The 56,171-nt window shown below is 68.8% G+C and carries 54 protein-coding genes, 2 tRNA genes and 1 pseudogene (1 of these 57 running past the window's edge); 38 read left to right on the top strand and 19 right to left on the bottom strand.

Going from position 1 to position 56,171, the window contains the following annotated elements; translation table 11 throughout:
* From uvrA to CQ042_RS15520, 11 genes are all read left to right on the top strand, one after another.
* Positions 1-168, top strand: the final stretch of a protein-coding gene (uvrA, locus tag CQ042_RS15570) for an excinuclease ABC subunit UvrA (protein ID WP_105671365.1). 2,721 nt of this gene lie to the left of the window's left edge; 168 of the gene's 2,889 nt are visible here — the last part of the coding sequence; its start codon lies off the left edge, out of view; the stop codon is at positions 166-168.
* The gene (uvrC, locus tag CQ042_RS15565; RefSeq protein ID WP_105671364.1) at positions 168-2,072 is read left to right on the top strand and encodes an excinuclease ABC subunit UvrC; all 1,905 of its coding nucleotides are present in this window, start codon (positions 168-170) and stop codon (positions 2,070-2,072) included. Before uvrA ends, uvrC begins: the two co-directional genes overlap by 1 nt.
* A gap of 34 nt (positions 2,073-2,106) precedes the next feature.
* Positions 2,107-2,979, top strand: coding sequence for an RNase adapter RapZ (gene rapZ / locus CQ042_RS15560; protein WP_105671363.1), 873 nt, complete (start codon positions 2,107-2,109; stop codon positions 2,977-2,979).
* A gap of 67 nt (positions 2,980-3,046) precedes the next feature.
* Entirely contained in the window at positions 3,047-4,024 is a 978-nt protein-coding gene (gene whiA, locus CQ042_RS15555) for a DNA-binding protein WhiA (RefSeq protein WP_105671362.1), read from the top strand.
* 12 nt (positions 4,025-4,036) lie between these two features.
* Positions 4,037-4,807 carry a hypothetical protein gene (locus tag CQ042_RS15550; protein ID WP_105671361.1) on the top strand — a complete coding sequence of 257 codons (771 nt, stop codon included), beginning with the start codon at positions 4,037-4,039 and terminating at the stop codon, positions 4,805-4,807.
* A gap of 157 nt (positions 4,808-4,964) precedes the next feature.
* Positions 4,965-5,591 carry a superoxide dismutase gene (locus tag CQ042_RS15545; protein ID WP_105671360.1) on the top strand — a complete coding sequence of 209 codons (627 nt, stop codon included), beginning with the start codon at positions 4,965-4,967 and terminating at the stop codon, positions 5,589-5,591.
* 115 nt (positions 5,592-5,706) lie between these two features.
* Entirely contained in the window at positions 5,707-6,717 is a 1,011-nt protein-coding gene (gene gap, locus CQ042_RS15540) for a type I glyceraldehyde-3-phosphate dehydrogenase (RefSeq protein WP_105671359.1), read from the top strand.
* A gap of 10 nt (positions 6,718-6,727) precedes the next feature.
* Positions 6,728-7,942, top strand: coding sequence for a phosphoglycerate kinase (locus CQ042_RS15535; protein WP_105671358.1), 1,215 nt, complete (start codon positions 6,728-6,730; stop codon positions 7,940-7,942).
* Complete coding sequence (gene tpiA, locus CQ042_RS15530; protein WP_105671357.1) at positions 7,933-8,724, top strand: triose-phosphate isomerase; 792 nt, start codon at positions 7,933-7,935, stop codon at positions 8,722-8,724. Before CQ042_RS15535 ends, tpiA begins: the two co-directional genes overlap by 10 nt.
* Positions 8,725-8,805: 81 nt before the next feature.
* Complete coding sequence (gene secG / locus CQ042_RS15525) at positions 8,806-9,054, top strand: preprotein translocase subunit SecG (RefSeq protein ID WP_029261623.1); 249 nt, start codon at positions 8,806-8,808, stop codon at positions 9,052-9,054.
* Positions 9,054-9,407: an RNA polymerase-binding protein RbpA gene (locus tag CQ042_RS15520; protein WP_017830291.1), complete on the top strand. Its 354-nt coding sequence runs from the start codon at positions 9,054-9,056 to the stop codon at positions 9,405-9,407. Before secG ends, CQ042_RS15520 begins: the two co-directional genes overlap by 1 nt.
* Positions 9,408-9,479: 72 nt before the next feature.
* Here CQ042_RS15520 and CQ042_RS15515 read toward each other — a convergent pair whose 3' ends face one another.
* Together CQ042_RS15515 and CQ042_RS15510 are read right to left on the bottom strand one after the other, a co-directional pair.
* Positions 9,480-10,715 (bottom strand): hypothetical protein, encoded by a 1,236-nt coding sequence (locus tag CQ042_RS15515; protein ID WP_105671356.1) that lies wholly within the window; start codon positions 10,713-10,715, stop codon positions 9,480-9,482.
* Between the two features lie 136 nt (positions 10,716-10,851).
* Positions 10,852-10,922 (bottom strand) — tRNA-Gly (locus tag CQ042_RS15510).
* A 108-nt stretch (positions 10,923-11,030) separates the two neighbouring features.
* Between CQ042_RS15510 and CQ042_RS15505 the strand changes: the two genes are divergently transcribed.
* From CQ042_RS15505 to CQ042_RS15465, 9 genes are all read left to right on the top strand, one after another.
* Positions 11,031-11,104: transfer RNA gene (locus tag CQ042_RS15505), tRNA-Pro, on the top strand.
* A gap of 63 nt (positions 11,105-11,167) precedes the next feature.
* Positions 11,168-12,658, top strand: a complete 1,491-nt coding sequence (gene tig, locus CQ042_RS15500) for a trigger factor (protein WP_105671355.1) — start codon at positions 11,168-11,170, stop codon at positions 12,656-12,658.
* Between the two features lie 71 nt (positions 12,659-12,729).
* Positions 12,730-13,224, top strand: a complete 495-nt coding sequence (locus CQ042_RS15495; protein ID WP_105671354.1) for a tetratricopeptide repeat protein — start codon at positions 12,730-12,732, stop codon at positions 13,222-13,224.
* An 81-nt stretch (positions 13,225-13,305) separates the two neighbouring features.
* Positions 13,306-13,902, top strand: coding sequence for an ATP-dependent Clp protease proteolytic subunit (locus CQ042_RS15490; protein ID WP_017830295.1), 597 nt, complete (start codon positions 13,306-13,308; stop codon positions 13,900-13,902).
* Positions 13,903-13,922: 20 nt separating this feature from the next.
* Positions 13,923-14,564 (top strand): ATP-dependent Clp protease proteolytic subunit, encoded by a 642-nt coding sequence (locus tag CQ042_RS15485; RefSeq protein ID WP_105671353.1) that lies wholly within the window; start codon positions 13,923-13,925, stop codon positions 14,562-14,564.
* 152 nt (positions 14,565-14,716) lie between these two features.
* Complete coding sequence (locus CQ042_RS15480) at positions 14,717-15,652, top strand: sugar-binding transcriptional regulator (RefSeq protein ID WP_105671352.1); 936 nt, start codon at positions 14,717-14,719, stop codon at positions 15,650-15,652.
* Positions 15,649-16,650, top strand: coding sequence for a deoxyribose-phosphate aldolase (gene deoC, locus CQ042_RS15475; RefSeq protein ID WP_105671351.1), 1,002 nt, complete (start codon positions 15,649-15,651; stop codon positions 16,648-16,650). The genes CQ042_RS15480 and deoC overlap by 4 nt, the downstream gene beginning before the upstream one ends.
* A 13-nt stretch (positions 16,651-16,663) precedes the next feature.
* Positions 16,664-18,106, top strand: a complete 1,443-nt coding sequence (locus tag CQ042_RS15470) for an aldehyde dehydrogenase family protein (RefSeq protein ID WP_105671350.1) — start codon at positions 16,664-16,666, stop codon at positions 18,104-18,106.
* Entirely contained in the window at positions 18,103-18,954 is an 852-nt protein-coding gene (locus tag CQ042_RS15465; protein ID WP_105671349.1) for an aldehyde dehydrogenase family protein, read from the top strand. The genes CQ042_RS15470 and CQ042_RS15465 overlap by 4 nt, the downstream gene beginning before the upstream one ends.
* A gap of 104 nt (positions 18,955-19,058) precedes the next feature.
* On the opposite strand, the gene CQ042_RS15460 is transcribed toward CQ042_RS15465, so the two are convergent.
* Positions 19,059-20,135, bottom strand: a complete 1,077-nt coding sequence (locus tag CQ042_RS15460; protein ID WP_105671348.1) for a hypothetical protein — start codon at positions 20,133-20,135, stop codon at positions 19,059-19,061.
* Positions 20,136-20,307: 172 nt separating this feature from the next.
* Here CQ042_RS15460 and clpX point away from each other — a divergent pair, with 172 nt between their 5' ends.
* Positions 20,308-21,576, top strand: a complete 1,269-nt coding sequence (clpX, locus tag CQ042_RS15455) for an ATP-dependent Clp protease ATP-binding subunit ClpX (protein WP_105671347.1) — start codon at positions 20,308-20,310, stop codon at positions 21,574-21,576.
* A gap of 97 nt (positions 21,577-21,673) precedes the next feature.
* Positions 21,674-22,456: a hypothetical protein gene (locus CQ042_RS15450; RefSeq protein ID WP_105671346.1), complete on the top strand. Its 783-nt coding sequence runs from the start codon at positions 21,674-21,676 to the stop codon at positions 22,454-22,456.
* 21 nt (positions 22,457-22,477) lie between these two features.
* Here CQ042_RS15450 and CQ042_RS15445 read toward each other — a convergent pair whose 3' ends face one another.
* The 4 genes from CQ042_RS15445 to CQ042_RS15430 are packed head-to-tail and all read right to left on the bottom strand — an operon-like array spanning position 22,478 to position 26,653.
* Positions 22,478-22,975 carry a GyrI-like domain-containing protein gene (locus CQ042_RS15445; RefSeq protein ID WP_105671345.1) on the bottom strand — a complete coding sequence of 166 codons (498 nt, stop codon included), beginning with the start codon at positions 22,973-22,975 and terminating at the stop codon, positions 22,478-22,480.
* Positions 22,976-23,016: 41 nt separating this feature from the next.
* A complete protein-coding gene (locus tag CQ042_RS15440) occupies positions 23,017-23,643 on the bottom strand; it encodes a class I SAM-dependent methyltransferase (RefSeq protein ID WP_105671344.1) in 627 nt (208 codons plus the stop codon).
* Positions 23,644-23,651: 8 nt separating this feature from the next.
* Positions 23,652-25,703 (bottom strand): M3 family metallopeptidase, encoded by a 2,052-nt coding sequence (locus CQ042_RS15435; RefSeq protein ID WP_105671343.1) that lies wholly within the window; start codon positions 25,701-25,703, stop codon positions 23,652-23,654.
* Between the two features lie 32 nt (positions 25,704-25,735).
* Positions 25,736-26,653 carry a LysR family transcriptional regulator gene (locus CQ042_RS15430; RefSeq protein WP_105671342.1) on the bottom strand — a complete coding sequence of 306 codons (918 nt, stop codon included), beginning with the start codon at positions 26,651-26,653 and terminating at the stop codon, positions 25,736-25,738.
* A gap of 82 nt (positions 26,654-26,735) precedes the next feature.
* Between CQ042_RS15430 and tdh the strand changes: the two genes are divergently transcribed.
* The 4 genes from tdh to CQ042_RS15410 are packed head-to-tail and all read left to right on the top strand — an operon-like array spanning position 26,736 to position 29,853.
* Complete coding sequence (gene tdh / locus CQ042_RS15425; RefSeq protein ID WP_105671382.1) at positions 26,736-27,779, top strand: L-threonine 3-dehydrogenase; 1,044 nt, start codon at positions 26,736-26,738, stop codon at positions 27,777-27,779.
* Complete coding sequence (locus CQ042_RS15420) at positions 27,779-28,957, top strand: glycine C-acetyltransferase (protein WP_105671341.1); 1,179 nt, start codon at positions 27,779-27,781, stop codon at positions 28,955-28,957. The genes tdh and CQ042_RS15420 overlap by 1 nt, the downstream gene beginning before the upstream one ends.
* A 57-nt stretch (positions 28,958-29,014) precedes the next feature.
* The gene (locus CQ042_RS15415; RefSeq protein ID WP_105671340.1) at positions 29,015-29,638 is read left to right on the top strand and encodes a transcriptional regulator; all 624 of its coding nucleotides are present in this window, start codon (positions 29,015-29,017) and stop codon (positions 29,636-29,638) included.
* On the top strand, positions 29,635-29,853 hold the full coding sequence (locus CQ042_RS15410) for a hypothetical protein (RefSeq protein WP_105671339.1): 219 nt from the start codon (positions 29,635-29,637) through the stop codon (positions 29,851-29,853). Before CQ042_RS15415 ends, CQ042_RS15410 begins: the two co-directional genes overlap by 4 nt.
* A gap of 95 nt (positions 29,854-29,948) precedes the next feature.
* On the opposite strand, the gene CQ042_RS15405 is transcribed toward CQ042_RS15410, so the two are convergent.
* Positions 29,949-30,182, bottom strand: coding sequence for a hypothetical protein (locus CQ042_RS15405; RefSeq protein WP_105671338.1), 234 nt, complete (start codon positions 30,180-30,182; stop codon positions 29,949-29,951).
* Positions 30,182-32,797, bottom strand: coding sequence for a valine--tRNA ligase (gene valS, locus CQ042_RS15400; RefSeq protein WP_105671337.1), 2,616 nt, complete (start codon positions 32,795-32,797; stop codon positions 30,182-30,184). Before valS ends, CQ042_RS15405 begins: the two co-directional genes overlap by 1 nt.
* A 157-nt stretch (positions 32,798-32,954) precedes the next feature.
* Between valS and CQ042_RS15395 the strand changes: the two genes are divergently transcribed.
* On the top strand, positions 32,955-34,004 hold the full coding sequence (locus CQ042_RS15395) for a P1 family peptidase (RefSeq protein ID WP_105671336.1): 1,050 nt from the start codon (positions 32,955-32,957) through the stop codon (positions 34,002-34,004).
* Between the two features lie 18 nt (positions 34,005-34,022).
* On the opposite strand, the gene CQ042_RS15390 is transcribed toward CQ042_RS15395, so the two are convergent.
* From CQ042_RS15390 to CQ042_RS15355, 9 genes and pseudogenes are all read right to left on the bottom strand, one after another.
* Entirely contained in the window at positions 34,023-34,835 is an 813-nt protein-coding gene (locus CQ042_RS15390) for a serine hydrolase (protein WP_105671335.1), read from the bottom strand.
* Positions 34,832-35,158 (bottom strand): hypothetical protein, encoded by a 327-nt coding sequence (locus tag CQ042_RS20735; protein WP_258132275.1) that lies wholly within the window; start codon positions 35,156-35,158, stop codon positions 34,832-34,834. Before CQ042_RS20735 ends, CQ042_RS15390 begins: the two co-directional genes overlap by 4 nt.
* A gap of 52 nt (positions 35,159-35,210) precedes the next feature.
* Positions 35,211-35,669: pseudogene (locus CQ042_RS20730) on the bottom strand (serine hydrolase); the annotation flags it as partial.
* Positions 35,666-36,619 (bottom strand): LD-carboxypeptidase, encoded by a 954-nt coding sequence (locus CQ042_RS15380; RefSeq protein WP_105671334.1) that lies wholly within the window; start codon positions 36,617-36,619, stop codon positions 35,666-35,668. The gene CQ042_RS15380 and the pseudogene CQ042_RS20730, both read right to left, overlap by 4 nt.
* Positions 36,616-38,265, bottom strand: a complete 1,650-nt coding sequence (locus CQ042_RS15375) for an ABC transporter ATP-binding protein (RefSeq protein WP_105671333.1) — start codon at positions 38,263-38,265, stop codon at positions 36,616-36,618. Before CQ042_RS15375 ends, CQ042_RS15380 begins: the two co-directional genes overlap by 4 nt.
* A gap of 1 nt (position 38,266) precedes the next feature.
* On the bottom strand, positions 38,267-39,181 hold the full coding sequence (locus CQ042_RS15370) for an ABC transporter permease (protein ID WP_105671332.1): 915 nt from the start codon (positions 39,179-39,181) through the stop codon (positions 38,267-38,269).
* Complete coding sequence (locus tag CQ042_RS15365; protein ID WP_105671331.1) at positions 39,178-40,221, bottom strand: ABC transporter permease; 1,044 nt, start codon at positions 40,219-40,221, stop codon at positions 39,178-39,180. Before CQ042_RS15365 ends, CQ042_RS15370 begins: the two co-directional genes overlap by 4 nt.
* Positions 40,222-40,292: 71 nt before the next feature.
* Positions 40,293-42,125 carry an ABC transporter substrate-binding protein gene (locus CQ042_RS15360; protein ID WP_105671330.1) on the bottom strand — a complete coding sequence of 611 codons (1,833 nt, stop codon included), beginning with the start codon at positions 42,123-42,125 and terminating at the stop codon, positions 40,293-40,295.
* A gap of 287 nt (positions 42,126-42,412) precedes the next feature.
* Positions 42,413-43,561 carry a M20/M25/M40 family metallo-hydrolase gene (locus CQ042_RS15355; RefSeq protein WP_105671329.1) on the bottom strand — a complete coding sequence of 383 codons (1,149 nt, stop codon included), beginning with the start codon at positions 43,559-43,561 and terminating at the stop codon, positions 42,413-42,415.
* Between the two features lie 93 nt (positions 43,562-43,654).
* Between CQ042_RS15355 and CQ042_RS15350 the strand changes: the two genes are divergently transcribed.
* The 11 genes from CQ042_RS15350 (at position 43,655) to CQ042_RS15300 (ending at position 55,526) form a co-directional block, all read left to right on the top strand.
* On the top strand, positions 43,655-44,440 hold the full coding sequence (locus tag CQ042_RS15350; RefSeq protein WP_146115414.1) for a GNAT family N-acetyltransferase: 786 nt from the start codon (positions 43,655-43,657) through the stop codon (positions 44,438-44,440).
* Complete coding sequence (locus CQ042_RS15345) at positions 44,437-45,126, top strand: MurR/RpiR family transcriptional regulator (protein WP_105671327.1); 690 nt, start codon at positions 44,437-44,439, stop codon at positions 45,124-45,126. Before CQ042_RS15350 ends, CQ042_RS15345 begins: the two co-directional genes overlap by 4 nt.
* Entirely contained in the window at positions 45,123-46,271 is a 1,149-nt protein-coding gene (menC, locus tag CQ042_RS15340) for an o-succinylbenzoate synthase (protein WP_105671326.1), read from the top strand. The genes CQ042_RS15345 and menC overlap by 4 nt, the downstream gene beginning before the upstream one ends.
* Positions 46,264-47,187 (top strand): aminotransferase class IV, encoded by a 924-nt coding sequence (locus CQ042_RS15335; RefSeq protein ID WP_258132271.1) that lies wholly within the window; start codon positions 46,264-46,266, stop codon positions 47,185-47,187. Before menC ends, CQ042_RS15335 begins: the two co-directional genes overlap by 8 nt.
* Before the next feature lie 18 nt (positions 47,188-47,205).
* Positions 47,206-48,300 carry a dipeptidase gene (locus CQ042_RS15330; protein ID WP_105671325.1) on the top strand — a complete coding sequence of 365 codons (1,095 nt, stop codon included), beginning with the start codon at positions 47,206-47,208 and terminating at the stop codon, positions 48,298-48,300.
* Positions 48,297-49,010, top strand: coding sequence for a type 1 glutamine amidotransferase (locus tag CQ042_RS15325; RefSeq protein WP_105671324.1), 714 nt, complete (start codon positions 48,297-48,299; stop codon positions 49,008-49,010). Before CQ042_RS15330 ends, CQ042_RS15325 begins: the two co-directional genes overlap by 4 nt.
* Positions 49,007-50,527, top strand: coding sequence for a serine hydrolase (locus CQ042_RS15320; RefSeq protein WP_105671323.1), 1,521 nt, complete (start codon positions 49,007-49,009; stop codon positions 50,525-50,527). Before CQ042_RS15325 ends, CQ042_RS15320 begins: the two co-directional genes overlap by 4 nt.
* 98 nt (positions 50,528-50,625) lie before the next feature.
* On the top strand, positions 50,626-52,239 hold the full coding sequence (locus tag CQ042_RS15315; protein ID WP_105671322.1) for an ABC transporter substrate-binding protein: 1,614 nt from the start codon (positions 50,626-50,628) through the stop codon (positions 52,237-52,239).
* A 28-nt stretch (positions 52,240-52,267) separates the two neighbouring features.
* Positions 52,268-53,212, top strand: a complete 945-nt coding sequence (locus CQ042_RS15310; RefSeq protein ID WP_258132270.1) for an ABC transporter permease — start codon at positions 52,268-52,270, stop codon at positions 53,210-53,212.
* Positions 53,209-54,021, top strand: a complete 813-nt coding sequence (locus CQ042_RS15305) for an ABC transporter permease (protein WP_105671320.1) — start codon at positions 53,209-53,211, stop codon at positions 54,019-54,021. Before CQ042_RS15310 ends, CQ042_RS15305 begins: the two co-directional genes overlap by 4 nt.
* Positions 54,018-55,526, top strand: coding sequence for an ABC transporter ATP-binding protein (locus CQ042_RS15300; protein WP_105671319.1), 1,509 nt, complete (start codon positions 54,018-54,020; stop codon positions 55,524-55,526). Before CQ042_RS15305 ends, CQ042_RS15300 begins: the two co-directional genes overlap by 4 nt.
* Positions 55,527-55,551: 25 nt before the next feature.
* On the opposite strand, the gene CQ042_RS15295 is transcribed toward CQ042_RS15300, so the two are convergent.
* A partial coding sequence (locus CQ042_RS15295) for a pentapeptide repeat-containing protein (RefSeq protein ID WP_105671318.1) occupies positions 55,552-56,171 on the bottom strand: 620 nt, incomplete at its 5' end.

The following is a 56,171-nucleotide window of genomic DNA, read 5'->3' as shown; positions in this document are numbered from 1 at the left end:
AAGTCGGCAGACTGGGTGATCGATCTCGGACCGGAAGGCGGTTCCGGCGGTGGCCAGATCATCGCCACGGGCACCCCGGAGCAGATCGCGCGTGTCGAGGAGAGCCACACCGGGCTGTTCCTCGGCGAGATCCTGGGTGAGGGGCGCTCCGCGCGGAAGGCCAGCTGATGGCCGACGTGCTGTCGTACAAGCCGCGGCCGGGGGAGATTCCCACCGACCCCGGCGTGTACCGGTTCCGTGACTCCGCCGGCCGGGTGCTCTACGTGGGCAAGGCGAAGAATCTGCGCCAGCGCCTGTCGAACTACTTCGCTCCGCTGCGGACGCTGCACGAGCGCACCCGGCGCATGGTCACCACGGCGTCCTCCGTCGAGTGGACCGTCGTCTCCACCGATGTGGATTCGCTCCAGCTCGAGTACATGTGGATCAAGGAGTTCGATCCGCCCTTCAACGTGCGCTACAAGGACGACAAGTCCTACCCCTTCATGGCGGTGACGCTCGGTGACGAGGCGCCTCGCGTGCTCGTCACCCGGAACCGGAGGATTCCGGGTGCGCGCTACTTCGGTCCCTACCCGAAGGTCTGGGCCGTGCACGAGACGATCGACCTGATGATCAAGGCGTTCCCGATCCGCACCTGCAGCGACGCCAGCTACAAGAGGGCGATGCAGACCGGGCGTCCGTGTTTCCCCGGCCAGATCGGGAAGTGCGGCGGTCCCTGCTCGATGACGGTCTCGATCGAGGAGCACCGCGCCATGGTCGACGATTTCGTCGCTTTCATGGCGGGGGGAGACGAACGGTTCACCCGCGAGCTCACCACCCGCATGCTGGCCGCGTCGGCGGCGATGGATTACGAAGCGGCGGCGAAGTACCGTGACAAGCTCTCCGCGATCGAGGCCGTTCTCGGCAAGAGCGCGCTCGTGCTGCCCGCCGATGAAGACGCCGACCTCTTCGGCATCGCCGAGGACGAGCTCGCGGCAGCGGTGCAGCACTTCGTCATCCGGGGCGGTCGTGTCCGTGGCGTGCGGGCGCTGACGATCGAGAAGGAGATCGACATCACGAGCGCCGAGCTCGTGGATCAGGTGCTGCAGCAGGCCTACGGCGACGCACAAGACGTCCCCCGTCGCATCCTGGTCCCCACGCTCCCGGACGATGCGGCGGAGCTCGAGCTGTGGCTGCGCGAACGTCGGGGCAAGAAGGTCGAGATCGCCGTCGCGCAACGCGGCCAGCGCGCCGATCTGATGCGCACGGCGACACTCAACGCGCAGCAGGCCCTGATCAGGCACAAGACGAGGCGCACCACCGACTACGTCGCACGTACCCAGGCGCTCACCGACCTGCAGGAGGCGCTGGGGATGAATGAGGCGCCGCTGCGCATCGAGTGCTTCGACATCTCGCACCTCGGCGGCACGAACGTCGTCGCGTCGATGGTGGTGTTCGAAGACGGCCTTCCCCGCAAGGACCAGTACCGGTCGTTCAACATCGCCGAGACGACGGACGACACCGACTCGATGTATCAGGTGCTTCGCCGTCGGCTCGCCCACCTCGATCGTCCGGAGGAGGTGGACCTCATCGATCCGACGACCGAGGAGGTCGTCGCGGAAGACGTCGGCGAGGCGACGGTGCGGCGCAAGCCCCGCTTCTCCTACCCGCCGCAGCTCCTCCTCGTCGACGGCGGCAAGCCGCAGGTCGAGGCGGCGGCGCGAGCCCTTCGCGACGCCGGCCACTCCGAGATCGCGGTGTGCGGCATCGCCAAGCGGCTCGAGGAGGTGTGGTTGCCCGGAGATGACTTCCCGGTGATCCTGCCGCGGACCAGCGAGGCGCTCTATCTGCTCCAGCGCCTGCGCGACGAGGCCCATCGATTCGCGATCACGCACCAGCGGAAGAAACGACGCAACGACATCACGTCCGTCCTCGCCGAGGTCCCCGGGCTCGGAGCAGCGCGCATCAAGGTGCTGCTGAAGCACTTCGGCTCGGTGACGGCGCTGCGATCGGCAGAGCCCGGGCAGATCGAAGAAGTCCAGGGAATCGGTCCCGTGCTCGCGCAGAATATCCATACGCACCTATCCACTCGCTAGGCTGGAGACCGCGGGGGAGAGGGAGCACTGAGCAATGGTCGAGGGCGAGAAGGGCGAGTTCCTCATCGTCACGGGAATGTCGGGCGCAGGCCGGACGACGGTGGCGAACGCATTGGAGGATCTCGGCTGGTATGTCGTCGACAACCTGCCTCCGCAGATCCTGCGCCCCCTTCTGGATCTGACCGACATGGGCGGCACCGCGCTGCCCAAGGTCGCCGCCGTCGTGGACGTACGCGGTCGCAACCTCTTCGATGATTTCCCCGGCGTGGCACGTGCCCTGCGCTCGCGGGGCTCTGTCCGGGTGCTGTTCCTCGACGCGTCCGATGACGTCCTGGTGCGTCGGTTCGAGTCCGTGCGGCGCCCCCATCCGCTTCAGGGTGACGGCACGCTGCTCGACGGCATCCGCATCGAGCGCACCAGGCTGGCGCCGATCCGCGAGGCTGCCGACCTCGTGATCGATACCTCGACGCTGAACATCCATCAGCTGGCGACGCAGGTGTCCGACATCTTCTCGGAAGAAGGCGCAGCGCGACACCGCGTGACACTTCTCAGCTTCGGCTTCAAATACGGTCTCCCGACCGACGTCGACATCGTCGCCGACATGCGCTTCCTCCCGAACCCGTTCTGGAACGAGGAGCTGCGGGGGCTGACGGGGCAGGACGAGACGGTGCGGGAGTACGTGCTGTCGCGCGACGGCGCGATGGAGTTCCTGGACGCCTACTCCACGGCGCTGGTGCCGGTCCTGGAGGGCTATCAGCGCGAGAACAAGAGCCACTCCACGATCGCGATCGGCTGCACCGGGGGAAAGCACCGCTCGGTGGCGATGGCCGAAGAGCTGGCTCGCAGGCTCGCCGCTGTCCCCGGAGTCGCCGTGAACGTCCGTCACCGCGACCTCGGCCGCGAGTAGCGAGCCGTCCGGCCGAGTAAGCTGGACGTTTGCGTCGCGATCCGGCGCGTGAACGTGAAGGAGTGTCGTGGCACTAACCACCGACGTCAAGGCCGAGCTGGTCAGCATCCGCAACGCACCCCCGACGGTGCGCGTCGCGGAGGTGACCGCGATCCTCCGGTTCGCCGGCGGACTGCATTCGATCGCCGGTCGCGTGGCCGTAGAGGCCGAGGTGGATGCCGAGACTCTCGCGCGTCGCGTCGCACGGGACCTCGCCGAGATCTACGGGGTGCGTCCCGAGATCGCCCAGGTGCAGTCGAGCACCGCGAACGACGGAGCGCGCTGGGCGGTGCGCGTCATCGCGCAGGGGGAGACCCTCGCCCGTCAGACGGGATTGCTCGACCAGCGGCGGCGGCCCGTGCGCGGACTGCCCAACCGGCTGACCACCGGCTCGCGCGCTGAGGTCGCCGGCCTGTGGCGCGGTGCTTTCCTCGCCGCGGGCACCCTGAGCGAGCCCGGCCGCTCCGCGATGCTCGAAGTCGTCTGCCCCTCCTCGGAAGCCGCGATGGCCCTCGTCGGCGCCGCTCACCGACTCGGTGTCGCCGCCAAAGCTCGCGAGGTCCGCGGAATGCCGCGCGTCGTCGTGCGCGAGGGCGAGGCGATCCGCACGATCCTCAACGAGATCGGCGCGCACAAGACCGCCATCGCCTGGGAGGAGCTCCGTCAGCGCCGCGAGGTGCGCGCCGGTGTGAACCGTCTGGTGAACTTCGACGACGCGAACCTCCGCCGCTCCGCTCAGGCCGCTGTCGCCGCGTGCGCACGTGTCGAGCGTGCTCTCGAGATCCTGGCCGACGAGGTGCCCGATCACCTGAAGGTCGCGGGGGAGCTTCGTCTCGCGCACCGCGATGCCAGCCTCGACGAGCTCGGCCACCACGCCGACCCGCCCCTGACGAAGGATGCTGTCGCCGGTCGCATCCGCCGCCTCCTCGCGATGGCCGACAAGCGCGCCCAGCAGGAGGGCATCCCCGGAACGGAAGCGGCGGTGCCCGTCGGGCTCGACGTTTGAGACAATCCCGGCATGAGTGTCTTCGACTGGCGTGATGCAGGGTTCGGTGCGACGACGGCGGATACGCCGTTCGCCGAGGTGATCGGCGACGCGATCTCGGTTCTCGGCGTCGCCCCCACGATCGCCGAGGGGCCCTTCGTCCGCTGGTACGACGGTGCGCGACAGGTCACCGTGCGTCCTTCGCGCAGCGGCGGCGCCGACATCCTCGTCGAGCCGGCGGGGGCCGCGGCGGACGAGGAGTACCGCGACTTCGAGTCGCTCCCCGACACGGCACTGCCGTACCACTGGCGCGCGGATGACATCGCGCTCCTCCCCAACGGGAGCCATCTCCCGGGGGAGCGGTTCGTCGACGACTTCGCAGCGCTCGCTCCCGCCGTGACGCAGACGCTCGTCACGCTGTGCGAGGCGACGGCCGCGCTGGGGGACGGCAGGTCCGAGGCGCAAGTGCACGTCTGGTACGCCGACCCGGCGCATGACGCCCTCGCCAGGGCCGAACGGTGGTCCGCACGCCGCAAGACCTCCGTGAGCATCGGTTTCAAGGCCGGAACCGGCAGGATCCACGTGCTCCCGATCGGAGCGAAGGCTCACGCGGAGCGGATCTCGTTCCCCGCGACGCCCGAGAACGCCTCCGAAGCGGCGGTCGCCCTCATGGCGCAGATCCTGGCGACGGGGGCTCCGAATCCGGCTGCCCTCCGTCAGGACTCGCTGCTGTTCATCGAGCGCCGGAGGCTCGCACTCAGTCCGTTCGCTCTGGGTATCCCCCGCGCGGACATGAACGCCTGATCGGGCGCGGACGGATCAGAACCGTCATATGGCGGAAGGTTCCGGGGCGCAGTCGCGTTGTCGTCAGTAGGATGAATCACGTCCGCTCTACGCCGCACATCGGTGGCGCGGAGGATCGGCAAGCGCCGCGGCGCGGCGCGGATTGGATGAAAGCGATATGGCGACCTACACGCTCCCCGACCTTCCCTACGACTTCGCAGCTCTCGAGCCGCACATCAGCGGCAAGATCATGGAGCTGCACCATGACAAGCACCACGCGGCCTATGTCGCCGGCGCGAACACCGCTCTCGACCAGCTCGCCGAGGCCCGCGAGAGCGGCAACCTCGCGAACGTCAACAAGCTCGAGAAGGACCTCGCCTTCAACCTCGGCGGTCACGTCAATCACTCGATCTTCTGGACCAACCTGTCGCCGAACGGCGGAGGCCAGCCCGAGGGCGAGCTGAAGGCGGCGATCGACGAGTACTTCGGATCGTTCGAGAAGTTCCAGGCGCACTTCACGGCGGCGGCGACCGGTATCCAGGGCTCCGGCTGGGCCGTCCTCAGCTGGGACTCGATCGGCTCGCGCCTGATCATCCAGCAGCTGTTCGACCAGCAGTCGAACACGGCGCAGGGCACGATCCCGCTCTTCCAGCTCGACATGTGGGAGCACGCCTTCTACCTGGACTACCTCAACGTGAAGGCCGACTACGTCAAGGCCGCGTGGAACATCGCGAACTGGGAGAACGTCGCCCAGCGTCTCGACGTCGCCCGCAAGCAGACGAACGGCCTGCTGGTACTGTCGTAATCGGGTCGCGTCCCGACGGGCCACGGCTCGTCGGGACGCCCTCTCAGCCAAAAAACCCCGCGCTCCACGCATGCTGGAAAGCTGTGTGCAGCGCACGAGAAACAGGGAGACCTGAGTGTCTGTCAAGATCGGTATCAACGGCTTCGGCCGCATCGGACGCAACTACTTCCGCGCGGCTCTCGCGCAGGGAGCGGACCTTGAGATCGTCGCCGTCAACGACCTCACCGACAACAAGACCCTGGCGCACCTGCTGAAGTACGACTCGGTGGGCGGCGTCCTCGACGCCGAGATCAGCTACGACGACGAGAGCATCACCGTCAACGGCAAGGTCATCAAGGCCTTCGCCGAGCGCGACCCCGCCGGTCTCCCGTGGGGTGAGCTGGGCGTCGACATCGTCATCGAGTCCACCGGCTTCTTCACCAAGGCCGAGCTGGCCAAGAAGCACATCGAGGCCGGCGCGAAGAAGGTCCTCATCTCGGCTCCGGGCACCGGTGTCGACGGCACGTTCGTCATGGGCGTGAACGAGGACACGTACAACCCGGAGACGGATCACATCATCTCCAACGCGTCCTGCACCACCAACTGCCTCGCGCCGCTGGCACAGGTCTTCAACGACGCGTTCGGCATCGACCGCGGCTTCATGATGACCGCGCACGCCTACACCGCGGACCAGAACCTGCAGGACGGCCCGCACAGCGACCTCCGTCGTGCGCGCGCCGCCGCGATCAACATCACCCCGGCGTCGACCGGTGCCGCCAAGGCCATCGGCGAGGTGCTCCCCGAACTCCAGGGCAAGCTGAGCGGCTCGTCGTACCGCGTTCCGGTTCCCACCGGCTCGATCGTCGACCTCACCCTCATCACCGACCGCGAGAACCTGACGGTCGACGAGGTCAACGAGGCGTACAAGAAGGCGGCGGCCGACGGCCGTCTCGCGGGCTACCTCCAGTACAACGAGGACCCGATCGTCTCGAGCGACATCGTGCACAACCCGCACTCGTCGATCTTCGACTCGACGCTGACCAACGTCAGCGGCAACCTGATCAAGGTCTCCAGCTGGTACGACAACGAGTGGGGTTACTCCAACCGCCTCGTCGACCTGACCGAGTACGTGGCCGAGCGCCTCTAAGCTCAGAAACATGACTCTGCGCACCCTGGACACTCTGGGGCCGCTCGAGGGCAAGCGCGTCATCGTCCGTTGTGATCTCAATGTCCCCCTCCGGGACGGGATCATCACGGACGATGGCCGTGTCCGCGCCTCGCTGCCGACCCTCAACGCACTCATCAACGCGGGCGCCCGCGTCGTGGTGTGCTCTCACCTCGGACGCCCGGACGGCGCGCCCGACCCGCAGTACAGCCTGGAGCCGGTGGCTCAGCGGCTGTCCGAGCTGCTCGGTGCTCCGGTCGCGTTCGCGCGCGACACGGTCGGCGAGTCGGCGACGGAGGCTGTGGCCTCCCTCGAGGACGGCGGAGTCGTCGTCATCGAGAACCTGCGGTTCAACCCGGGGGAGACCGCGAAGGACGACGCCACCCGTGCCGCCTTCGCGGCGGAGCTCGCAGAACTCGGCGATGTGCTCGTCTCCGACGGATTCGGCGTCGTGCACCGCAAGCAGGCGAGCGTGTACGAGCTCGCGGAGCTGCTCCCGTCCGCAGCCGGTCTGCTTATCGCGGCCGAGCTCGACGTGCTCGACCGCCTGACCGAGAACCCCGAGCGTCCCTACGCGGTCGTGCTCGGCGGCTCGAAGGTCAGCGACAAGCTCGGCGTCATCTCGCACCTGCTTCCGCGGGTGGACAAGATTCTCGTCGGTGGCGGCATGCTGTTCACCTTCCTCAAGGCGCAGGGCCACGCGGTGGCATCGAGCCTGCTGGAAGAAGATCAGTTGGAGACCGTCCGCGGCTACATCGCGGAGGCGGCGGAGCGCGGCGTGGAACTCGTGCTCCCCACCGATGTCGTCGTCGCGGCCTCCTTCGGTGCGGATGCGGCGCATGAGATCGCCGCAGCCGATGCGATCGAGTCCACGCCGTTCGGCGCCTCGGGAATCGGCCTCGACATCGGCCCCGAGACGGCGGCGAACTTCGCCGAGGTCATCCGCGCGTCGAAGACCGTGTTCTGGAACGGCCCGATGGGCGTGTTCGAGTTCCCGGCATTCGCTGCCGGCACCAAGACCGTGGCGCAGGCGCTCACCGAGGTCGAGGGCCTCAGCGTCGTCGGTGGTGGCGATTCCGCTGCGGCCGTGCGGCAGCTGGGCTTCTCCGATGACCAGTTCGGTCACATCTCGACCGGCGGCGGCGCGAGCCTCGAATTCCTCGAGGGCAAGAAACTACCTGGGCTGGAGGTCCTCGGATGGGCGTGAACTCTCGTACCCCGCTGATCGCGGGAAACTGGAAGATGAATCTCGACCACCTTCAGGCGGTCGCGTTCGTGCAGAAGCTGCACTGGACGCTGAAGGACGCGAAGCATGAGGACGGATCCGTCGAGGTCGCGGTCTTCCCGCCGTTCACCGACATCCGCAGCGTGCAGACGCTCATCGACGCGGACAAGATCCCGTTCGCGCTCGGTGCGCAGGACGTGTCGGCGCACGACTCCGGTGCGTTCACCGGCGAGATCTCCGGGGCGTTCCTGGCGAAGCTCGACGCGAAGTACGTCATCATCGGCCACTCGGAGCGTCGTGAGTACCACGCTGAGGGCGACGACGTCGTGGCGGCCAAGGTGAAGGCCTCGCTCAAGCACGGCCTCGTGCCGGTGATCTGCGTCGGCGAGACGGCGGGCGACCTCGAGAAGTTCGGTGCCAGTGCTGTTCCGGTGTCGCAGCTCGAGGCCGCGCTCCAGGGCGTCTCGCCTCAGGCGGACATCGTCGTGGCGTACGAGCCGGTGTGGGCCATCGGCTCGGGTCAGGCGGCGACGCCGCAGCAGGCACAGGACGTCTGCGCGGCTCTGCGCGCGGTCATCGCGAAGGTCCTCGGCGACGAGGCAGCGGCCCGCACGCGCATCCTCTACGGCGGCTCGGTGAAGTCGGCGAACATCGCCAGCTTCATGCGCGAGCCCGATGTGGACGGCGCTCTGGTCGGCGGGGCGAGCCTCGTCGTGGACGAGTTCGCCGCGATCATCCGCTTCGAGAAGCACGTCGGCGTGTGAGTGCAGCGGGGCTGCGGCCCCGCTGCACCGTATACTTGACCGTTACGGGGGCGTTCCGGCCCCAGCGAAAGGCTCTTTCTCGTGGCAATTCTCGAGTTCGTCCTGCAGGTCGTGCTGGGTATCACCAGCGTTCTGCTGACCCTCCTCATCCTCTTGCACAAAGGTCGCGGCGGTGGCCTGTCCGACATGTTCGGTGGCGGCATGACCTCTGCGGTCGGCTCCTCCGGTCTCGCGGAGCGGAACTTGAACCGCTTCACCGTCGTCCTGGCTCTGACCTGGTTCGTCGCCATCGTCGCGCTGGGCCTCATCACGAAATTCGAGGTCATCTGATGGCTACCGGTGGAAACGCGATCCGTGGCACCCGTGTCGGCTCCGGCCCGATGGGGGAGCAGGACCACGGCTATCACGCCGACCGCATCGCGGTCTCGTACTGGGACGGCCTCGGCAACGAGACCGTGAGGTACTTCGCGGCCGGTCTCCCCGAAGAGGAGATCCCGGAGACGATCGATCACCCGCAGTCCGGCCTCCCCGCCGGTCGCGACAAGGAGAACCCGCCTGCGCTCGCGAAGGCGGAACCGTACAAGACGCACCTCGCTTACGTGAAGGAGCGTCGCACCGACGAAGAGGCCGTCCAGCTTCTGGACGACGCGCTCACGCAGCTGCGCGAGCGCCGGGGTCAGTGACCTCGACCTGACATCGAAGAAGCCGCCGCGAGTGATCGCGGCGGCTTCTTCCTTCTCCCGGAGACGGTCCGCTCAGCGGCAGCCTGACGCGGCATCGATGTACTCCTGCGGAGGGTAGCCATAGGCCCAGACGCCGTTGGCGTCGTCCGTGAAGCCCATGCTGATGGCCCACGCGGTCGCCCACTTCTCGATGCTGTCAGGTGTGGACGCGTCGTACATGCCCTGGCACTTGACGCTGATCGCGTGGCCGACCTCATGGGCGATGAGGGCACGGCTCCGTTCGGCGGGCCACTGCTCCGCGACGGAGTTCGAGAGCTCGATGGTCGCGCGGCCAGGGTCGTCCCACCACCACGTCGTGTACCCGCCCATGCTGCCGTTGTAGCCGGCACCGCTGACCACCGGGGCCCAGTCGAAGTCCAGGAGCACCCCGGGTGCGAGCGAGCGGGCGAAGGCCTCGATCTCGAGCCGAGCGCTCATGAGGGGGCCAGACTTCTGCGCCATCTCCTCGCTCTCGGTCGCCACGACCTGCGCCGCGGCATCCTGCAGGGTGAGATACGTCGTCACGGTGGATTCATCCACCGTGGCGGTGGCGGTCGCATCCGCCGCCGCGTCGCGCAGAGCGATCACGGCATCATTGCGCGCGGAGAGGTGCGCGGCCTCGAACGCCGGAGCCGCCGCAGCCGTGGCCGTCATGACGGTCAGACCGCTCTCCGTGAGGGCCTCGAACGCACCGGTGACCTCGGCGGATGCCGCCGTCAGATCGTCGGACAGTCCGCTCACCTCGTCGTGGTGCTGCTCCAGTTCGGCCGTGGCACCGAACAGCTCCCAGAACCAAGTCGGCTTCGTGCCCGTGTCGGGGATGTCGGAGGCGATGACGCCGTCCGCGCCGGTCGCCGCCGCCGCGCCGTCGTCGACGGCCGTGGCGAAAGCGGCCTGCACATCGTCGGCGACGGTGAGCGGCTGGTTTCCGCCGGCGAGGATCAGTTCCCCCGCCTCGGCGGCCGTGCGCAGGCCCGCCGTGTCGGTGCGGACCGCAGCCTGCGCCGCGGACGCGGATCTCGCTGCTTCCTCGTACTGCGTGGCGGCGCTGTCATAGCCGAGGTTCGCCGCCAACTGCGTGAGGGAGAGGGCGGCGACCACGGCCGCACCGCCGAGCAGACCGAAGACGAGGCCCTTGTGCGGCTTCCGGCGCCTCGATGGCGGGGCGGGGGAGGGCTCCGACGCCGAGAACACAGCGGGCAGGTGGTGCCCGCCGCTGTGGAGCGTCGAGGGGTGTGGATCGGCGCCCGGCCGGGGCGGGGCGGTCACGTCGTGCCCATTCGATGTTGCCTTCCGGTCGGACGGGGCGTGCAGCAATGCTGTCAGCGTATTCGACGAGAAGGCGGAGTATGCGGTGGCGGACGAGAGAAGGCCCCCACCGTGAGGTGAGGGCCTTCAGAAGCGGAGGGGCTGACGGGAATCGAACCCGCATCATTAGTTTGGAAGACTAAGGCTTTACCACTAAGCTACAGCCCCGGATCCGAGCCCTGGAAAGGCTCGATGCCGACTCATCGACTATACCGGACTCTGACGCATGCTCCTGTCCGTTAGACTCGGTGGGGCTGAATCTGCGTGCGGATTCCCCGGGGCGTAGCTCAGCTTGGTAGAGCGCCCGCTTTGGGAGCGGGAGGTCGCAGGTTCAACTCCTGTCGCCCCGACACGGCCCCCACGGACCTTACAGCCGCGATTCGAAGCGGAAATCACAAGGAGAACACACCAGCATGGCGAACAGCACCGTCGAGAAGCTGACCCCGACCCGGGTCAAGCTCAGCATCACGGTCACCCCGGACGACCTCAAGCCCAGCATCGCTCACGCGTACGAGCACATCGCTCAGGACGTCCAGATCCCCGGCTTCCGCAAGGGAAAGGTCCCGGCTCCGATCATCGACCAGCGCATCGGTCGCGGCGCGGTCATCGAGCACGCCGTCAACGAGGGCCTCGACAAGTTCTTCCGTGACGCGACCGTCGAGCACAAGCTGCGCGTCGTCGGCCGTCCGGATGCCGACATCACGCAGTGGCCGAACGAGAAGGACTTCTCGGGCGACCTGCTCGTCGACATCGAGGTGGACGTCCGCCCCGACATCGAGCTTCCGTCGTTCGACGGCATCACCGTGACGGTCGACGCTGTCGAGGCCGATGAGGCCGCGCTCGACGCGGAACTCGACAACATGCGCGCGCGCTTCGGCACGCTCGTCCCCGTCGACCGCCCTGCCGCGAAGGGCGACTTCGTCGAGCTCGACCTCGTCGCCACGATCGACGGCGCCGAGATCGACCGTGCCGAAGGCGTCTCCTACGAGATCGGCTCCGGCGAGCTGCTCGAGGGCATCGACGACGCGATCGAGTCGCTCACCGCCGGCGAGGACACCACTTTCCGCTCCGCTCTCGTCGGCGGAGACCACGCCGGCTCCGAGGCCGAGGTCTCCGTCTCGGTCAAGGCCGTCAAGGAGCGCGAGCTCCCCGAGGCCGATGACGACTTCGCGCAGATCGCGAGCGAGTTCGACACGATCGCCGAGCTCCGCGACAGCCTGGCAGAGCGCGTCGCACAGCAGGGTGTCTTCACGCAGGGCTCTGCCGCACGCGACAAGCTCGTCGAGGCGCTGCTCGAGCAGATCGAGATCCCCGTCCCGCCGCAGCTCATCGAGGACGAGGTGCACAACCACCTCGAGGGCGAGAACCGTCTCGAGGACGACGTGCACCGCGCCGAAGTCACCGAGGCGAGCGAGAAGCAGTTCCGCACGCAGGTCCTGCTCGACACGATCGCCGAGCAGGCCGACGTGCAGGTCTCGCAGGAGGAGCTCAGCCAGTACCTCATCCAGTCGGCCGCACAGTACGGCATGGCTCCGCAGGAGTTCGTCGAGGCGCTGCAGTCCTCGAACCAGCTTCCCGCGCTCGTCGGTGAGGTCGCCCGCAACAAGGCCCTCGCGATCGCTCTCGGCAAGGTCAAGGTCGTCGACAGCAACGGCAAGGCCGTCGACCTGTCCGACTTCATCGTGACCGACGACGAGGCTGCGGAGGCAGAGTCCACCGAGGCCGAGGAGAAGCCGGCCAAGAAGGCTCCCGCCAAGAAGCCGGCCGCCAAGAAGGCTCCGGCGAAGAAGGCCGACGGCGCCGCCGACGAGGCCGCCGAGAAGCCGGCCGCCGAGAAGGCTCCGGCCAAGAAGCCGGCCGCCAAGAAGGCTCCGGCCAAGAAGGCGGCCGACAAGGCCGAGTGATCGGACACGATCCAGTGAAGAGGGCGGATGCTGCGGCATCCGCCCTCTTTTCCATCCAGGGAGAGGCAGCGATGAAGACGTGGGATGAGCGCATCGACGAGGTGTGGGATGACGCGACAGGCGAAGAGGTCGGCGACGACACGATCGCCCGCATCGACGTTCTCGCCGCCGAGCGTGGCCCGGACGACGCGCGTGCGGAGTTCGAGCGCGCCGGCGCACGGGATTCCGCCGGAAGGCCGGCGGAGGCCGTGGAGCTGTACCGCCGTGCGCTGGCCCTCGGCCTCGACGAGGAGCACCGACCGCAATGCGTGATCCAGATGGCCAGCTCGCTGCGCAACCTGGGGGAGTACGAGGAAGCACTCGCCGTGATCCGCGCCGAGGAGGAGTTGTCGGCCGACGGTCCGTATCGGGATGCGGTCGCGGCGGTGCACGCGCTGATCCTCGCCAGCGCAGGGCGACCGGCGCAGGGGCTCTCCGTCGCGCTTCTGGCCCTGGTGCCGCACCTCCCGCGCTACCACCGGTCGATGACCGCGTACGCCCGTGAGATCGCGGATGCCGACACCTGATATGCCGACGGCGAACACGGCCTGGGCGCTGCGTTGACGCCGGTAGATTCGAATCACTGAAACACGGAATCAGGAGCTGACATGGCTGCAGAACCCCTCCTCGCAACGAGCGTCTTCGACAGGTTGCTGAAGGACCGCATCATCTGGCTCGGCTCGGAGGTGCGAGACGAGAACGCGAACGAGATCTGCGCGAAGATCCTTCTTCTCGCCGCAGAGGACTCCGAGCGAGACATCTACCTCTACGTGAACTCGCCGGGAGGCTCGATCACCGCGGGCATGGCGATCTACGACACGATGCAGTTCGTGCCGAACGACATCGTCACCGTCGGCATCGGCATGGCGGCGTCGATGGGCCAGCTGCTGCTGACCGCGGGCACGAAGGGTAAGCGGTACATCACGCCCAACGCCCGCGTGCTGCTGCACCAGCCGCACGGTGGATTCGGTGGCACGTCCAGCGACATCCAGACCCAGGCGCAGCTCATCATGTCGATGAAGAACCGCCTCGCCGAGATCACCGCGGCGCAGACCGGCAAGTCGGTCGAGCAGATCAACGCCGACGGTGACCGCGACCGCTGGTTCACCGCCGAAGAGGCGCTCGAGTACGGCTTCGTCGACCACATCCGCGAATCGGCCTCCGACGTCATCGGCGGCGGCGGAACCGACCAGGACACCGAGTAACGGAAAGCGAAAGGACGCTCATGTACACACCCACCTTCCGCTCAGCCGGTGACCTGCCCTCCAGCCGCTACGTGCTCCCGCAGTTCGAGGAGCGCACGGCCTACGGCTTCAAGCGTCAGGACCCGTACAACAAGCTGTTCGAAGACCGCGTGATCTTCCTCGGCGTGCAGGTCGACGACGCCTCGGCCGACGACGTCATGGCCCAGCTCCTCGTCCTGGAGAGTCAGGACTCCGAGCGCGACATCACGATGTACATCAACTCGCCTGGCGGGTCGTTCACCGCGATGACGGCGATCTACGACACGATGCAGTACGTCGCGCCGCAGATCCAGACCGTCGTTCTCGGCCAGGCCGCTTCGGCCGCAGCCGTGCTGCTGGCAGCTGGTGCACCGGGCAAGCGTCTCGCGCTCCCGAACGCCCGGGTGCTCATCCACCAGCCCGCGATGGGGGAGGCCGGCCACGGCCAGGCCTCCGACATCGAGATCCAGGCCGCGGAGATCCTCCGTATGCGGACCTGGCTCGAGGAGACCCTCGCCGGGCACACGAAGCGCACGCCGGAGCAGGTGAACCGCGACATCGATCGCGACAACATCCTCTCCGCCGCGCAGGCTCTGGAGTACGGCATCGTCGATCAGGTGCTCACGACGCGCAAGCGCGTCTGACCCGACCGATCTCGAAAGGCGCTCGTCATCACGACGGGCGCCTTTCGTCGTTCCCGGCGGATGCGCAACGCCTCCGTGACTGTGTGCGCATATGAGCAAGGTGATGCGCGAACGCTGTTCCGGGGCTACTCTGAAGGAGGAAGGAGGATGCCGTGGAAGAAGATCTGCTGATGGTTCGCGTCGCCGAGCTGTACTACGACGAGGACAAGACTCAGGACGAGATCGGCGGACTCCTGAAGATCTCCCGCTGGAAGGTCGGCCGTCTGCTGACCCAGGCGCGGGAACGCGGCATCGTGCGCATCGAGATCGTGCATCCGCGTGCGCGCAGGCTCGGCCTCGAGCGGCTGCTCGTCGAAAGATTCGGGCTGACGGATGCCGTGGTCGTCCCGGCTCCCGACGGCGACGACGGCACCCTCGAACGCGTCGCCCAGGCCGCCGCCGACTTCCTCACGGCACTCCGACCGGTTCCCCGCACGCTCGGCGTGAGCTGGGGGCGCACGTTGCGCGCCGTCGCCGAGGCGTTGCCCGAGGGGTGGGCCCACGGCGTCACCGTCGTGCAGTTGAACGGCGGAGTCAGTCTGAACCGCCGCTCCGGCGGCGCTGCCGGGCTCGCCGTCACGATCGCGCAGCGCGCATCGGGCCAGGTCTCCCTGCTCCCCAGCCCGGCCATCCTCGAACGTGTGGAGACGAAGCAGGCCATCGAGTCCGACCGCACGGTCGCCGCGGTTCTCGAGGAGGCTGCGGAGGCGCAGGCGTTCCTGTTCACCGCCGGGCCCTGCGACGCTTCGTCCGCGCACGTCGAGAACGGTTACCTCAGCGCCGAGGAGGTCGAAGAACTCGCGCGACGTGGCGCGGTCGGAGACGTCCTCGGGCGCTATGTCGACGCGGAAGGCAACATCGTCGACTCGCAGCTCGACGCGCGGACGGTCGGCGTCTCGCTCGATCGTCTGCGCGGCGCCACCCGCGCGATCTTCGTCACGGCGGGACCCGCCAAGCACGACATCGCGCGTACTGTCGTGACCAGCGGCCTGTGCGGCGTTCTGGTGACCGATGAGACCACAGCACGAGCATTGTTGGAGGAACAATGACGACCAAAGAACTCAGCCGCAGGACGGCGGTGGATGTTCTCGGCGGAGAGCCCGACGACGCCACGCTCCGGCGCTTCCTGCACGGACTCCCCGGCGTGGATGCCGTCGGCCTGGAGCAGCGCGCTGCCGGGCTCGGCACCCGCTCCATCAAGACCACCTCGAAGGCATGGGCGCTCGACACGATCATCAAGCTCATCGACCTCACGACCCTCGAGGGGGCGGACACGCCAGGCAAGGTGCGCTCGCTCGTCGCGAAGGCGAAGAACCCGGATGCCGCCGACCCCTCGACCCCTCGGGTCGCGGCGGTCTGCGTGTACGGCGACATGGTCGGCGACGCGGTCACGGCGCTCGGAAGCCTGCACGGCGACCCCGATGACGGGCTGATCTCGGTCGCAGCCGTCGCCACCGCGTTCCCGAGCGGCCGTGCGTCGCTCGCGATCAAGCTCGCCGACACCGCTGAGGCGGTGGCCGCCGGCGCCGACGAGATCGACATGGTGATCGACCGGGGGGCGTTCCTCTCCGGCCGCTACGGTCTCGTGTACGACCAGATCGCCCAGGTGAAGGAAGCCTGCCGTCGCGAAGACGGCTCCTCCGCCTCGCTCAAGGTGATCCTGGAGACGGGTGAGCTGAACACCTACGACAACATCAAGCGCGCCTCGTGGCTCGGCATCCTGGCCGGAGGGGACTTCATCAAGACCTCGACCGGCAAAGTCCAGCCCGCCGCGACGCTTCCGACGACCCTGCTCATGCTGGAGACCGTGCGCGACTGGCACCGCGGCACCGGCGAGAAGATCGGCGTGAAGCCGGCCGGTGGCATCCGTTCGTCGAAGGACGCGGTGAAGTACCTCGTCACCGTGGCCGAGACCGTGGGGGAGGAGTGGCTCCAGCCGCACCTCTTCCGCTTCGGCGCATCCAGCCTCCTCAACGACGTGCTCCTGCAGCGTCAGAAGCTCAGCTCCGGCCACTACTCGGGCCCCGACTACGTCACGATCGACTGACGGGAAGACGAACATGTCATTTCTGGAATACGCTCCCGCACCGGAGTCCACCGCGATCCTGAACCTCAAGGACAGCTACGGCCTGTTCATCGACGGCGAGTTCGTCGACGGTTCCGGCACCCCGTTCCACACCATCTCGCCGGCGACGGAGAAGCACATCGCCGAGATCGCCTCGGCCAGTGATGAGGACGTCGACCGTGCGGTCGCCGCCGCTCGTCGCGCCTACGAGAAGACCTGGTCGAAGATGAGCGGCCGCGACCGCGGGAAGTACCTCTTCCGCATCGCCCGCCTCGTACAGGAGCGCGCTCGCGAACTCGCCGTCGCCGAGAGCCTCGACAACGGCAAGCCGATCAAGGAGAGTCGCGACGTCGACGTGCCGCTCGTCGCCTCGTGGTTCTTCTACTACGCCGGATGGGCGGACAAGCTCGATCACGCCGGCCTCGGTGCGAACCCCCGGGCTCTCGGCGTCGCCGGTCAGATCATCCCCTGGAACTTCCCGCTGCTGATGCTGGCGTGGAAGATCGCGCCCGCCCTCGCCGCCGGCAACACGGTCGTACTCAAGCCCGCCGAGACCACGCCGCTCACGGCGCTGATCTTCGCGGAGATCCTGCAGCAGGCCGATCTTCCCGCCGGTGTCGTCAACATCGTGACGGGCGCCGGCGCGACAGGCTCCACGCTCGTGCGCCACCCCGATGTCGACAAGATCGCCTTCACCGGCTCGACCGGTGTCGGCCGCGACATCGCACGGGCGGTTGCGGGCACGAACAAGAAGCTGACGCTCGAGCTCGGCGGCAAGGCCGCGAACATCGTGTTCGACGACGCCCCCATCGACCAGGCGGTCGAAGGCATCGTGAACGGGATCTTCTTCAACCAGGGTCACGTGTGCTGTGCAGGAAGCCGCCTGCTCGTGCAGGAGTCGATCCACGCCGAGGTCGTCGACCGGCTCAAGACGCGCCTCTCGACACTGCGTCTGGGCGACCCGCTCGACAAGAACACCGACATCGGTGCGATCAACTCCGCAGCACAGCTCGCCCGCATCCGAGAGCTCAGTGACATCGGCGAGGCCGAGGGCGCCGAGCGCTGGACCGCCGACTGTGCGATTCCGGAGCAGGGCTTCTGGTTCGCGCCGACGATCTTCACCGGCGTCGAGGCCTCCCATCGCATCGCCCGTGACGAGGTCTTCGGCCCGGTCCTCTCGGTGCTCACCTTCCGCACGCCCGCAGAGGCGATCGCGAAGGCGAACAACACGCCCTACGGCCTCTCCGCAGGCATCTGGTCCGACAAGGGATCGCGCATCCTCGCGGTGGCCGACCGCCTCCGTGCCGGAGTGATCTGGGCCAACACTTTCAACCGCTTCGACCCGTCGAGCCCGTTCGGCGGCTACAAGGAATCCGGATTCGGTCGCGAGGGCGGCCGCCAGGGTCTCACCGCCTACCTCAAGGGAGCCGCAGCATGAGCAAGCGTCTGACCGTTCCGAAGACGTACAAGCTGGCGATCGGCGGGGCCTTCCCGCGGAGCGAGTCCGGCCGCACGTACGAGGTGCTCACCGCGAAGGGTGCTTTCCTCGCGAACGCCGCGAAGGGCTCCCGCAAGGATGCCCGCGACGCCGTCGTCGCCGCACGCGCGGCGGTCAAGGGCTGGTCCGGCGCGACCGCTTACAACCGTGGGCAGGTCCTGTACCGCGTCGCGGAAGTGCTCGAAGGTCGCCGCACCCAGTTCATCGACGAGATCTCGGCGCAGGAGGGCGTGTCGTCCGCGGCCGCGGCCGCGCAGGTCGACGAGGCCATCGACCTCTGGGTCTGGTACGCCGGCTGGTGCGACAAGTACGCCCAGGTGGCGGGCAACGCGAACCCGGTCTCGGGCCCGTACTTCAACATCTCGGTTCCTGAGCCGACCGGTGTCGTGGCGATCGTCGCCCCGCAGGATTCGGCGCTGCTGGGCCTGGTGTCGGTGGTGGCCCCGGCGCTGGTCGCCGGGAACACGGTCGTGGTCGTGGCGAGCGAGCGGCATCCGCTCTCGGCCATCAGCCTCGCCGAAGTCCTGGCCACGAGTGATGTTCCGGGTGGGGTCGTCAACGTGCTGACGGGATCGCCCGCGGAGATCGCCCCCTGGCTGGCCTCGCACCAGGATGTGAACGCCCTCGATCTCGCCGGCGCGGGGGGCCTCGAATGGGTCGACATGCAGATCGCCGCCGCCGAGACGCTCAAGCGAGTTCTCACTCCCGGTGAGGTCGTCGCCTCGCCGGAGCGGATCGGCGCCTTCACCGAGGTCAAGACCGTCTGGCACACCAAGAGCATGGTGTGATCGACTCTCTGTCGCCCCCGCCGTGAGTTCATGACGAGCACCCTCGCCAGTCGCTGACGCGGGTGCTCGTCATTCGTTCGATCGTCAGGTGAAGGCTTCGATCGTCAGGTGAAGGCGCGGAATGGCAGCGAATCCGCTTCGGGAGCCGGAAGCGTCATCGTCGATCTGATGATCAGATCGTGGTGTTCCGGATCGAACCGGTTGAGGGCCTCTCTCGCCGTCGCCAGGGTTCGTGCCGTGGCCTCTCGATTCGGGGCTGCTCCGCGATGGATGGCCTGGTTGCGCAGGGACAGCAGCTCGTGCACATCGTCGGGTACGTCCAAGCCAAGGGACTTCGCTTGCCCAAGTTTCGGGCCAAGGGTCACCCTGGCTCCCAGGATCAGGGCGGCTACGTCCTCTTCCAGTCCAACAAGACGACGCTCCAACCAGCGTGTGCAGCCGATCTCCACGGCGGAGGCGGCATCGACGACGGCTCGACGATGCTCCCCGTATCCATGCGCATGATGAGCATCTCGAAGCAGCTGCCACGCGAGGTCAGGTGTGGTGTCGTCCGCCGCGAGTCGGAGGACATTCGCCATGCCCTCGGCGGTCATCGCGTCAACCGCGTCGTATCGGAACCACCCGGCACTGCCGATGTCGAGGAGCTGTGAGGAACCCCCGGCTTCGATCCACAGAACTTTGTCGAGTGTCCTCCTCTGTCGCAGCTTCGTGTCGTCACGGCTGCTGACCTGCTGACGTGCGAGGCACTCGATCCAGTTGCTCAGGCGCGACAACCAGGCGTCTTTCGCCTGCATCACCCGGGTGCCGAGCGCGGAGTCTTCGGAGAAGTCGCCCGTTCCGTTGAACCAGAGCCGGACGGTTCGCACACTTGCCGCACCCGTGGGCTGATCATCGCCCGATGTCCAGTGCGTCAACAGCGGGATCGCCCATTCGCGCGAGTCGGCGGGGGCGTTGGTGTGTGGCGACGACCATCCCCAGGGGTCGGTTGCCCACGCTGGTTCGATGAAGAGCAAGTCCCCGGGAGGGCCATCCTCCTCCGGGAGACGGGGAATGACTTCCGCTCGAGGGAAATCGAGATGCACCTCGAGGTCGTCGATCGTCGAGGTGAAAGTCTGCCCGAGACAGTCGAGTGTGACCACAACGCCGTGATCCAGGTGCAGCTTTCCTTCGATGGTCGCCATAGGCGGATGCTCCCTTCGTCTGAGCCGCGATTCGCCAGCCCAGCCCGATCGTATCTAGGACTCGACGGGCGCGTCTGCCCACCAGAAAACGAGTCCGCGCCAATGCGGCCTGGTGTCGTATGCAGCGGTTAGGCTCGAAGGACGATCTCTGATCCCCCATAGGAGGACGCGCATGGCCCGCATCGGTGAAAGCGCTGACCTGTTCAAATGCTCTTTCTGCGGAAAGAGTCAGAAGCAGGTCCAGCAGCTCATCGCGGGACCCGGCGTGTACATCTGCGACGAGTGCGTCGAGCTGTGCAACGAGATCATCGAGGAGCGGATGGCGGAGTCCTCCGCCGACGGGGTCGCCGAGTTCGAGCTCCCCAAGCCGCGGGAGATCTTCGCCTTCCTCGAGGAGTACGTCGTCGGCCAGGAGCCCGCCAAGCGCGCTCTCGCCGTCGCCGTCTACAACCATTACAAGCGCGTGCGCGCACACGGCACACTGCAGACGGCGGAGCAGAAGGCCGAAGAGGTCGAGATCGCCAAGAGCAACATCCTGCTCATCGGCCCGACCGGCTGCGGAAAGACCTATCTCGCGCAGACGCTCGCGAAGCGCCTCAACGTCCCCTTCGCCGTCGCCGATGCCACCGCGCTGACCGAGGCCGGCTACGTCGGCGAAGACGTCGAGAACATCCTCCTCAAGCTCATCCAGGCCGCCGACTACGACGTCAAGCGCGCCGAGCAGGGCATCATCTACATCGACGAGGTCGACAAGATCGCCCGCAAGGCCGAGAACCCGTCGATCACCCGCGACGTCTCGGGTGAGGGTGTGCAGCAGGCTCTCCTCAAGATCATCGAGGGCACGGTCGCCTCGGTTCCCCCGCAGGGCGGTCGCAAGCACCCGCATCAGGAGTTCCTGCAGATCGACACCTCGAACGTGCTGTTCATCGTCGCCGGGGCCTTCGCCGGCCTGGAGGACATCGTGTCGGCGCGCGTCGGCAAGCACGGCATCGGCTTCGGCGCGCCGCTGCACGACAAGGGCAAGGACCTCGATCTGTTCAGCGAGGTGCTCCCGGAGGACCTGCACAAATTCGGTCTGATCCCCGAGTTCATCGGGCGTCTTCCCGTGGTCACCTCGGTCTCGCCGCTCGACCAGTCTGCGCTCATCGACATCCTCACCGGCCCGCGCAATGCGCTGGTGAAGCAGTACCAGCGCATGTTCGAGATCGACGGGGTGCAGCTGGAGTTCGAAGAAGACGCCCTGCGATCCATCGCCGACCTCGCCGTCGAGCGCAAGACCGGTGCCCGCGGGCTCCGCGCGATCCTGGAAGACGTCCTCGGCCCGATCATGTTCGAGATCCCGTCGGCAGAAGACGTCGCCAAGGTGATCGTGACCCGCGCGGCCGTCGACGACGGCGCACCGCCCACGATCGTGATGGAGCGCAAGCGCAAGAGCGCATGAGCGCCCGACCGGCTCCCTGGTCGCCGGTCGTCCGGAGGACGATCGTGGATGACCGCTGGATACGGCTGCGCACCGACGATGGCGAAGACGTGCGGTGATGACGGCTTCGCGGCGCTGGCCGGTGATCGCGACGGTGATAGCGATCCCTGCGGCCGTGATCGTGATCGTGGGAATCGTGTTCGTCGTGATGTTCTTCGTCTCCGTGCAGGACAAAGACGGCGATGACGTCGCATTGAACAGGGTCGAGCACGTCGCCCGTGCCCTGGCCGACGACCTGCGCGGTGCACACGACCTCACGGATGCCGAGACGGTCGCCGCGGAGATGTTCCACTCGCGCAGTGCGATCGTCGAGCCGCTCACATGGACCGGTGCGTTCGGCACGGACGACGGGATCACGATCCAAACTCGCATCAGCGCTTCCGTCGAGGCGAGCAGCAGCGGAGCGATGTTCGCACCGTACACCTCCGCAGGTTCGGCCGAGCGCTGCTACCGGTACACGGTCGTGGTGTTCCGGGAAGCCGCGTACGACGAGATCCCCTGTCAGGGGCTTCCGCAACCCCCCGCGCCGCCGGCATCGACCAGCCCCGCGCTCCCGGGCGACGCGACCGCGCGCATCGACGGCATTCTCATGACCACGGACCCGGCGGATCTCGCGGAGGCACTTCGGCAGGAGTTTCCCGGGGACCGGTTCAGGGTCGAGGCGATCGAGACGCCGGCAGGAGAACAGGTCGTGGCGGTGGGGGTGACTCCGGGAACCGACTGCGTCCTCCGGGTTCGGAGAACCGACGGCGAGGTCGTCTCCCCGCCCTACGACCGGATCTGGCTCGAGCCCGGCGAGCTGGGCTGCTCGACGCGTCTGTACACGGCACCGCCGCAGTAGGTCGCGGAACCTCGCCGCGAGTCAGGCGGTGGGCATGACGAGGTCGGTGCGCAGCTCCGCCGGCGTGGTGCTCGGATCGGAGACGTACACCTCGATCCAGACGCCCCCGGGCCGCAGACCGTCTGCGCCGGCTCTCTCGACGAGACCGGCCCACCCTGCACCGAGCCCGTCGTAGGAGCCGAACACGCTGGTCGCGACGGCAGGCCCTGCGGGCAGGGTCGAGGCGACGATCACGCTCCCGCTCGCTGTGGGGAGGGGGTTCTCGGGCGGTGACTGCACGGGGAAGCCGAGCTCGAGATCGAACACGCCCATCGGATCCCCGTGGTAGATCGCCAGCGCAGGACCGGTCGGGGTCAGCTCGTCGCCTGCGAAGTTCTGCGCGATCGCCTCGTATCCCGCGTCGAATGCCGGCTGCAGATCGGCGATGCGGATGCCGTTGTGGCGGATGACCGCGAGAGGGACGGCGTCGAGGTCGAGGCGGTCGGCGGGGCCGAACGGCGCGTCGGGGAATGCGTTCATGCGCTCAGGCTCTCACGAGTCGCCTGCTGCGTCCACGACGATCATCGGCGAGGAGTGCGCTCCAGCTCCGCGATCAGCACCGTGTCGACGCCATCGCTCCACGACGTGTGTCTGCGCAGCTGGAACCCGGCAGGTTGGAACGAGGTCGCGAGGGCATCCGGATCGGCATAGGGAGTGTGATCGCGGGGATAGGACACGGGGGTGCCGCCCCGCTGGGCAGTGGCGCCACCGGGTACCGCACCGGCGAAAGTCGCGGTCACGAGGCGCCCGCCCGGACGCAGGACGCGGCTCCATTCTCCGGCGGCCCGCGCGACGGAGGGGATGATGTGCAGCGCCGTGACGCACGTCGCCAGATCGATGGTCGCATCGTCGATCGGGATGCTCGCGGCCTCTGCGTCGATCCAGGCGGCGTCGGGGAGCTCGGCCCTGGCGATGTCGAGCATCCCCGGGGAGATGTCGACACCCGTCAGAGTGAGGCCTTTCGTTCGTCGAGCCAATGCGCGCAGGACGAGTCCGGTGCCTGTCGCGATGTCGAGCACGCGGCTCACCCCGTCGAGGTCGACGAATCCGGCCACAGCCGTGGCGACGGAACGATGCATGGCGCTCTCGTCATACTGCGGTGCGCGCGCATCGAAGGCCGCACCGATGTCGCGAAGCGGGTCCGTCATCCGGAGTCTCAGTCGCCCAATCCGCGACGCTTCAACAGAGGGGCGATCTCGGCGTCGCGGCCGCGGAAGTCGCGGTAGGCCGCCAAGGGATCCTTCGAACCGCCGACTCCGAGCAGACGCCGGCGGAACCTGTCGCCGTTCGCCTGCGTCAGGCCGCCGTTCTCCCGGAACCAGTCCACCGTGTCGGCGTCGAGCACCTCGCTCCAGATGTAGGAGTAGTAGCCCGCGCTGTACCCGCCGGAGAAGACGTGAGCGAAGTAGGTCGACGAGTAGCGGGTCGGGACCGCGGGGTCGTCCAGGCCGATGTCCGTGAGCGCTGCGGCCTCGAATGCGGCGACGTCGTCGACGGTCGTCTCCGTGGTCAGCCGGTGCCAGGCCTGGTCGAGCCAGGCGGCAGCCAGGTACTCGCTGGTCGCGTGGCCCTGGTCGAACGTCTCGGTCGCACGCAGGCGCTCGACGATCGCAGCGTCGAGCAGTTCTCCGGTCTCGTGGTGGCGGGCGTAGTTGTCGAGGACCTCCGGCCACAGGATCCACATCTCGTTGACCTGACTCGGGAACTCCACGAAGTCGCGGAACACGTTCGTCCCGGCGAAGTGCGGATAGGTCACCGTCGCGAACAGCCCGTGCAGCGCGTGGCCGAACTCGTGGAACAGCGTGGTGACCTCGTCGAGGGTCAGCAGCGTGGGCTCGCCGTCGCCGGGCAGCGCCACGTTCAGATTGTTGGCGACGACGGGGGCCGTGCCGCGCAGGCGCGACTGGCTCACGATCGGGTTCATCCAGGCCCCGCCGCGCTTCGAATCGCGGGTGTACAGGTCGAGGACGTAGAGGCCGACGGGTGAGCCGTCGGCGTCGCGCACCTCGAAGACCCGGGCGCCGGGGTGGTACGCGACGAGATCCTCTCGTTCGGTGAAGGTGACGCCGTACAGACGCGTCGCCGCGAAGAAGACCCCGTCCTGGAGCACGCGCTCCGCCTCGAACCAGGGACGCAGAGCGCTGGAGTCGATGTCGTACCGGGCGGTGCGGACCCGTTCGGTGTAGTACGCCCAGTCGTGTGCCTCGACAGGGAAGGGAGCCGATTCGGTCTCGTCGACGGTCGTCTGGAGGGATGCGCGTTCGGCGCGGGCGTTGCGCGCCGCGGGTGCGGCGAGACGCCGCAGCATCTGCTCGACGGCTTCGGGGGAGCCGGCGGTCTCGTCGGCGGTGACATACGCGGCGTGCGAGTCGTAGCCGAGCAGCTTCGCCCGTTCGGCCCGCAGCCGCACGATCTCGAGCAGCACCGGCCGGTTGTCGTTCGCGTTGTCCCGCGAGCCGCGCGCGAGCGACGCCGCCATGATGCGCCGTCGCGACTCCCGTTCGCGCAACTGCGCCAATGCGGGGTGTCCGGTGAAGAGCGGGAGGGTGAGGAGGAGCTTGCCGTCGAGGTCACGGTCCGCTGCCGCGCGCGCGGCAGCGGACAGCTCTCCCGCGCTCAGGCCGTCGAGCTCGGCGGCCGCATCGAACACCACGGCGAGGTCGTTCGTGTCGTTCAGCAGGTTGCGCTCGAAGGTGTTGGTCAGTGTCGACAGCTTCTGATTGAGAGCGGTCAGCTGCGCTTTGGCTCCATCGTCGAGCGCGGCACCGGCATGGGTCATCTCCCGGTGGTGGCGTTCCACGAGGTAGTGCTGTTCGGGGTCGAGTCCGAGCGCGTCGCGCTGCTCGTACACGCGCTGCACCCGCCAGTACAGCGGCCCGTCGAGCGTGATCGCGTCGTGGTGGGCTGCCATGAGGGGCGCGAGCTGTTCATCGATCGCCTGGATCTCCGGCGTCGCGTCAGCGGAGCTCACGGTGTAGAAAGCGTGGGCGACGCGGTCGAGCAGCTCGCCGGAGCGCTCCAGGGCCTCGATCGTGTTCTCGAAGGTGGGCATCGATCGCACCATCGTGATCCTGCTGATCTCGCGGAGCTGCTCGTCGAAGCCGGCCTGGAAGGCGGGGAGGTAGTGCTCCGCGCGGATCGCGCGGTAGTCGGGGAGTCCGTACGGGAGCGTCGACGGCTGCAGCAGCGGATTCGTGGCGTCGGTCATCCTCCGAGCCTAGCCATGGACGTGCTCCGGGCTCAGGAACCGTCTTCGCTCAGGCGCGTCATCACCCGCCGCAACGCCTCGACGACGACGCGGACCGATCGGCGACGGAGGTTCTCCGGACGCGCGAGCAGGTCGATCATCCGGTGCGTGCTCACTCCTTCCAGCGGGATGCGGACGATGTCCCGATCGTCGACGCTGCGGGATGTGAACCGCGGGAGCATGCCGAGGACTCCGCCGGCGGCGACGACCGCCGACACCGCACCGTAGTCGTTGATGCGGTGGTGGATCTCGACCGGCCGGTTGGCGACGGCGGACACGGCGCGGAGAACGTCGTCGGGGGAGTAGCCGATACGGCTGGTCACCCACCGTTCGCCGGCGACGTCGGCGGGTGTGAGGCTCGCGCGGGTGGCGAGCGGATGCGACGTCGAGACGGCCACATCGAGAGGCTCCCGGACGAGCGTCAGGCTCCGCACGCCCTGCGTCGGCCAGGGATCCGAGTGCTCCATGCGATGGGCGAGCACGAGGTCGTACCGCGCGGTGAGCGCCGGGAACTCGCTCTGGGCGACGTCCTCGTCGGTGACCTGGACGGCCGGGGCGGTGGCGGCGGAGGCGAACTCTCGCAGCAGCGGTCCGAAGAGCGCCTGGCCGACGCTGTGGAAGCCGCTCACGCTCACCACTCCGGTCGGGGCGTCTTCGAAATCCTCGACCGCATGCCGTGCTGCGGCCATCGCATCGATCGCGTCGGTCGCCGCCGCGGCGAGGACCTCTCCTGCCGGGGTGAGGACGAGTGTCCTCCCGTGCTTCCGCGTGAGCGGCGTCGGAAACCCTCGCTGCAACGCGGTGAGCTGCTGAGACACCGCGGAGGGAGTGACCCGAAGAGCAGCGGCCACCGCGGTGACGCTGCCGAGCGCGCCGAGTTCGCGCAGGATCTGCAGCTGATGGATCTCCATCTGTATACATTAGCAACCGCTACATCGATGGTGCAGACAGTGGCGATTGCTCTACAAGGTGGCGTGCGGTGAGATCGAGAGCATGAAGGCACTGTTCAAGGGCGCACCGGGGTCCGGACTCGAGCTCGTCGACCGTCCCGACCCCACCGCCGGTACCGATGACGTCGTCATCCGGGTCCTGCGCACCGGGATCTGCGGGACGGATCTGCACATCCTCCGTTGGGATGACTGGGCGGCATCGGCGATCGCCGCGCCGCTGATCCCCGGCCACGAGTTCTACGGTGAGGTCGTCGAGGTCGGGCCGGGCGTGCACGACATCGCCGTCGGAGACCGGGTCTCCGGCGAGGGGCACATCGTGTGCGGGACGTGCCGCAACTGCCGTGCCGGTCGCCGCCAGATGTGCATCCGCACCATCGGTCTCGGCCTGCAGCGTGACGGCGCCTTCGCCGAGTACCTCGCTCTTCCCGCGGCGAACGTGTGGGTGCACCATTCCGAGGTGACGCCCGAGCTCGGCGCGATCTTCGATCCGCTCGGCAACGCCGTCCACACCGCGCTGACATACCCGCTCGTCGGGGAGGACGTGCTCGTCACGGGTTGCGGCCCCATCGGACTGATGGCGATCGCCGTCGCACGGCACGCGGGCGCACGATTCATCACGGCGACCGATGTCAGCGCACCGCGTCTGGAGATGGCCCGCCGGATGGGCGCCGACGAGGTCGTAGACGTCTCGGTCCGCGACATCCGCGACGCCCAGCAGGCTCTCGGCATGCGGGAGGGCTTCGACATCGGGTTCGAGATGAGCGGCGCTCCCTCGGCGCTCCCCGCCATGATCGACAACATGAACCATGGCGGCCGCATCGCGATGCTGGGGCTTCCGAGCGCCGGATTCGGCATCGACTGGGGCAAGCTCGTGACCCATATGCTCACGATCAAGGGCATCTACGGGCGCGAGATGTTCGAGACATGGAACGCGATGGGGGCGATGCTGCAGACCAGCGCGACCCTGCGGGACGCCATCGGCCGTGTGATCGCCGAGGTCGTCCCCGCACGCGAGTGGGAGCGGGGTTTCGCTGCCGCGGAATCCGCGGGAACGGGCAAGATCATCCTCGACTGGACGGAGCTGTGATGTACGGGACCTTCGAAGACCATCTGGTCGGCGAGCTGACGGCGATCGAGGAAGCCGGGCTCACCAAGCACGAACGCGGCATCCGCGGACCGCAGAGCGCCGAGATCACCGCGGACGGTGCGGAGGTGCTGAACTTCTGCGCCAACAACTACCTCGGCCTCGCCGATGACCCGCGCATCCTGGACGCGGCGACCACGGCGTTGCAGGAATGGGGTTACGGTCTCGCGAGCGTCCGCTTCATCTGCGGCACGCAGGAGCAGCACCTCGAGCTCGAGCGCCGGCTCGCCGACTTCCTCGGCACGGATGAGGCGATCCTGTACTCCTCGTGCTTCGACGCGAACGGGGGAGTGTTCGAGACGCTCTTCTCCGCGGAGGACGCCATCATCTCGGACGAGTTGAACCACGCGTCGATCATCGACGGCATCCGGCTCTCGAAGGCCCGGAGACTGCGCTACCGCAACCGTGACATGGCCGACCTGGAGGAGCAGCTGCAGGCGGCCTCGGATGCGCGGTTCCGGGTGATCGTCACGGACGGCGTGTTCTCCATGGACGGCTACATCGCGCCGCTCGCCGAGATCTGCGACCTGGCCGAGCGGTACGACGCCCTGGTGTTCGTGGACGACTCCCACGCCGTCGGCTTCGTCGGCGAGAACGGGCGGGGGACGCCGGAGCTCTGCGGTGTCGCCGACCGCGTCGACATCTACACGGGCACCTTCGGCAAGGCTCTGGGCGGAGCATCGGGAGGCTACGTCGCCTCGCATGCGGCGATCGTCGCCCTTCTGCGTCAGCGGTCGCGCCCGTACCTGTTCTCGAACACCCTCGCTCCGGCGATCGTGGCCGGAACCCTGACCGCCCTCGACCTGGTCGAGGGATCGGCGGATCTGCGCGCGCGTCTGCGCGACAACGCCGCCCTGTTCCGCGAGCGCATGACCGCGGAGGGCTTCGACCTCCTTCCCGGCGAACACCCCATCGTTCCGGTGATGTTCGGCGACGCCGCCCAGACGGCGCGGATCGCGCGGGAGATGCAGGAGCGGGGCGTCTACGTGACGGCGTTCAGCTTCCCCGTCGTGCCCCGGGGGCTGGCGCGGATCCGGGTGCAGCTGTCCGCGGCGCATACGCCGGCGCAGGTGGAAGCCTGCGTCGCCGCGTTCGTCGCGGCCCGGGCGGCGGTCGACTGATCCACACTTGCAAAGAAATGCTTGCAAAGAATTCTTTGCAACGGTATCTTTGCATGCATGACGAACGAGACGCAGATCAGGACACTCGACGCCGGCGCGCTGAAGGCTCTCGCGCACCCTCTTCGCGTCAAGATCTTCGACCTGCTGGCGGCGCGCGGGCCGCAGACCGCCAGTTCGCTCGCGGCGCTCGTGGGGGAGACTTCGGGATCGACCAGCTATCACCTCCGCGCACTCGCGGCGCACGACCTCATCCGTGAGGTCGAAGGGCGTGGCACCGCCCGTGAGAGGTGGTGGGAGCGCCCCAAGGGGCGCATCGATATGCCCGGCCCCGATGAGATGACCTCGCCGGCGAACCGCGCCGCCGCCCAGATCGTGACCTCGGAGTTCTTCCGGCTGCGACACGAGACGCTGATGTCGTACCTGAACCGTCCGCAGTCCGATGTTCCGGAGGCCTGGCGCGAACTGGGCATCACCATCACCACACATCTCGACATGACGCCGGAGCAGGCGATGTCCCTGCGCGCGGAACTGGAGGACATCGTCGAGAGCGCCATCGCGCGCTACCGCGGGCAGACAGGTCCCGATGTACGGCGCGTCTCGCTCCGCGCCGAGCTCTTCGATCTTCCGACGCCGCCGACCGCGATGCCGGGTTCGGCCGATGACACCGTGGAGGAATCATGACCAGCGCGACGCTTCACCTGGTGGGCCCGACGCAGACCGAGCGCGGTCTGCTGCACCTGGCCGACCGACTCACCGCCTACGTCGAGCACCGCATCTCGCGGCGCGCGCAGAGGCGCGTCCTCGCACTCGACCTCCTGCGCGAGCAGCAGGCGCGACGACAGGATCCGCGCGCCGTGGATCACCTGCTGGCGCAGCTGGGAGCCCCGCGGCGATGACGGCGCCGGGCTGACGCCGACCCCTGGCCCACGACGAGACCCCCTGCCGTCCACGCGGACAGCAGGGGGTCTCGTCGGTACGTCGGGTCTCGGTGTCAGTCTTCGAACGGGCGGGCGACGACGTCTCCGGAGGCGGTCTGGAAGACCTCCCACCCCGCATCGAGCTCGGCGATCGCACGGCCCTCGAGCCAGGTGAGAGTCCAGTGGCCCTTCGACGCGCCGGGCGTGCCGGGAAGGTTCGCCTCCACCTCGGCGATGGCGGGGCGCAGGGACGCCGGGACCGAGGCCGGAGCCTCGGAACCCGCAGCCCAGCGCGTGCCCAGCTGCATCAGGAGGCCTCGCCCGGGGCGAGCTCGATCGCGGTGACCGCGAACGCCTCCGCCTCGGTGAACTCGAGCTCGGCGATGCGTCCGACGGCCCGGAGATCGTCGGCGGCCGCACGGAGGGCATCGAGCTTCGCGGCGGGGGCGGCGATCACGGCGCGCGAGACCGGGGTCTTCTGCGACGCCTTCGCCTCGGTCTTCGCCCGGCGGATGCCGATGAGCGCTTCACTGGCCGCGGCGAGCACGGCCGGGTCGCCGTCGATGCCGAGCGGCGTCGGCCACGCGGCGGTGTGAACGGAGCCGTCTTCGAACCAGGACCAGGATTCCTCCGTGGCGAACGACAGCACCGGTGCCAGCAGGCGCAGCAACGTCGACAGGGCCAGGCGGAGCGAGAGCGCGGCCGAGGCCTGCCCCACGTCGGTCTGGTCGTAGGCGCGCTCCTTCACGAGCTCGAGGTAGTCGTCGCAGAACGTCCAGAAGAAGGCCTCGGTGATCTCGAGGGCGCGAGCGGCGTCGTACCGTTCGAATGCCTTGGTCGCCTCGACGACCACGCCGTCGAGAGCGGTGAGCATCGAAGCGTCCAGCGCGCGGGTGACCTGCGCGCCCTCGGGCACCGGGAACGACAGCACGAACTTCGCGGCGTTGAGCACCTTGATCGCCAGACGGCGGCCGATCTTCACCTGCGTCGGGTTCTGCGGGTCGAAAGCGGCATCCATGCCGAGGCGGCTGGACGCCGCCCAATAGCGCACCGCGTCCGACCCGTGGGCCTCGAGCACGTCGGCCGGGGTGACCACGTTCCCCTTCGACTTCGACATCTTCTTGCGGTCGGGGTCGACGATGAAGCCGGAGATCGCGGCGTTGCGCCACGGTGTCCGGTCGTCTTCGAGCGTGGAGCGCAGCATGGTCGAGAAGAGCCAGGTGCGGATGATGTCCTGCCCCTGCGGGCGCAGGTCGAACGGTGCGGTGAGCTGCCAGAGCTCCTCGTCGCGCTGCCAGCCACCCGCCAGCTGCGGGGTGAGGGATGAGGTGGCCCAGGTGTCGAGGATGTCGGCCTCGGCGTCGAAGCCGCCCGCCACGCCGCGCTGGTCCGCGGTGTATCCGGCGGGCACGTCGGTGGTCGGATCGATCGGGAGCGTCGCCGCATCCGGGGTGAGCACGCGCTCGTAGTCCCGCTCGCCGTTCTCGTCGAGGCCGTACCAGAGGGGGATCGGCACGCCGAAGAAGCGCTGACGCGACACGAGCCAGTCGCCCGTCAGGCCGCCGACCCAGTTCTCGTAGCGCACGCGCATGAACTCCGGATGCCAGGCGAGCTCCTCGCCATGAGCGACGAGCTTGTCGCGCAGCGCGCCGTCACGCGCGCCGTTGCGGATGTACCACTGACGGGTCGACACGATCTCGAGCGGACGGTCGCCCTTCTCGAAGAACTTCACCGCGTGGTTGAAGGGCTTGCCGACCGCGGTCATGTCGCCCGTCGCCTGCAGCTTCTCGACGATGGCCTTGCGGGCGCTGAAGACGGTCTTGCCCGCGAGCTCCTCGGCATACCAGGTCGCCGCCTCCGGGTTCTCGACGGATGCCGGAGCGTCGGGCAGGAAGCGCCCGTCCAGGCCGATCGTGGTCATGTTCGGCAGCGGCTCGTTCTGCGTGGTGCGAAGTTCGCGCCACCACACGATGTCGGTCACGTCTCCGAAGGTGCAGACCATCGCCGCTCCGGTGCCCTTGTCGGGCTGGGCGAGGTGGTGCCCGTGGATCTCGATCTCGGCGCCGAAGAAGGGCGTCTTCACCTTGGTGCCGATGAGGTGCTTGTGCGGGCCCTCCGGGTGCGTCACGAGCGCGATGCACGCGGGGAGCAGCTCCGGGCGGGTGGTGTCGATCGCGAGAGAGCCGGATCCGTCGGCGAAGGGGAACTCGATCGTGTGATAGATCGCCTGCTGGTCGCGGTCCTCGAGCTCGGCCTGTGCGATGGCGGAGCGGAAGTCGATGTCCCACAGAGTCGGGGCCAGCGCCTGGTAGGCCTCGCCGCGCTCGATGTTGCGCAGGAACGCGAGCTGGCTCTGACGGATGGTGTCGTCCGAGATCGTGCGGTAGGTCTGCGTCCAGTCCACGCTCAGCCCGAGCTGACGGAACAGCGCCTCGAACTGCTTCTCGTCCTCGATCGTGAGGCGCTCGCACAGCTCGATGAAGTTGCGGCGGCTGATCGGCTGCTGGTCCGCCGCGCGGCTCGACTTGTTGTCGCCGCCCTCGAACGGGGGTGTGAAGTCGGCGGCATAGGGGAGAGAGGGGTCGCAGCGCACGCCGTAGTAGTTCTGCACGCGGCGCTCGGTGGGCAGGCCGTTGTCGTCCCAGCCCATCGGGTAGAACACGGTCTTGCCGCGCATGCGCTCGTAACGGGCCTTCACGTCGGTGTGCGTGTACGAGAACACGTGCCCGATGTGCAGGCTGCCCGATGCCGTCGGCGGCGGGGTGTCGATCGAGTACACGCCCTCGCGGCCGGACTGTGCGGCACGCAGGCGGTCGAACAGGTAGGTGCCCTGCTCGGCCCAGGCGGCATCCCACTTCGCTTCGAGGCCTTCGAGTGCGGGCTTGTCGGGAATCTGGTTCTGCGTGGATTCGGAAGCAGGCATGGGCGTCTCCTCGAGCGATGTATGCGGCACTGTGTGAGCGTGCCTGAGTGTGGGTGTGCCGACCAGTCTACCGAGCCGTGAAGCGGAGGCGCGCTGCGCCCCCGGAGGTACGGCGCGGTGTCGCAGGCCGTGGACTCCCTCCTGGGAGGATCGCAGCATGACGCCGTCGCAGCCAGGAAACCCCCGCGTCCGTCTCGGCGATCTCGGCGTCCCCTCGGGGATGTTCGCGCGCGGGACCCTGAACGCGATCACCGACGTGCCGGGGATCAGGATCGGCCACGCCTCGTTGCACGACGACGGGCTGAACACCGGCGTGACGGCCATCGTTCCGGATGCCCTCGACGGCCGGCGTCGGAGCCTGCCTGCCGGGCTCTCCGTCGGCAACGGCTACGGCAAGCTCGTCGGGGCGACACAACTGCAGGAGCTGGGGGCGCTCGAGACTCCCATCCTGCTCACCAGCACGCTGTCGGTGTTCCGTGTGGCCGACGCCTTCCTCGGACACCTGTTGGCGACGCCTGCGCACGCGGAGACGACCACGCTGAACCCGGTCGTCGGCGAGACCAACGACGGCTTCCTGTCCGACATCCGCCGACGCGCCGTGGGGGCCGCGCAGGTCGACCATGCGCTGCGCTCTGCAGCGACCGGGCCCGTCGCCGAAGGCTGCGTCGGCGCCGGTGCCGGCACCGTCGCCCTCGGCTACAAGGGGGGAATCGGCACGGCGTCGCGGGTGCTCCACGTCGGGGGCACGAGACGCACGGTCGGGGCGATCGTGCAGACGAACTTCAGCGGGACACTGCGGATCGCGGGGGTGCCGCTCCCCGCGGAGGAGCTGCTCGCGCAGGACCCGGCCGCTCCGGTCGGCAACTCCTGCATGATCGTGGTCGCGACCGACGCGGCGGTGGACGGTCGTCAGCTCGGCCGCGTCGCCAACCGTGCCGTGTTCGCCATGCGAGGAGTCGGCGCCGACTACGCGCAGGGGAGCGGGGACTACGCGATCGCGTTCTCCGTGCACGATCCGGCCGACGGCGGACCGGTGGCCGAGGAGGCCCTGTCTCCGCTCTTCGCCGCCACGATGGACGCGGTCGAGGAGGCACTCGTGAACTCCGTCCTCACCGCGCAGACCACGGAGGGGCCCGAGGGGCGCATCGCGCACGCGATCCCCATCGATGTCGTCCGGACCCGACTCGCCGCCGCCGGCGTCATCTGAGCGCGGATCGCTCCCGGCTCACCCGGCGAGCGCGTCGCGGATGCCCTCGCCGATCGTGCGCATCGCGGCGAGCACCGGTCCTCGCCCGTCCGCACCGCGGTTCCAGTTGGCCAGCACGGCGTAGGCGATCCGGCGTTCCGGGGACATGACGATGCCCGTGTCGGCACGCACCCGTGAGATGGTGCCGGTCTTGTTGAGGAGCCAGACGCCCCTGTCGAATCCCCAATGCGCGAGGGGGTCGAGATCGAAGGCGGACGCGACCATCGACAGGTCCATCCCGGCTCCGAGCCATCGTCGGAGGGTGTCGGCCGACGCGGGTGTCAGGTCCTTCCCTTCGGCGAGTCGTGTCATGAAGCGCACCAGCTCGGCGGCGCTCGCATGCGAGAGCGTCGTCGGGGCGCCGGGAGGTATCGGCCAACGCACGATGTCGTCGAGGGCGGAGGCCGTGTAGCCGAGCGCGCGCGTGTGCTCCTGGACGACGGGGATCCCGATCACCCGGCCCAGCGTGTTCGTCGCGGCGTTGTCGCTGACCGCGCCGATCAGCGCGGCAACGTCGTACAGGGACAGCTCCGCGGCCTGCAGCAGATACCAGAGCCCGGAGTCGTCGATGGACTCCACGGGGCGACGGGTCACCCGCTCCTCCAGTCTTCTGGTGCCGGCGTCGACCTCGCTGAGCAGCCGATGCAGCAGGAAGATCTTCCCGATGCTCGCGGTGTCGAGTGCGGTCTCGGCGTCATGGTGGAGCAGCACCTCGCCCGAGTCGATGTCCTGCACCAGGACCGACCACACCGCGCCGTGCTCGTGGGGCAGCTCCGCTCCGATGATGCTCATGCGGTCACGGTCTCCTCTCGCGCGAGTCCGGTGGCATGTGCCCGGATCCGTTCTCCGATCTCTCTCATGCCGTCGATCACCGGTGCCCGCAGGTCGGCCGCGCTCTCCTTCCAGTTCGCGGCGACCGCGTACGCGACGCCCGCCACGGGGCCGCGGAGCAGGCCGGTGTCGATGCGGGCGAATCCGACGCTGCCGGTCTTGTGTCGCAGGGTCATGCCCTGGTATTCGGCGTCGACATGGGCGAGCGGATCGAGCAGGAAGGCATCGGCGGTCAGCGAGGTGTCGGTGTCGGCGGCCAGCCAGTCGAGCACGCGTGCGCTCACCGCGGGGGGAGAACGCCTCGCCCGTGCCGAGGCGGCGCAGCAGATCCGCCAGCTCCGCCGCAGTGCCGTAGGACGGGGTCCAGGGAAGATCGGGGGTGCGCTCGTTGCGGATGTAGTCGTGGAGTGAGGTCTGCCGGTATCCGAGTGCCGGTGCGACGGCGCGCACGGACTCCAGCCCGCACAGGTGGATGAGGGCGTTGGTGGCGAGGTTGTCGCTCACCGCGCCGACGAGCAGTGCGGCGTCGTGCACGCCGATGCGCTGGTCTCGCATCCGGTAGAGAAGTCCGGAGTCCTCCACACGGTGCTCGTCCGGGATGGGTACCTGCTGATCCGGCTCGAGGGTGCCGTCTTCGAGGCGGCGGGCGACCTCGAGGAGCAGGAAGAGCTTTCCGATGCTGGCGGTCTCGCACTGCACGTGCGGCTCGTGCTCGGCGATCGTCGTGCCGGTGTCCGCGTCGACGATTCGCACCGACCAGGTGACACGGGGGTCGAGCGGCGGCAAGGCGATCATGCGGGTGCTCCGACCGTGAGCCGCGGCTCGTCGGATGTCGCATCGAGGATGCCGTCGACGCCGAGGGGGATCGTGAGGGCGTGCGGGTCGTGTCCGAAACCCTGTTCCCACAGGACGGGGACCCCGGCGTCCTGGAACTCGTCGCGCATCAGGGCGTGGACGAGCTCGAGGTCGCCGCATTCGTGCCAGGAACCGAGCACGATCCCGCTCGCCTGTGCCAGCCGTCCCGCCCTGCGCAGCTGGGTCACGAAGCCGTCGAGCCGGTAGGGCTCCTCGGTGATGTCCTCGAGGAACAGGATGCCGGGCGCCGGAACCGCGGATTCCGGGGCGCCGAGCCCGGCGGCGAGCAGGCTCAGGTTGCCTCCTGTGAAGCGCCCGACCGCGCGCCCCCTGGCCATCACCTCGGTCTTCGGGCCGATCAGCTCGCGTCCTCGCCAGGGCTCGAAGAGCCACCGCTGCACGTCATCGCGCACCTGCTCGGAGTCGCGGAAGACGTTGTTGCCCGCCATGGGGCAGAACAGCGTGGCCACGCCCAGATGCGCGCGCACCGTCTCGTGCAGCGCGGTGACGTCGGAGGATCCGGTGAGGAGCTTCGGACGTCCGTCGCGTCGCCGCGCTCCGCGGCGCATCTGCGCCCAATCGATGCCGTCGAGCAGGCGCAGCGCCCCGTACCCGCCACGTGCGGCCACGACGGCGTCCACGTCCGGGTCCATCCACGCCTCCACGAAGTCGGAACGGCGCAGATCGTCGGGCCCCGCGAGGTAGGAGGCGCGTGGATGCGGAGTGAGCACGTGCTCGCCCACCCGCACCTGCAGACCCCACGACTCGTAGTAGTCGACCGCCCGCTGCGTATTCTCCTCGTTCCCCGGTCCGGCCGGGGAGACGATCGCGACCGTATCTCCCGGTTGCAGCGGAGGGGAGTCGAGGTAGGGCGAGGACGTGCCGGTCATGCCGTCCGCTCCTCGATGCGCGGAGCGGCCGAGAGCAGATGCTTGGTGTAGTCGTGCTGCGGGTTCAACAGGACCTCCTCGGTGGTTCCGCGTTCGACGATCTCCCCGCGGTACATCACGGCGACGCTGTGGGCGATGTTCCAGGCGAGTCCCAGGTCGTGCGTGATCACGAGTGCGGACAGCCCGAGCCTTCGACGCAGGTCGAGCATCAGACCGAGGATCTCTCCCCGCACCGACGCGTCGAGTGAGGCGACCGGTTCGTCGGCGATGAGCATCTGCGGTTGCACGGCGAGAGCACCGGCGATCACCACGCGCTGCCGCTGGCCTCCGCTGAGCTCCTGCGGGATGGCGCTGAAGAACGTCTCCGGCGGCGTCATCTCCGCGTCGGTGAGGCTCTGGGCGACGCGTGCGCGTTCGTCGCCGGTGTAGCGCTGCACCCGCAGTCCCTCGGCGACCGACTCGTACACGCTGTGCTTCGGGTTGAGCGCTGCCCAGGGGTCCTGGAGCACGAGCTGCACCTGCGAACGGAAGTGGGCGAGGTCGCGGCCCTTGGTGGGCATCGGCGCCCCGTCGAACAGGATCCGGGAGCCGGGGTCGGCGGGCTGCAGGCCCATGAGCGCCCGCGCGAGCGTCGACTTCCCTGACCCGGACTGGCCCACCAGTGCGACGATCTCGCCCCGTCGCACGGTGAGGTCGACATCGCGCACGGCGTGCACGGGACGACTGCCCGAGCGGTAGGTCACGTTGACGCCGCGGGCCTCCAACAGCACCTCGTCCCCGTGGGCGAAGTCGGGCACCTCCTCGGCACCGCGCCCATGGCGGGTGACCGGTGCCAGGCGTGATGCCGGATCGCCGATCGTGGGGAAGGCGTCCGCCAACTGACGGGTGTAGTCCTGCGTCGGGCTGGTGCAGACGGCGTAGCTCTCACCGACCTCGACGAGCTCGCCGTCGCGCATGATGGCGATGCGCCGGCACGCCGTCGCGAGGACCGACAGGTCGTGGCTGATCATCAGCATCGAGATGCCGCGTTCCGAGACGAGACGAGAGATCATGTCGAGGATCTGCTTCTGCACGATGACGTCGAGAGCGGTGGTCGGCTCATCGGCGATGATGACCTCGGGATCGCACGCCAGCGCCATCGCGATCATGACCCGCTGCTTCTGGCCGCCCGAGAGCTCGTGCGGGTACGACTCGGCTTTCTGCTCGGCGAGGTCGACGACCTCCAGCAGCTCCCTCATGCGCTGCGTGCGGGCTTTCTCGGTCTTCCAGCGATCGGTCGCATGCAGTTCCAGTGCCTCGAGCAGCTGCCAGCCCACGGTGCGCACCGGGTTCAGCGAGTGCATCGCCCCCTGGAAGACGATCGAGGTCTGTGCCCAGCGGACCGCGCGGAGCTGGCCGAAGGAGAGCTTCGCGACGTCCTGGTCGCCCAGCAGCACGCGGCCGCTCAGACGGGCGTTGTGCGGCAGCAGTCTCAGCACGCTCATGGCCAGGGTCGACTTGCCGGAACCGGATTCGCCGGCGATGCCGAGCGTCTCGCCGGCGGGCAGTGTCAGCGAGACGTTGCGGACGGCGGCGACCTCGTCTCGGCCGGCGCGCCCGGCGGTGCGGTACGTGATCGAGACGTCGTCGAAGATCAGATCGGGCATGTCACCGGCTCCTCAGCGTCGGGTTGGTGATGTTCTCGACGGCGCGCCCCATCAGGGTGAACGACAGCACGACCAGGACGATCGCGACACCGGGCACGAGGACGTACCACCAGTAGCCGCTGGTCGCCGCGGAGACGTCCATCGCGTTCTTCAGGATCGATCCCCAGGACTGCATCGTGGTGTCGCCGAGTCCGAGGAACGCCAGCGTGGACTCGGAGATGATCGCCGACCCCACGGTGAGGGTCGTGTTGGCGAGTACCAGGGGCAGCACGCCGGGCAGCAGATGCTTGATGATGATGTGCCAATGGCCGGCGCCGAGGGCCCGAGAGCGCTCGATGTAGTCGCGCGACTCGACCGACAGCGTCTGTGCACGGACCACGCGAGCCGTTCCCGCCCACGAGGTGAGACCGATCGCGATGACGATCGTCCAGACACCGCGGCTGAGCACGGAGGAGAGCACGATCGCGAGGATGAGCGAGGGCAGCACCAGGAAGAAGTCGATGATGCGCATCATCAGGCCGCCGAACAAGCCGGTGAAGTGCCCGGCGGAGAGCCCGACCAAGGTGCCGATGATCATCGACATCGCGGTGGCCGCGAGGCCCACGAGGAGGGAGACGCGTGCTCCCCACACCATGCGGACCCAGATCTCGCGACCCTGCTGGTCGGTGCCGAGCGGATGCTGCCACGAGGGTGGGGCGAAGGGCTCCGGATCCACGAGCTTGGTGACGTCGAGCATGCTCGACGGGGCGATCACCGGCGCGAGGATCGCCACCGCCGCCACGATGATCAGGAAGACCAGGCCGACCATGCCCGCGCGGTGATGTGCGAACTGGCGGCAGAAGTCGGCGAAGGCTGCACCACGACGGTGCCAGGCCAGTGCGCGGGGCGATCGGATGGTTGTGGATGCCGTGCTCATGCGCGCCTCACCCTCGGGTCGAGCTGACGGTAGATGAGGTCCGCGATGAGATTCATCACGATGATGATCGTCGAGAACACGACGAAGGTGCCCTGCAGGAGGGGGAGGTCGGGGCCGGAGATGGCCTCGAAGGTGAGCTTGCCCAGCCCGGGCCAGGAGAACACGGTCTCCACGGTCACGGCCCCGGCGATCAGTCCGCCGATGTGCATGAAGACGAGCGTGACGGTCGGGAGCAGCGCGTTGGGGACGGCATGGCGACGGCGCACGAGATCCTCCCGCAGTCCCTTCGCGCGGGCGGTCGTGAGGTAGTCGGCGCCCATCTCCTCGAGGAGGGAGCTGCGCATCACCATCAGGTATTGCGCATAGACGACGGCGACCATCGTGACCACGGGCAGGACCATGTGCGAGATCACGTCGAGAACGGCACCGACGGGGTCGGTGGGCGGGTTGGGGGAGACCATGCCGCCGGTGGGGAACCAGTGCAGCGTGCCGCCGAAGATCATCAGCAGCAGCAGGGCGAGCCAGAACGTCGGCACCGACCAGAACACGAGCGAGGTGCCGGAGACGATGCGGTCGAAGGTGGAGCCGTGCTTCCACGCGGCCTTCTGTCCGAGCCAGAGTCCGAGGGCGATCGCGATGATCGCCGCCGTGCCGGTGAGGAGGATCGTGTTCCAGAAGTACTGGCCGATGAGCTCGGAGACCGACGTGCGGTACACGTAGCTCGTGCCGAAGTTCAAGGTGAAGACGTTGCCGAGGTAGTCGAAGAACTGCTGCCAGAGCGGCTTGTCCAGGCCGAGCTGCTCGCGCAGCTGCGCCACCTGTTCGGCACTCATGCCGCGCTCGCGCGCGATCGATGCGACGGGGTCTCCCGGCAGGATCTTGAAGGCGAAGAATCCCAGGAGGATCACCATCGCCATGCTGATGGCCGCGCCGCCCAGCTTGACCAGGAAGTAGCGGAGGCCGCCGAGGCCCCTCGGCTGCTCCTCGGCTGCGGCGCTGGTGGCGATGGCGGATGTGGACGGGGGAACCGCGTTCGACATGAAGTCTCCTTACAGCGGACCGGGAGACGCCGTGGGGGCGGATGCCCGCCGCCCACGGCGCCTCACTGGACTCATTCGACGTCGGCGATGTTCCGACGACGGATCAGGAAGAAGACCAGTCCTCCGACGAGGACGACTCCCACCACGATGCCTCCGATGATGAGCCCGGTGTTCGTGCCGGTGCCACCGGCGGTCGCACCCTCGACGGGTTCCACCGTGAGGTAGCCCCAGTAGCCGGCCTGGTTCGCGATGATGCCGCCATCCTTGGGCTGCAGGGTGAAACCGGTGAAGCGGTCCGACCGGTAGGCCTCGAGGGAGTTGGCATACCAGGTGGCGACCTGTGCGGTGTCGGTGTAGTTCAGCGCGAGCATGTCGTGGACGATGGCCTGGCGCTTCTCCTCGTCGATCTCCGAGCGCTGCTGCGCGTACATCTCGTCGAACTCGGGGCTGCAGTAGCCGTCCTGCGTGGTGCCGCCGGTGCCGTCGGTCGCCGTCGGCAGGTTCATGCAGGTGTTGATCCCGAGCTGGTAGTCCGGGTCGGGGTTGACCGACCATCCGCTGAAGTACAGGTCGTAGTCGCCGGACGTGGCCTTCGCGCTGATCGTGTCCGAGTCGGTCGACTCGACGGCGATCTCGATCCCGATGTCCTTCATCCACGGAACGAAGAACTCGGCGATGGACTGCTCGTTGGAGTCGTCGGCGTCCGTCAGCAGTCGCAGACTCAGACGCTGTCCGTCCTTCTCTCTGATGCCGTCGGCCGCAGGCACCCATCCGGCGTCGTCGAGCTTCGTCTTCGCGGTCTCGGGGTCGAATCCGACGATCACGTCGTCGTCGTCGGAGAGGTGCCACTTCGGGAAGGAGGCGGGGATGAAGCTCGTGGCCTGCACGCCCTCTCCGGCGAGGACCTTGTCGAGCAGGGTCTTCGTGTCGGTGCCGAGACGGATCGCCTGGCGGACCTCGATGTCCTTCAGCGCCGCGTTGCCGGTGCCGTAGGGCACGTTGTCGCGGGTCTGCTGGCCCAGGTTGATGCTGATGGAGTGGTATCGGCGACCGACACCGGAGTGGGTCGTGATGCCTTCGACGCCGTCGAGCGCATCGAACTGGGTCGGGGTGAGGCCGGAGACCAGGTCGACGTCACCGGCCTTGAGCGCCTGCACCTGCGCGTCCGAGTTCGTGTAGTACACGTACTGGATCGCATCGATCTTCGGAGCTCCGCGCCAGAAGTTCTCGTTCGCCTTGAGCACGATCGACTGGTTGGCCGAGTAGCTGTCGAGGACGAACGGTCCGGAGCCGACGACCTCGGAGTCGTTCGCGAAGGTCGTGGGGTCGTCGACCGCTTCCCAGATGTGCTGGGGGACGATGGGGATCTCGGAGCCGGGGTTGGGCGCCTGCGGGGTCTTGAGCGAGATCACCACGGTCTTGTCGTCGGGGGTCTCCACCGTGTCGAAGTTGGAGACGAGGTTCCCGTTCGCCGTGCCGAGCGCCGGCACCGTCATCATCTGGTCGTAGGTGTACTTCACATCGGCCGAGGTGATCGGCTCGCCGTCCGACCATGTGAGGTCATCCTGCAGGGTGAAGGTCCAGGTCTGGCCGCCGTCGCTGGCTTTCCAGGAGTCGGCGAGGCCCTGGGTGGGGGAGCCGTCCTCGGCGTCGTTCTGGACGAGCGATTCGTAGACGTACCGGATGATGTTCGTCGGCGTCAGATAGATCGAGATGAACGGGTTGAAGGTGTCGACGAAGCCGGAGGTCGCGATGCGCAGCGTGGTGTCGGCGGCCGGCGATTCGGTCGTCGCGCTGACGGTCTGAGCCTGGGCGGCGCCGACCGGAGCGGCGATGAGGAGCGCGGAGGCGATCGCAGCGGCGGTCAGACTTCGTGCTGTTCTGGAGCGGGTGGCAAGACGCATAGAAGAAGTCCCTTCGGGCGCCGCCCGGATCCACGATGAAGCCGGGTCGGTGGAGACCATGCAAGCGGAAGTCTGCCTCGGGGTCAAGGGATTCGTTGCGTATCGTGGAAGAAATTTCGCACGCCGGCGTGTCGACACTCGCTGAGTTCTGGGCGTAACAGTCCGGAAACATGCGGATGAAAGGATGCGCCCGCCGTGTGCGACGAGGGCGGACCGGGATCGTTCGGTCGGAGATCCGGAACGTATCCCTCGCATCGCCCCTCAGTGTGCGAACGGGAATCGTATCCTCACTCCGCGGGGATGGTCAGCACGGCACGCAGGAGCTCGATGCGCTCTGCGAGGGAGGAAAACAGGAAATGCTCGTCCACCGCATGCGCGCCGCCGCCACGGGGTCCGAAGCCGTCGACCGTCGGCAGTCCGAGGGCACCCAGCAGGTTGGTGTCGCCCGCGCCGGCCGCCGGGCGTGCGTCGACATGCTGCCCGATGGCTGCGGCCGTCCGCGCGATGCGCTCGACGAGGGCGGCGTCCTGCGTGGACGCCTCCCAGGCCGGGCGGGCGCTGAGCACTTCCACGGCGATCTCTGCGCCGGGGCGGATCGGCTGCAGCGCGGCGAGCGCGCCCATCACCCGTTCTTCGGTGCCCGCATCCGTGAAGCGGAGGCCGATCTCGGCCCGTGCGTGGGCGGGGATCACGTTCGCGCGCGCTCCGCCCGAGACCGTCCCGACATTGCACAGCACGGGGCCCGGCAGGCCGGGGTCTGCGACGATCTCGCGGACGCGCATCAGCTGATCGACGAGCTCGTCCACAGCGGACACGCCGTGCTCCGGGTCGAGTGCGGCATGGGCCGCGCGACCGGTCGCGGCGATCTCGACCCGCGCGCTGCCACGGCGTCCGACCTTGAGGGCGCCGTCCGGGTGCGGCGACTCGAAACCGATGGCGGCCGCGGCGCCGCGAGCCCGGTCGGCGAGCAGTGGCCCGGATTCGGGCGAGCCGACCTCCTCATCGGCGACCAGGACGACGCGCACCGCCCTGCGGCGTTCGGGAGGAACGGCCTGGAGCCGTCGCAGCGCCTCGAGCATCACCACGATCCCGGCTTTCATGTCGTAGGCGCCGGGTCCGCGCACGACGTCGCCGTGGTGGGACCAGGGCAGGGCGCCTCCGAGGGTTCCCGTCGGCCAGACGGTGTCGGTGTGACCGATGAGGAGGTACGGATCCCCGGAGCCGGCGACGTCGATGACGAGGTCTGTCCCGGCCGCGGTGGGCACCTGTGTCACCGTGCCGCCGACGCCCTCGAACCAGTCGGTGAGGAGAACGGCGATCGCGCGGCTCGCCACGGTGTCGTGGGTCGGTGTCTCCAACGCCACGAGTTCGCGCACGAGTGCGATGATGTCGTCTGAAGAGTGGTCCGCTCCGGGAGCTGCCGCGAAAGTGGTCACAGTTACGAACCGTATCTGCCTCTTGATTGGCGTGCAACCCGCCGATAACATCGCTCCCAGCCGCATATCTCGTTCGATCTTAGGAAACGTATCGTGCCTCATTCTTCGGTGGCCGCCGACGCGGGCGTCGGCTACGACTGCCGCGAACTGACCCAGTACACCGAGTTCCGCGAGGCTGCGGCGCTCTATGCACGGGTCTTCGCGTACACCGAGCAGGAGTATGCCCTCAACGCGAATCTCCTCACAGCCCTCGCGCGGAACGGGGGCTCCGCCATCGGGGCGTTCACGGATGACGGCGGGCTCATCGGCTTCGCATACGGCTTCGCGGGCTGTGATGCGAGCGGAGCCCACTTCCACTATTCGCAGGCGGCCGCGGTGGATGCCGCACAGCAGGGGCGCGGGGTGGGGCAGGCGCTCAAGCTCGCCCAACGCGACGTCGCCCTCCGGTGGGGACAGCAATCCATGCGCTGGACTTTCGATCCGCTGCTGTCACGGAACGCGCACTTCAATCTCAGCTCGCTCGGCGCGGTCGGCATCGCGTACGAACGCGACTACTACGCCCGGCCGGACACCGACCGACTCGTGGTCTCGTGGAATCTGGTCGAGGCCGGATCCGGTGCGCCACGATCGGACCGTCCCTCGCCGCCGCCGCTCGGCAGGGGGGATTGGGGGCGTGTCGTGCGCGCCCACGACGCCGACTGGATCGCGATCCCCGCCCGCCAGGAGGAGCTCGATGCGAGCGAGCGCTCGGCGCTGAGACGCCGGCTGGAAGGCGCCATGACAGACGTCTTCCGAAGGGGCGACGTGCTGGTGGCGGCCTCGCGCATCGACGAGCACACCGCGGTCTACCGCGCGACATCAGGGAAGGTCACCGCATGAGCGACCAGCAGCACGAGGATCGCGAGCTCGTCTCGCCGCGCGACCGCTTCGGCGAGCGCATCCGCACGAATCTCTCGGCGGAGAGCATCCAGGCGCGCATCATCGAGACGGAGCTGCGCACGCTCGCCCTCACCTTCGAGGAACTGAGCGCCTCGGCTCAGGTTCCGCAGGCCGCGGCGCTGCTGCTGGGCGCGCGGCGCCGCTACGTCGCGGGCGAGGGCAAGGCCGCAGCGTATGCGCAGCTGCTGAACGCCGACCTGTCCGCGACGCTGTCCAACGTCTTCCTCGTCGACGGGCACGCGCTGCAGCCGCTGACCGTGCTCACCGATGTCCGGGCCTCGGATGTGCTCATCGCCTTCTCGCTCCGGCGCTATCGGGAGGAGACGGTGCGACTCGGTCGGCTGTTCCGCGAGGCGGGTGGTCAGCTCGTGGTGATCACCGACAGTGAGGATGCTCCGCTCGCACCGCTCGCGACATCCCTGATCCGCGTGCGTACGGGATCGGCGTCCTATGCGGATTCGCCGACGCCGGTCGCCGCCGTCTGCCACCTGCTGAGTGCGCTGACGACCGCGAGTGCGAAGGGCGCCCGCCGTCGGCTGGCCGAGCGAGACCGACTCGTCGCGCGGCTCGGTCTCTACAGCTCGGATCCGTCGCGGCCCGATGTCGAGGGGCAGGCGGAGACGTGAGGGTCACCCGGGTCCGGCTGTTCGCGCTGCGTCAGGAGTTGCGGCACAGCTTCGAGACCAGCTCGCATCGCAAATCGGGGATCGAGCATCTCCTCGTCGAGGTCACCGACGAGGACGGGCGGTGCGGCTGGGGCGAGATCGCCACACCCAGCGACCCGTATTTCGGGGCAGAGACCACGGCGACGGCGTGGGACATCGCCACCCGGTATCTCGTTCCCGCCCTCCTCGGTGCGGAGGGTGACGAGCCCGCTGAACTGGAGGCGACCTGGGCGCGTGTGCGCGGACACGAGTTCGCCAGAGCAGGTTTCTCCGGTGCCGTGTGGGACCTCTTCTCCCGGCGCCGGGGCATTGCCCTCGCTACGGCGCTCGGCGGAACCCGCGACGAGGTCGTGGCCGGGGTCTCGCTCGGAATCGAGCCGTCGATCGACGAGCTTCTCAGCCAGGTGGAGCTTCAGCGTGCCGCGGGCTATCCCCGCGTGAAGCTCAAGATCGCCCCGGGGTGGGATGTGGAGCCGGTGCGGGCGGTGCGGGACGCGCATCCCGACCTCGACCTCCACGTGGATGCGAACGGGGCCTACCCCGATGACGACGATTCCGCGGCCGTGTTCGCGCAGCTCGACACCCAGGGCCTGACGATGATCGAGCAGCCGTTCGCGCCGCGGGAGCTGGTCGCGCACGCGGCGCTCCAGGCCCGGATCGGAACCGCCGTGTGCCTGGATGAGTCGGTCGTCGCGCTCGGCGACCTGCGCACGATGATCCGGCTCCGGGCCGGGCGCATCCTCAACATCAAGGTGTCGCGCATGGGAGGGCTCACGGTAGCGAAGGCGGCTCACGACCTCGCCGTCGAGGCGGGTATCCCCGTCTGGTGCGGGGGCATGCACGAGTTCGGCGTCGGTCGTGCGGCGAACGTCGCCATCTCGGCGCTGCCCGGGTTCCTCCTCCCGTCGGATGTCTCCGGTTCCGACAAGTACTACGTCGACGACATCGTCGCCCCGGCCGTCACCGCGGTGGAGGGGCGGGTGCAGGTTCCACACGGACCGGGTATCGGCCACGACGTCCTGGTCGAGCGGATCGAACGGGGAGCTTCCCGCACCTATGATTCCGCCGACGTCGCCGTCCGAGACGCCGCGTTCACGCGTGGCTGACCTGCCCGCCCTGGAGAGGACCGTCATGCGTGCGCTGCTGCTCTTCCGCCTCGACCTGTCGGGGGCATCCCCTCTCGAGGGGAGCATCCACCCGGTCGACCCCCGCGAGCCGATCATCCGAGCGACGGACCTCGGCGTCAACCGCGGCGACGGCGTCTTCGAGACCGCGGTCGTCCGCGGCGGGAGGCCCCAGGCGCTCGAGGCCCATCTGACGCGTTTCGAGCGCTCGGCCGCACTGATGGAGCTGCCGGCTCCCCGGCGCGAGCTGTGGCGCACGGCGGTGCTCCGGGCTGCGGCGGCGGCATCGACCCCCGGGCTGCTGGAGGAAGGGGAGATCGCGTCGATCAAGTTCGTCATGACCCGCGGCGACGAGTACGACGCCGCAGGACCGACCGGATGGGTGCTCGGGTTCGCCGGCAGCGACCCCTCCGCCGTCCGTATGAGCGGCATCCGCGTCGTCGTGCTGGATCGCGGGTACCGGCACGACGTGATGCAGACCTCGCCCTGGCTGCTGCAGGGGGCGAAGTCTCTCGCCTATGCGGTGAATCAGGCGGCGCTCCGGGAAGCGGCGCGGCGCGGCGCGGACGACGTCGTGTTCGTGACCGGCGACGGCTTCGTGCTGGAGGGGCCGCGCTCGACGCTGATCGCCCGTATCGGCGGCGAGCTCGTCACACCGCCTGCGGAACTCGGCGTCCTTCCCGGCACGACCCAGGCCGATGCGTTCGCCGGGATCACCGACGTCCCGACGCGGATCGGCGTGCTCCTGCGCGACGATCTGGAACGAGCGGATGCGCTGTGGCTGTGCTCCAGCACGCGCGGCGCGGTGCCGGTGCGGCAGCTCGACGGCGCGGAGCGGCTCATCGACCATGCCCTGACCGCGCGGATGAACGCGGTGCTGGACGCACGCGAGGACTGAGAGGAAGGTGCAGGACGGATGCTCGACAGGGTGATCGACGGACACAACGACCTGGCATGGGCGAGCAGGTCGCTGCTCGGCTACGACGTGGACCGGCTCGCGGGTGACGTGCCGTCGACGCAGACCGACCTTCCCCGGCTGGCGATCGGCGGGGTGGGCGGACAGTTCTGGTCGGTGTGGGTCGACCCCGTGCTGCAGGGGGCCGAACAGGTCGTGGGGACCCTGGAGCAGATCGACTTCGTGCACCGGCTGGTCGACGCGCATCCCGGACGCTTCGCCTTCACCCGGACCGCAGCGGATGTGCGCGCGGCGATGGGGGAGGGACGGATCGCCTCGCTGATCGGCATCGAAGGCGGTGATCAGATCGGAGGCTCGCTCGCCGTGCTGCGGCAGTACGCCCGGCTGGGTGCGCGATACATGACTCTCACCTGGTCGCGCACGATCGGCTGGGCGGACTCCGCCACCGACGACGCGCGTCATGGAGGCCTCTCCGTGTTCGGGCGCGAGGTGGTGCGGGAGATGAACCGCATCGGGGTCGTCGTCGATCTCGCCCATGTGGCTCCGAACACCATGCGTCACGCCCTTCGGGAGACGACCCGTCCCGTGATGGTCAGCCATTCCGGCGCGCTCGCCCTGTGCGATCATCCGCGCAACGTCCCCGACGACGTGCTCGCCGCGATCGGTGCTCAGGGGGGTGTCGTGATGGTCGCCTTCGTGCCGACCTTCGTCTCGCAGGCGCGCCGCGACTGGTGGGTCGCCGGCGGTGAGGGTGATGCGCCCCGGGTGGGCGTGAGCGACGTCGCCGATCACCTCGATCACATTCGACGAGTGGCCGGACCGCACGCCGTCGGCATCGGGGCGGATTTCGACGGCGCCGACCCGATGCCGGACGGCCTCGGCGACGTCGCCGGCTACCCGGCGCTCTTCGCGGAGCTGCGGACGCGGAAGTGGTCGGAGGCCGATCTCGTCGCCCTCGCGCACGAGAACGTGCTCCGGGTCCTCGAGGCCTCGGATCGGGATCACGAGTCCTTCCTCGCCGGCCGCGCGGCGCCGCCCACGGCCGCCGCGCTGGTGCCCGCCGTCGATGCGTCGACACGGGAGGGGGCACTGTGAGCCCGCGCGTGCTGGTCGTGGTCAACTCCGCGAGCTCGGGACCGCGACGCCTCGAGGCCTGGCTCGTCGAGCGGGACATCGCGGTCGATGCGGTCGTCGGGGCGGAGCAGGAGATCCCGACCACTCTCGAAGGCTATGCCGGGCTGGTGCTCCTCGGCGGCGGTCTGATGCCGGATGAGGACGACCGCGCGCCCTGGCTAGTGGCAGAGCGCGCGCTCGCCGCCGAGGCCATCGATCGCGATCTGCCGACGCTCGGCATCTGTCTGGGCGGCCAGGTGCTCGCACATGTCGCGGGGGGAGAGGTGAAGGCGAAGACCGGTCCCGTCGAGCGCGGGGCGACACCCATCCATCCGACCGCATCAGGGCGGGAGGACGCGGTGATCGCGACGCTCGGCGATGGCGCCCCCATGATCGAGAACCATCAGGACATGATCACGCGCCTGCCTCCGCAGGCCGTACTGCTGGCCTTCAGCGACGCGATCGAGAATCAGGCCTTCCGGCTCGGCCGACACGTGCGTGGCGTGCAGTTCCACCCCGAGGCGTCGGCGGCCGATCTCGCGCGCTGGGATGACGCGGCACTGCGCGGTGAGGGGCGATCACTGGCGGAGCTCATCCGTGCCGCGGAAGACGTGGACGTCCGCAACACGGAGGTCAGTCGCGCTCTCGTCGATGCCTTCGCGGACGAGGTCCTCGTCGGGGATCGCGGATGAGCGCAGGATCGCGCCGGATCACCGTGGCGACGGCGGAGGAGGTGCTCGCACGCGGGCTGGATGCCCGGGCCCGCCGCAGCGCGCCCGCCGCGATCGCCGCCGTGTGCGAGCGCGGCGAGGTGCGTGGTGTACGCACCGACGGGCACCCGCGAGGCGATGACACGAGGACCGGCCGGGACACCGTCTTCCGGATCGCATCGATGTCGAAGAGCTTCCTCGCCGCCACCGTGCTGGCACTGCGCGACAGGGGCGACTTCGACCTCCACGCCCCGATCACCGCGTACCTCCCCGCCGTACGCGCCGGCCACCGGGGGGCGGATGCCGTGCTCACCGGCGACCTGCTGCTCTCCAACCGTTCGGGGCTCGGGGAGGACAACGCCTGGGCCGACCGCAATCTGGGGGCGTCCAGGGCGGAGATCGCCGCGCTGTTCGCCGACGGGGTGCGGCTCTCCTCCGCGCCGGGAACGACCTACCAGTACTCCAACCTCGGACAGTCGCTGCTCGGCGCGGCGGTCGAGGCCGTCACCGGCCGGGCTGTCGAAGACGTGGTGCGCGAGATGCTCCTCGAGCCGCTGGGAATGACCAGGACCGCTCACTCGGCCGACGGCTACCCGTACGAGAGTCTCGCCGGCGGGTTCCGCACGTTCGACGACGGTGCGAGCTTCCACCCGGAGCCCTATGTCAGAACCGGGGCATTGGGATGCATCGGCAGCATGTTCAGCACCGTGGACGACATCGCCACCTGGATGTGGTTCCTCGGCTCGGCATTCACCGACCGTCCGCTCGCCCCGCACGTGCTCGCCCCCTCCTCCCGGATCGAGATGCAGCAGCCCCGCACGCCGATCGACGTGCCGTCAGGGATGTTCGATGGCCGCGACCTCGCAGGGGCCGGCTACGGGTACGGACTCTTCGTGGAGGAGGACCGGCGGTTCGGGCGCATCGTGCAGCACTCCGGGGGTCTGCCCGGCTTCTCCTCCCACATGCGCTGGCACACGGCGACAGGGGTCGGTGTCGTGGCCTTCGGGAACTCCGACGAGTTCGGCGCACGACGCGTGGCCGGCACGGCGCTGCACGAGGCGCTCGATCGCATCGACGCGCCCTCGGCCCTGGTGCAGCCGTGGCCGGAGACGGTGTCCGCGGCTCGGGCGATCGATACCGCGATCCTGCAGGGGCGCCCCTCCGCCGAGTACCCGTCTCTGGCCGCTCACGTCCACGACGACGTGCCGCCGGGTATCCGCGACGCCCGACTCGCCGCTCATGTCGCGACGATCGGCGGCGTGCGGCCCGGGCAGAAGCCCTTCGCAGAGCGGGTGATCTCCGCCGCCACCGAGGCCGAGCTGCGCTGGCGGATCTCCGGCGAGCGCGCGGACCTGCGGGTGGAGGTGCGCCTGGTGGGAGTGCCGCGTCCGTGCGTGCAGGGCCTGGCAGTCTCCGTCATCGCGCACGGGGAGACGCGGACGACGGAGGAGATCCCGTCGGCCGCCGACCGGCATCGCATCGAGCTCGTGGGGGAGTGAGAGCAAGCGGAACGGGAGACGCCTCTTTTCGACCGAGTCCAAGAAATCACCCTAGACTGGTCGCATCCCGAATCGTCCTTTCTTCCCGAGGAATAATCATGCCCGCACATCCCGCGCGTCGTCTGCTGCCCTTCACCGCGCTCGCCGCGTCAGCCGCTCTCCTGCTCAGCGCCTGCGCCGCTCCAGGGTCGGAAGGCGAGGGCGGCGGTGAGCTGGTCTGGTCCATCGAAGGAGCGAACCTCTCGGCCGGGCACATGGACCCGCAGGTCAGCCAGCTCGACGTCTCCGGCCTCGTGCAGCGTGCGGTGCTCGACTCGCTGGTGTTCCAGGAAGCGGACGGAACCTTCGTCCCCTGGCTCGCGAAGGAGTGGACCGTGTCGCCCGACAGCACCGAGTACACCTTCACGCTCCGCGACGACGTGACCTTCACCGACGGCGAGAAGTTCGACGCGGCGGCGGTCAAGGCGAACTTCGACCGCATCGTCGACCCCGAGACGGCGTCCGCCCAGGCAGCCAGCATGCTCGGTGCCGACTTCTACAAGGGCACCGAGGTCGTCGACGAGCACACGGTCACGGTGACCTTCACGCAGCCGTACGCCCCGTTCCTGCAGGCGGCGAGCACCCCGCAGCTCGGCTTCTACTCGCCCGCGGTCCTGGAGAAGTCGGCGGACAAGCTCAAGGCGGGTGGGCCGGACATCACGGTCGGCACCGGGCCCTTCGAGCTGACCGAGTACACACCGGACCAAGAGATCGTCTACACCCGCAACGACGACTACGCCTGGGGCCCGCACGACGAGACGGCTCCGAAGTTCGAGACACTGCGCGTCGAGATCCAGCCGGAAGCGGCAGTCCGCACCGGTGTGGTGAAGAGCGGGGAGGCCGATCTCGCCAGCAACATCCCGCCGAACCTCGCGAAGGACCTCGGCGACGGCATCACGGTCGATTCGATCGAATACCCCGGCCTGCCGTACTCGCTGTACCTGAACGAGAAGTACGGGCTGTTCGCCGATGAGAAGGTGCGTCAGGCTTTCGCCCGCGGCATCGACATCGACGCCGCGGTGGAGGAGATCTACTTCGGTCAGTTCCCCCGCGCCTGGAGCATCCTCGGGTCGACGACGCCGGGCTACGACGCATCGCTCGAGGGCAGCTGGCCGTTCGACCAGGACGCCGCGAACGCACTCCTCGACGAGGCGGGATGGACCGCCCGCGACGCCGACGGCATCCGGATGAAGGACGGCAAGCGGCTCTCGGTGCGATGGATCGCCTGGACGCCCGTTCCCGACGACCGCGCGGCCCTCGCCAACGCGATCCAGTCCGACCTGAAGGCCATCGGCTTCGAGGTCGAGCGCGAGGTGCTCGAGCCCGGCGCCTACAACGAGCAGTACGAGCCGAAGACGTTCGACCTGACCGACTGGGGCTTCTCGGGCGTCGACCCCGATCTGCTGCGCAGCCACCTGCACACCGACGGCTTCCAGAACGCATCGCAGGTGAGCGATCCCGAGATCGACAGCCTGCTCGAGGAGGCCGTCGCGACCAGCGACCAGGGCAAGCGCGACGAGCTCTACACCCAGTTGCAGCAGTGGAACGCCCAGTACACGGCGATCGTGCCGCTGTACAGCCCGTCGGCGATCACCGCGGTCGGCGAGCGCATCGAGGGACTGCAGTACGACCTGTACGGTCGGCCGCTGTTCTACGATGTGACCGTCGGCTGAACCGCCGGCTGAGCGGAGGGCACGAGTGGTGACGGCTGCTCTCGTCCGTATCGCCGGCCTCGCCGCATCCGTCGTCATCGTGCTCTGGGGAGCGGCGACCGTCGCCTTCCTCGCGTTCCGTGTGATCCCGGGAGACCCGGTGTCGGTGATGCTCGGCCCCCAGGCGCAGGTGAGCGAAGCGGTCAAAGACGGGATCCGAGCCGACCTCGGCCTGGACAGACCGCCCGTCGAGCAGTACCTCGGCTTCCTCGGACGACTCGCCCGGGGAGACCTGGGCGAGTCGTATCAGCTGCGCATGCCGGTGTCCGAGGTGATCGGCAGACAGCTCGGTGCCACGCTGCAGCTCTCGGTCCTCGCCCTCCTGATCGCCGTGGTCCTCGCGTTCGCCGTGGCGGTGCTCGTCCGCGGGCAGGCGGGGCGTGCAGTCGCCGCCGGCGTGGAACTCGTGGTGCTGTCGTCTCCGGTGTTCTGGATCGGTCTCGTCCTGCTCAGCGTCTTCGCCTTCGGGCTCGGCTGGTTCCCGGTGTCCGGCGCGCGGAACCCCGCGACTCTCGTCCTTCCCGCGATCACGCTCGCGCTCCCGGTCGCCGCGCTGCTCAGCCAGGTGCTGCGCGACGGACTGTCGCAGGCGGAGCGGATGCCGTTCGCCGAGACCGTGCGCGCCCGCGGTGCGAGCCCCTCCTGGTTCACGCTGCGGCACGGCCTGCGGCATGGCGCGGCATCCGCCGTAACGCTGGCCGCATACCTCACGGGTTCCGTCCTCGGCGGCGCCGTGCTCGTGGAGACCGTGTTCGCGCGTCCCGGGCTCGGGCGGGTCACCCTCGCGGCGATCAGCGACCGAGACCTGCCGGTGATCACGGGCATCATCCTGCTGAGCGCCCTGGTCTTCGTCGTGGTGAACCTCCTCGTCGAGCTCGTGCATCCGCTGATCGATCCGCGCGTCAGGGCCGCACGGTCCGGAGGCGTCCGATGAGGCGCGCGCAGCGGGTCCTGCTGTGGGGCGCCGTCGTCGCCCTCGCCGTGATCGCCTTCGCAGCGCTCTGGCCCTCCGTCCTCGCCACGCACGACCCGCTCCAGACCGACGTCCGTTCGGCACTGCTGCCCCCGAGCGCCGAGAACCTGTTCGGCACCGACCAGAGCGGCCGAGACGTGTACTCCCGCGTCGTGTACGGAGCAGGACGGTCCCTGGGCATCGGTCTGCTCGCCACCGGAGTCGCACTCGCGCTGGGGCTGGTGATCGGCGCTCTCGCGGGAGTCGCGCCACGGGGCGTCGACACCACCGTGATGCGGGTGAACGACGTGCTGATGGCGTTCCCCGAGTTCCTCGTCGCGCTCGTCGTCGTCGCAGTGCTCGGCCCCGGTCCGGTGAACATCGCGATCGCGGTGACGCTGGCGGCCGTGCCCGTGTACATCCGGCTCGCGAGGGTGCAGACGCAGACCCTCCGCGTCGCCGAACACGTCGAGGCTGCGCGCATCCTCGGCGTGCCGCGGGGGAAGGCATTCCTGCGCCACGTGGCTCCCGGCGTGCTCGGCGCGCTGAGCGTGCTGGCGACGATCGGCATCGGGTCGAGCATCCTGGCGGCCGCGGGGCTCAGCTTCCTCGGGCTGGGGCCGTCGGAGCCGACACCGGAATGGGGACTGATGCTCGCCGGGGGGCGCAACGTGCTCGGGCAGGCGTGGTGGATCTCGGTGTTCCCCGGCGTCGCGATCACGCTCACCGTCGTGTCGGCGACGGTGGTCGGGCGGATCCTGCGGGCGCGCGCGGACGGGAGCACGTCATGAGCGCGGCGCTCGAGGTGCGGGGACTGCGGATCGCCTTCGGGGCGGAGCGCGTCGTCGACGATGTGGGCTTCACGGTCGACGCCGGGGAATGCGTCGCGATCGTCGGCGAGTCCGGTGCGGGCAAGTCGCTCACGGCGCGTGCCCTCCTCGGACTCACGCCTCCCGGCGCCGAGGTCGCGGTCGATGCCCTGGTGATCGACGGAACCGATGGCGCTGCACTGTCCGAGCGCGGATGGCGGACTCTCCGTGGTGCGCGCATCGGCCTCGTCTCGCAGGACGCACTGGTCTCGCTCGACCCGCTGCGCCGCATCGGTGCGGAGGTGGCGGAGCCGCTGCGTCTGCACGGAATCGTCCGTGGGCGTGTGGCGCGGGACGCGCAGGTGAGAGACCTCCTGCAACGGGTGTGGATGCCGGACGCGCCGCGCCGCGCCCGGCAGCATCCCCATGAGTTGTCCGGTGGCCTGCGACAGCGCGCCCTGATCGCATCCGCGATCGCCGCGGCTCCCGCCGTCCTGGTGGCGGACGAGCCGACCACCGCGCTGGACGCGACGGTGCAGGCCCGGATCCTCCGACTGCTGCGTGAGATCGCGGATGCGGGGACGGCACTCGTCTTCATCAGTCATGACTTCGCGGCGGTCCGACGGCTCGCCGACCGCGTGCTGGTGATGAAGGACGGGGTGGTCGTCGAGTCCGGTTCCGTGAGGGACGTGCTCGAGAGCCCGCAGCACGAGTACACGCGGCAGCTGATCGCGGCGACGATCCACGAACCTCGGACCACCGTGCCGAAGGACTCGTCTCCCTTGCTCGTGGCCGCCGAGGTCTCGAAGAGCTTCGACGCTGTGCCCGCCGTGGTCGAGGCGTCGTTCACGGTGGCGGAGGGGACGACGCTCGGCATCGTGGGGGAGTCGGGGTCGGGGAAGACGACGCTCGCGCGGATGATCGTCGGAGTCGACGCACCGGACGCCGGCTCGCTGCGCTGGTCCGGCCAGCGGCGCGTGCAGCTGGTGCATCAGAACCCGCTCGGCGCCTTCGACCCGCGGTGGACGATCGGCCGCTCGCTGCGGGAGGCGCTCGAGGCCGCCGGGGTGCCCCGGCAGGAGCGGGCCGCGCAGGTCGCCGAGCTCCTCGCGGAAGTCGGACTCGCCGCCGAACTCGCCGAGCGGCGTCCGAGCGCGCTCTCGGGTGGGCAGCGGCAGCGGGCCGCGATCGCCAGGGCGCTGGCGGCCGACCCCGAGGTCCTGGTGCTCGACGAACCGGTGTCGGCACTCGACCCCTCGGTGCGCGAGCGGGTGCTGCGACTCCTGGCCCGTCTGCAGCAGGAGCGGCAGCTGACCATGATCCTGGTGTCGCACGATCTGGATGTGGTCGGCGCCGTCGCCGACGAGGTGCTCGTGATGCAGGATGGTCGCATCGTCGAGCAGGGCGCCACCGCCGATGTGTTCGCGGCGCCGCAGCATCCGTTCACCCGGGAGCTGCTGGACGCGAGCGCTTCTGCCCGTCCGTGATCTCCCGCCAGCGCGTGAGCCGCGGTCAGTCCTTGATCTGGATGCCGATTCCGGCCGCGATCGTCGCGGCGAGCTGCTGCACCTGGAACGACGTGAGCGTGGCACCACGGAGGCTGTGGGCGTCGAGGTAGGCCATGGCGTCGAGTCCGCGTAGATCGAGGTCTTTCGCGCGCATGCCCCGCGGGTCGACCTCGTCGCTCGACGTGGCGGTGAACCGCACACGGGTGAGCTCGGCCTGCGGCATGTCGATCGTGCGGATGGCGCATCCGGAGATGTCGAGGTCGGTCACCTTCGCCGCGCCGAGGTTGAGGTAGTCGATCCGCACGTCCCGAAGCTCGAGCTCCGAGATGCGGGCCTCGCTGAGGTCGAGCGTGCCGATGCGGCCCCCGACGATCCGCACCCGGCGCACTCCGGCATCGCGCATGCGGAGGGACGCGATGCGCGCACCGGACATGTCGACGTCGACGACCGTCGCGCCGGTGAGGTCGACGGATTCGGCGTCGGCGCTCACGACGCACTGCTCGAGCGTCGCGTAGGCGAGATCGACCGTACCGGTGAGATCGAGTTCGGCGGCGATGAGGTCGATGCTGCGGGCAGGGCTCGCCGGCTCGAATGCGGGCGGCAGATCGGGGGCGGTGATGCGTG

This window comes from Microbacterium sp. MYb62 (assembly GCF_002979475.1).
Classification (GTDB): Bacteria; Actinomycetota; Actinomycetes; order Actinomycetales; family Microbacteriaceae; genus Microbacterium.
Note: the sequence above shows the minus strand (reverse complement) of the source record. Positions and strands in the feature narration are given on the sequence as shown.

What these genes read in the sequence shown, in the direction of transcription:
- CQ042_RS15430 (WP_105671342.1), bottom strand. Translation starts at nt 26,653, where the DNA reads ATGGAGATCCATCAGCTGCAGATCCTGCGCGAACTCGGCGCGCTCGGC.
- CQ042_RS15465 (WP_105671349.1), top strand. Translation starts at nt 18,103, where the DNA reads ATGAGCAAGCGTCTGACCGTTCCGAAGACGTACAAGCTGGCGATCGGC.
- CQ042_RS15370 (WP_105671332.1), bottom strand. Translation starts at nt 39,181, where the DNA reads ATGAGCACGGCATCCACAACCATCCGATCGCCCCGCGCACTGGCCTGG.
- CQ042_RS15300 (WP_105671319.1), top strand. Translation starts at nt 54,018, where the DNA reads ATGAGCGCGGCGCTCGAGGTGCGGGGACTGCGGATCGCCTTCGGGGCG.
- CQ042_RS15345 (WP_105671327.1), top strand. Translation starts at nt 44,437, where the DNA reads ATGAGCGACCAGCAGCACGAGGATCGCGAGCTCGTCTCGCCGCGCGAC.
- tdh (WP_105671382.1), top strand. Translation starts at nt 26,736, where the DNA reads ATGAAGGCACTGTTCAAGGGCGCACCGGGGTCCGGACTCGAGCTCGTC.
- CQ042_RS15490 (WP_017830295.1), top strand. Translation starts at nt 13,306, where the DNA reads ATGGCTGCAGAACCCCTCCTCGCAACGAGCGTCTTCGACAGGTTGCTG.
- uvrC (WP_105671364.1), top strand. Translation starts at nt 168, where the DNA reads ATGGCCGACGTGCTGTCGTACAAGCCGCGGCCGGGGGAGATTCCCACC.
- CQ042_RS15535 (WP_105671358.1), top strand. Translation starts at nt 6,728, where the DNA reads ATGACTCTGCGCACCCTGGACACTCTGGGGCCGCTCGAGGGCAAGCGC.
- CQ042_RS15380 (WP_105671334.1), bottom strand. Translation starts at nt 36,619, where the DNA reads ATGACCGGCACGTCCTCGCCCTACCTCGACTCCCCTCCGCTGCAACCG.
- valS (WP_105671337.1), bottom strand. Translation starts at nt 32,797, where the DNA reads ATGCCTGCTTCCGAATCCACGCAGAACCAGATTCCCGACAAGCCCGCA.
- CQ042_RS15395 (WP_105671336.1), top strand. Translation starts at nt 32,955, where the DNA reads ATGACGCCGTCGCAGCCAGGAAACCCCCGCGTCCGTCTCGGCGATCTC.
- tpiA (WP_105671357.1), top strand. Translation starts at nt 7,933, where the DNA reads ATGGGCGTGAACTCTCGTACCCCGCTGATCGCGGGAAACTGGAAGATG.
- rapZ (WP_105671363.1), top strand. Translation starts at nt 2,107, where the DNA reads ATGGTCGAGGGCGAGAAGGGCGAGTTCCTCATCGTCACGGGAATGTCG.
- CQ042_RS15415 (WP_105671340.1), top strand. Translation starts at nt 29,015, where the DNA reads ATGACGAACGAGACGCAGATCAGGACACTCGACGCCGGCGCGCTGAAG.
- deoC (WP_105671351.1), top strand. Translation starts at nt 15,649, where the DNA reads ATGACGACCAAAGAACTCAGCCGCAGGACGGCGGTGGATGTTCTCGGC.
- CQ042_RS15485 (WP_105671353.1), top strand. Translation starts at nt 13,923, where the DNA reads ATGTACACACCCACCTTCCGCTCAGCCGGTGACCTGCCCTCCAGCCGC.
- CQ042_RS15390 (WP_105671335.1), bottom strand. Translation starts at nt 34,835, where the DNA reads ATGAGCATCATCGGAGCGGAGCTGCCCCACGAGCACGGCGCGGTGTGG.
- CQ042_RS15405 (WP_105671338.1), bottom strand. Translation starts at nt 30,182, where the DNA reads ATGCAGCTGGGCACGCGCTGGGCTGCGGGTTCCGAGGCTCCGGCCTCG.
- CQ042_RS15550 (WP_105671361.1), top strand. Translation starts at nt 4,037, where the DNA reads ATGAGTGTCTTCGACTGGCGTGATGCAGGGTTCGGTGCGACGACGGCG.
- CQ042_RS15460 (WP_105671348.1), bottom strand. Translation starts at nt 20,135, where the DNA reads ATGGCGACCATCGAAGGAAAGCTGCACCTGGATCACGGCGTTGTGGTC.
- CQ042_RS15320 (WP_105671323.1), top strand. Translation starts at nt 49,007, where the DNA reads ATGAGCGCAGGATCGCGCCGGATCACCGTGGCGACGGCGGAGGAGGTG.
- CQ042_RS15365 (WP_105671331.1), bottom strand. Translation starts at nt 40,221, where the DNA reads ATGTCGAACGCGGTTCCCCCGTCCACATCCGCCATCGCCACCAGCGCC.
- CQ042_RS15440 (WP_105671344.1), bottom strand. Translation starts at nt 23,643, where the DNA reads ATGACGGACCCGCTTCGCGACATCGGTGCGGCCTTCGATGCGCGCGCA.
- CQ042_RS15375 (WP_105671333.1), bottom strand. Translation starts at nt 38,265, where the DNA reads ATGCCCGATCTGATCTTCGACGACGTCTCGATCACGTACCGCACCGCC.
- CQ042_RS15445 (WP_105671345.1), bottom strand. Translation starts at nt 22,975, where the DNA reads ATGAACGCATTCCCCGACGCGCCGTTCGGCCCCGCCGACCGCCTCGAC.
- CQ042_RS15435 (WP_105671343.1), bottom strand. Translation starts at nt 25,703, where the DNA reads ATGACCGACGCCACGAATCCGCTGCTGCAGCCGTCGACGCTCCCGTAC.
- CQ042_RS15545 (WP_105671360.1), top strand. Translation starts at nt 4,965, where the DNA reads ATGGCGACCTACACGCTCCCCGACCTTCCCTACGACTTCGCAGCTCTC.
- CQ042_RS15410 (WP_105671339.1), top strand. Translation starts at nt 29,635, where the DNA reads ATGACCAGCGCGACGCTTCACCTGGTGGGCCCGACGCAGACCGAGCGC.
- CQ042_RS15450 (WP_105671346.1), top strand. Translation starts at nt 21,674, where the DNA reads ATGACGGCTTCGCGGCGCTGGCCGGTGATCGCGACGGTGATAGCGATC.
- CQ042_RS15315 (WP_105671322.1), top strand. Translation starts at nt 50,626, where the DNA reads ATGCCCGCACATCCCGCGCGTCGTCTGCTGCCCTTCACCGCGCTCGCC.
- clpX (WP_105671347.1), top strand. Translation starts at nt 20,308, where the DNA reads ATGGCCCGCATCGGTGAAAGCGCTGACCTGTTCAAATGCTCTTTCTGC.
- CQ042_RS15470 (WP_105671350.1), top strand. Translation starts at nt 16,664, where the DNA reads ATGTCATTTCTGGAATACGCTCCCGCACCGGAGTCCACCGCGATCCTG.
- CQ042_RS15520 (WP_017830291.1), top strand. Translation starts at nt 9,054, where the DNA reads ATGGCTACCGGTGGAAACGCGATCCGTGGCACCCGTGTCGGCTCCGGC.
- CQ042_RS15360 (WP_105671330.1), bottom strand. Translation starts at nt 42,125, where the DNA reads ATGCGTCTTGCCACCCGCTCCAGAACAGCACGAAGTCTGACCGCCGCT.
- CQ042_RS15330 (WP_105671325.1), top strand. Translation starts at nt 47,206, where the DNA reads ATGCTCGACAGGGTGATCGACGGACACAACGACCTGGCATGGGCGAGC.
- CQ042_RS15420 (WP_105671341.1), top strand. Translation starts at nt 27,779, where the DNA reads ATGTACGGGACCTTCGAAGACCATCTGGTCGGCGAGCTGACGGCGATC.
- CQ042_RS15495 (WP_105671354.1), top strand. Translation starts at nt 12,730, where the DNA reads ATGAAGACGTGGGATGAGCGCATCGACGAGGTGTGGGATGACGCGACA.
- CQ042_RS15305 (WP_105671320.1), top strand. Translation starts at nt 53,209, where the DNA reads ATGAGGCGCGCGCAGCGGGTCCTGCTGTGGGGCGCCGTCGTCGCCCTC.
- tig (WP_105671355.1), top strand. Translation starts at nt 11,168, where the DNA reads ATGGCGAACAGCACCGTCGAGAAGCTGACCCCGACCCGGGTCAAGCTC.